Origin of the sequence: Streptomyces cynarae, from assembly GCF_025642135.1 — a bacterium.
Taxonomy (GTDB): domain Bacteria; phylum Actinomycetota; class Actinomycetes; order Streptomycetales; family Streptomycetaceae; genus Streptomyces; species Streptomyces cynarae.
Genome location: NZ_CP106793.1, coordinates 7,335,121 through 7,392,791, shown reverse-complemented (window position 1 = coordinate 7,392,791; position 57,671 = coordinate 7,335,121). Strand labels below are relative to the sequence as shown.

The window sequence follows — 57,671 nt, the reverse complement described above, 5'->3', positions numbered from 1 at the left end:
ACACTTTGATGGCCTGTCGGACATGCTTATCCGTGAAGCGGCATATCGTAGACTACGCCTGCACGCGCGCTTTTCGAATAGGCTCGCAATCTTTCCGGATGTGAGCCCCACGCGACAGTTCAGCGTAAACATCTACGGATCACCCGGCGATATTTCTTTCCTGCACCTCAGCTGGCTATTTACTCCTTCATGCCTCATGGAGTCTCTAACCCATCAAGGCCGAGGAAATATTCCGGCCATTAAGCACCAAGGCCGATGGGACGTACGGCCGCACAAAGATCGAGTCTTGCACGTTACGGAGGCAACACTGTCACATTGGAGCCCGCTCAGCGACTCCACACACCTACCCGCATCTCAAGCCCCTCTGCTGTACCCAGTCACTCGACATGAGTTCGGCCCCATCGACGCTTTGGCTAGCGTCGCCTACCACGTCCTCGACGTCCCGAACTATCCGGCAACAGGGTTCCACGAGAAAGGATCTCAGCGGAAATATTTGAGGAAGAATTCCGGTAAACCCAGCACACCACCGAATCTAGCCGATGCAGTCCTGCAGGGTCCTCACATCTCCATAGCTACGCCCTTCGCGCAACAACCAAAGATCCCTTGCACCTCTCCGAGAGACTGGTTCAAGACATTCCCGCACGCGTCAGACTTCCCAGAAATCCCGCGGACCGTCTACCAGCGAAAATGCTCGAAGTCTGAATTCGTTGAGGCCCACAAGAAATGGGACTCAAGGCCATACACAGAGTACTACCGCCTGGCCTGGCGATCGCAAATCGACTTTGACGGTCAGCGTAGCCTTTTTGCGGCCGTCATCCCTCCGGGCCCGAGCCACATCGACGGCGTTACATCTATGTGGTTTGGCGACAATCGACGGACGGTACTCAACGCTGGGTTCTGGGCATCTCTCCCATTGGACTATCTCCTACGGATCACTTCGCGCAAAAACCTCCGCGTGGCAGAAGCCTACAAAATGCCCGCTGCCGACCCTAACCATCCCCTGGCCCCTGCTCTGCTTCTCCGAACCCTACGACTAAATGCCCTTACAAGCGCCTACGCGCCTCTCTGGGGGGAGTTGTTCGACCGTAAGTGGCCCGGTTACGAAGACTGGGCTTCCCAAACGTGGGCTCACCTCAAGCCTCTGGCTGGGCAAATCAACGCCGACTGGGAGCACAACACACCGCTGCGCTCAGAGCACGAGCGTCGCGCGGCTCTCGTGGAAGTAGATGCGCTGGTCTCCGTGTGGCTCGGCATTACGGCTGATCAGCTAGTCGCGATCACTCAATCCCGTTATCCGCTTATTTGGGACTTTGATTCGGAAACGTGGTTCGACGCGGACGGGCGCAAGATCGCCGCGAACCACAACGCCTACGGCTACGGTCAAACCAAACAGGACTACATCGACCTTCTAGCCCACTTGAAGAACCCAGAGACCACTCCCCCTCCCGCTGGTTACACCGCCCCCTTCTACAAGGCAGACCGAGAGGCCGAGATGCGCGCCGCGCACGCCCACTTCCAAGCTCGCTTGGACAAGGAGGTCGCCGCTGGCCGCTGGACGCCGCCTGGGAGCCGCTAGGCCTGAGAGTCGTTCCTCATAACGACGGTCGGCGCTTCCTTGAGAGAAGCGCCGACCGTCGCGAGCAGCCGTATAACCTCACATCGTCTCAAGCAACGCCGCCCACGCCGCCGGACCGACCCTCAGCACAGGCCCACCCTCCACCGCCCGCTTCGAGTCCCGCACGTAAACGGCACAGCCAGCGACAGCGACCTCCACGCACTCGCCACCCTCGCCACTGCTGTAGGTGCTCTTGCGCCACGCCAGTTCACCGCTCGCCTTCACTTCGTCCACGGCGTTCATCGCTCTCCCAGTAGCTTCTCGACCAGCTGCAACGACTCGCGGGGTGTCAACGCCTGCGCCCGGAGGATGCCGTACTGCTCCTCATGCTCACGCACCGAACTCCGCTCGTGGAGCAGACGGCTTTCCTTCTGCACCTCCACATAGGCGATCCTCTGGCCTTTGACCGTCTCGATCAAGGTGAACGGTCCTGCCAAGGCAGCATGTTCGCTGACCTCGGTCGGCATGATCTGAATCTCGACGTTCCGGCTGCGCCCTCGGAGACAGATCTGCTCCAACTGCCCGCGCCAGACACCCCACCCACCGATCGGACGCCGTAGCACCGACTCCTCGATCACAAAGCTGATCGTCGGCAGGGGCTTTCGGTCGAAGACCTTTTGTCGTGCAAGGCGGGCCGCCACCCGCTCCGAGATGACCGTCTCGTCCAACAGGGGGCGCCGCGCTTCGAACACCGCCCGCGCATACTCCTCCGCCTGCAACAAGCCTGGCACGGCATGGTTGGCGTATACATGCAGCTCAACCGCCTCCGTCTCCAACTTCGCCGCGTCCCGGAAGAAGGCCGGATACCGTGCCCTCGCCACCTCATCCTTCATCACCGCCAGCAGACCGTCGGCCCCCAACACCGCATCCGCCCGCTCGATGAACTCCGGTCTCGGAATGCGGCGCCCCAACTCCACCGACGCGATCATGTCCTCGCCGTAACCGAGCTGCGCACCCAACTCCGCCCGCGTCAGCCCCCGGCTCGTCCTCAGCAACCGCAACTGCTGCCCGAAACACCGCAGGACACCCGTCTCGCTCTCACCACCATGAGCAGTCACCGGTGGCCTCTCACCTCACCCCGTACAAAGGCGCCCGCACCGCATCCCGCCGCAAGCACCACACCCACCGTCACCTGAGGCTCACTGTAGGGACGTGCCCCATGCCTGTTCCCCGGCTTGCGGCCAAGTCCCCCGTACCGCGTACGAGTGTCCGGCCTCCCTTGTACAGCCCCCGCCTGTACACCCGCACCCGCGTGATCCGCCACGGCACCGATCGCCTCACAAAGCGCTAAGGTTGCGCCGCAAGGGGAGGACAGAGCGGCCGTTGTGCCGCTCGCCGCATCAACGCGCGGAGACGGCAGCAGGGGTGCCCGTACCCCGCAGCTCAGCCGGCCGCGGAAGAGCCTGGGGGGAACGCGCCATGACAGACGAGCCGACGCACGCCGCCGACACCGCCGCGGACGAGGCCGACGACGCCGCCGACCGGAAGGTCGTCGAGCAGGAGCAGGCCGAGATCAAGGACTTCGTCAAGGGCCTGAGCGCCGACGACATCAAGTCGGGCAACTGGTTCACCAAGCTCGCGGCCCATGCCATGAACTCGTACACCGAGAAGGTCGACTGGCAGTACTTCCAGGACCGGTACGAGGGTGTGCCCGCGGATGCCATCGTGGATCAGCGGATCAAGATGGCGGCCCGGTACGCCGCGCTCGAAGGAGGACTCTCCGCCGGGGCCTACACGGCGACCGTCGCCGCCACCATCGGGAGCCTCGGGGGTGCTTCACCGGCCACCGTCCCCGCCGCCGTGGCGACCATGATGGTCGACGTCGCGTTCATCTCCCAGCTCCAACTCCGCCTGGCCTACGACATCTCCGTCCTCTACCGGGTCCCGCTCGACGTGCACGACCCCGAGGACCTGTGGAAGCTCATCCGCGTGGCTTTCACGATCAAGAGCGGGGAAGCTGCCCGCGAAGGTGTCGCCAAGGCGGTCCCGGCTCTCGTTCGGCCGTTGGTCAAGCGCTTCTACTCGAAATCGGTGCTCGCCGCCGGGAAGGCGCTCCCCGTCGTCGGGAAGCACCTCCTGCAGCGCAACGTCATCAAGATCGGCATCCCTCTGGTCGGCGTCCCCCTCGCCGTCCTGCTGAACCGCTACACGACGCTCCTCGCCGGCCGGCACGCGCGCGCCGTGTTCCGGAACGAGGCGCGAGTGATCGAGCTCGCCGAAGGAATGAGCGAGCGCAGTCGGCACCCTCAGTTGATGCTGTGGGTCGCATGGCTCGTCATCAGGGGGAACGCGAACGCCAAAATCGCCGACGACGAGGCGCTGCTGATGCGGCACCTGGTGCGGCTGGTCCGGGAGCGGCACGAGGTCGTCGACGAGCAGCTCGCGAACGTCGTCGACATCGACCCGGCCGAGGTGTGGAAGCGCGTGGACTCCGAGTCGGGCGACCTCAGCGATGTCCTCGACGCGGCGGAGCGCGTGGCCACCGTGGACGGTGACGTCACGTCCCGCGAGAAGGCGGTCCTCAAGGAGCTTCGGGAGCGGTGCCGCCGGGGCTGACGCCGTCGTGCGGCACCGCTCGCACGCCGCCCCCCGCCGTAGCCGTACAGCCGTGTACGCCGAAGCCGCACCCACCCCTACGACCAGCTCACGAAAACCGTGCGCCGGTCCAGGAAGGGGTTGGAGATGGGGGTCGGCGATCCTCCCGGAGTGGTAGGCACCGCCCTGAAGCCGGGGTCCTCGTATGCGTAGTCGTCGTCGTTCTGCTGGGCGTTGGGCGGGTGGACGGAGACGATGAACCTCTTCCCGTCCGGCGACACCAGCATCCCCTCCGCGACCATCCCGTCCTGCGGCCCGACCACGTTGACGGGGGCGCCCACGGCGCGGCCGGTGCGGGCGTCCATGGTTCGGAAAGCGCCGGAAGACGTGCGGCACAGCACCCGGTCGTCACCAAGCCAGCCGACAACGCCGACACATCCGCTGAGCAGCGCCGCCCCGCGCGCCGACGTCCTGGTGAGGGGCCCCGAGGAGTTCCACGTGTCGAAGACGGTGCCGAAGACCTTGGGTGCGGTCGCCGTGAGCCGGCGGCCGTTCGGCGCCAGGTGCACCATGTTCGCCTGGACTGCGCGAGCCGGCTGGCCCGTGACGATCAGGGGCAAGCCGTGCCCGGCGGCCGGACCTTCGTCCGTCAGGTGGTGGTCGCCCTCGGCGGACCGGGAACCGATCCTTTGCCTGCCGTCGGAGGCGGTGTACGTGAACCACACGCTGTGCCCGTCCGGGGACATCACCGCGTTCTGCTCGTCGTCACCTGCCGCACCTCCCAAACGGACGACGTCTTCTATAGCGGCGCCGCTCGCCACGTAACCGACGTGGGAGTCCTTCTTGTTCCGGGGATCTCGGAGGACCACCGCCATGCGCGTGAACGCCAAGTCGAAGAGGGCGCGGATCCGGGGAGCCATGTACTCCGAGGTGGAGACGCCGTAGGGGGAAGGGCTGTACGGGCCCACTCCACAGAGTTCCACGAGGGGACTGTTGACCGCCTTGTAACCCTGCACATTACTGAACGCGGCGTCGCTCGGGATGGGGAATTCCCGTTCCGCGCGCTTCTGCCACGTCTCGGGATCCCACGCCTGGACCGAGACACTCGCCCAGCGAGAGCCCATATTGCACGTGGCGGTGACCACCGTGCCCTTGCGGGTGAAGGGACTGGCCGGAAGGGCGTACCCGCGGTTGCCCAGGTAGGGTGCCGCGGGTACGGAAGGCCGGGAGTCGGGCTTCTCCTTGGCCGGTTGCGGGCTGCACGCCTGGACGCACAGGACGGCCAGGACGAGGAAGGCCACCGCCTTGCCCACTACAGCAGGCCGCACGTCGCCTCCTTGGGCTTCAGGTGGCACGGCGTCCAGGGAATGGATCCGAAGAACCACTTCTGCCGTGGGTTCAGGGGAACGGACTCCGTGCGGATGCGCAACGGCTTCCCCTGCCGGTCCTTCAACTGGACCCACTGTCCTTTCTGGTAGGCGTCGTTGTAGTGGACCTTGATGCCCCACTCGCACGACTGCCCCGGCGGCGCGATCGCCTCCACCCTGAGGCCGCCCGAGGGCTGACCGCCGCCCACCTCGATGTAGTGGGTGTCGAAGTAGGGCTCGCCCTGTCCCTCGGCGTCGTCGGTCAGCACCGGCTCGTCGGCCCGGGGCGGAACGTGGAGCTGGATCCCCTGATAGACGGATCCACCTTGCGGTGGAACGGCGACGACCGTCTGCGCGGTGCTCTTGCGGCACGCGACGTCGGTGACCTTCCAGTCATCGATGACCACGGCGGCGGCCCGAGTACTCAGCACGTTCATCTTGAAGGTGTCGGAGAGTTCCATGCGGCTGCTCGACGGCTGCTGCAGGTGCTGCTTGGGAGCGTGCTCCAGCACGGACGGGTACGTGAGCAGATGTCCGCCCAGTGCCTTCAGGTACGAGAAGGCGGCGGGACTATCCGTGCTGGACGTGAGTTTCCGCGTCTCGGCAGCGGTCAGTTCCCTGTCGAGAACCATGACCCATTCCTGACGGGGGTCGCCTTTGTCGGGCTGTACGGACACGGTGAAGGGCGCTTGGGAGGCGTCGTACTCCTTTTGCTTGTCGTTCTGGTTGTGGACGTCCCATCCCAGCAGCAAGTACGCGGCCAACGTCGTGGCGAGCACCCCGCAGAGGAAGGTCAGGATGTTGCGCACCGACAACACGACCGCCCACCGCGTCTTCTTGCGGCGGGAGGCCCCGGGATCGACTCCCAGCATCTCCGAGACGATCGCCTGAAAGCTTTCGTCCGCTTGGCTTCCCGTTGCGGTGGGGACTTGGGTTTGCTGGGGCGGTTGCGCGGGAGCGGCCGGCGGCCCTGCGTTCGAGTCCCCGCTCTGCCCGGTCGGTTCGGCGGAGGCGCTGCTGTCACCGCCTGACTGCGGCTCCGGTGTCCCATCCGATGGCGCGGTAGTTGTCATGCTCGTCCCCCCACAACGTGATACATCCGTCTTCGCTCAACACCTGGCACTCCGTTACGGTCGCACCTGTACAGAAACCGGCAGTACGGGGCGCCGACCGTCTCGCGTGACCACGATAGGGACAAGGTCCGTAACCTTCCCACCACTTGAGGCCGTCTCCACCCCCTTCCACGTACCGGCATCCGCCATCACGTACAGCAGCCTGTCGTACAGGCGTCACACCTGGTGCCGCACCGCCACACTCAAGACGCTTACGGCATGCACCTCCCTTCCCCTCAGCACTACCCGCTGTCCGAGACAACGGCAACGGCCGAATTCGCCATGGCCTTCACCTCCACCCCACGCGGCGCCCGCCTCGCCCGGCTCTTCGTCTCGCACTGCCTGGACTCCTGGGGCCACCCCTACGACAGCGACGCCAACGAGACGATGACACTCATCACCGCCGAGCTGTGCGCCAACGCCGTACGGCACGGGCGGATCCCGGGCCGGAACTTCCACGTCCGCCTGACTTCGGAGGCGGACGGCAAGCGGCTGCGGCTGGAGATCTCCGACACCCGCGCGGAACGCCGACCCGTTGTCGCGGACCCCATGGCTCCCGACGCCGAGTCCGGCCGCGGGCTCCTCCTCGTCACCGCCCTGGCCGACGACTGGGGTGTCACCGACCGCCGCTGCGGCCCGGGCAAGACGGTGTGGGCCGTGGTAAGCGCCGCATCGAAGAGCCGGTCCGGCACCCTTGGGGAAGCGCCCACCCCAGGCGATGTCAGTGGCCGGACCTAGCCTGCTCCGCATGTTGGTCCGCCCTCGCACCCGGACATGCCCTCGCCTCCGTCCAGGCCGCGTACGAACTCGACGGAGGCCATGGCGGCGCGGGCAACGCATCCGGCCCACTCCCCCGCGTCCCGATCACCGACCCGATAGGTTTCGTCCTATGCCTGGCCGTCTGCTCGAACTGCACGTCGAGAACTTCCGCAGTCTGCGTGACGTGACCGTGCCGCTCGGTCCGCTCACCGTGTTAGTGGGCCCGAACGGGGCGGGCAAGTCCAACGTGCTGAAGGTGTTCGACTTCCTCGCCGACATCATCCGCACCGACCTCCAGCCGGCGCTGGACGCGCGCGGCGGATTCGACGAGGTGGCCTTCTGGGGCGGGACCAAGCCGCCGACCTCCATGCGCATCCACCTCAAGGCGACGTGGACGACCAATTCCACCCTCAACGCACCGGACGAGTACAGCCTCACCATCCGGCGCCGGTCCCTGCGGTCGAAGCAGACCGGGGAACGATCGCCCTACTACGCCCTTTCCCGCGAGGAAAGCTTCGCGTTCAAGCGCAAGCAAGGACGTGGCCGGCGCATCACCATCTCGGGTGAGGAGGCGCGCATCCTCGACGTGCGGGCGGGCGAGAGCAAGGACAGCGGCAGCTTCGGCATCCGAAGGCTGAGCAGCGGCCTGTCCACGCTTCCCCGGCTCGGTCCCGCCGACGGCGGGGACGAGGTGACGCGGGTCGCCGACCGGCTGTCGTCGTTCCGGGTCTTCGACGTCGACGTCGCGGCGGCCCGGCAGCCGACTCGCCTGCGCGGTGCGGACTTCGCCACCCTCTCACCGCACGCCGAGAACCTGGCCGGGTTTCTGATCCACCTCAGTGGTCGCGAGGAGACCTGGGACGACCTGGTCGCCGATGCCCGTACGGTCCTGCCGCAGTTGGAGAACATCGAGTTCGAGGAGGTCGGCGGGGCGACCGACCAGCTGACCGTCGTGCTGCGCGAGCGCGGCCTGCGCCGCCTGACACCGCTCGCCGACGCCTCCTACGGGACGGTCCGGCTGCTCGGGCTGCTCGCCCTGCTGTACGACCCCAATCCTCCGGCGTTCACCTGCATCGAGGAGATCGACCACGGGTTGCATCCGCAGGCCCTGGAACTCGTCGTGCAGCGGCTGCGGGAGGCCGCCGAGCGGACGCAGTTCATCGTCGCGACCCACTCGCCCGCGCTCGTCAACCGGCTGTATCCGGAGGAGTTCGTCGTGTGCGACCGCGACGAGGACGGCGCGTCGATCATCCCGGCTCTCACCGTGGACGAGGTGAAGGACATCGTCGAGGAGTCCGGTGAACAGCCGCTCGGCGAACTGTGGTTCTCCGGGGTGCTGGGCGGCGACCTCACCGGGGGTGAACTGTGACCCCGAAGGGGCGACAGGGCGGCGGGCGGACGTCCCGGGCACAAGAACGGGGCGTCATCGTGCTCGCCGGTGAGGACCAGAACGACTGCGAGATCCTGGCCGCGCTCATACGCGCCCACCGGCCCGACCTCGGCGCGGCGGCCAAGCTGGTCCGCATCAACGACCCCGTGCGCCTGCGCAGGAAGTCCGGCCCGGACCTCGCCGCCGCCGTCAAGGCGCTGGCCGGCAAGGCGCGGGCCAAGGCACGCCAGCAGCGCGCCCAGTTGCTCGGCTTCGTCGTCCACGAGGACCTGGACGGCTACACCGACACCCACTACGAACGGGTCCGCAGAACGCTGACCGACGAGTTCGCGCGCCAGTGCCAGGAGTTCCGAACGGCACTCGCGCTCGCCGCCTGGGAGAGCGAGGGCTGGCTGCTGCTCTTCCCGGACGCCTTCCCGCACGTGCGTCCGCGCTGGAAAGTCCCCGCTCATCTGCTCGACCGGGACACGGGCCGCGTCAAGGACGCCAAGGAGGAGCTCAAGCGGGGGCTCGGCCTGCCGGTCTTCCGGGAGAGCGACGGACCCACGGTCGCCCGCAAGGCGCTGGAGCACCGGCTGATCCCGTCCCCCCGCGGCACCAACCGCTCGTACGCGGACTTCGTCGGGGACCTCACGGGCTGGACCTGACAGCCGTAGAACGCGCTGCCGGAGTGCGCGCGGTGTTGGACTGGTCGGCATGCGCGGCCATTACCGTGATCGTCTGTCGCATTCGCACCGTCAATCCCTTTCGTGGAGGTCCGGGATTCGACCAGACGGGTGCCGTTGTCCGAGGTGGGGGTTATTTTTGACGCTGATCGTCACGGTGCCTTCGCCCGCTGTCACGGTGGGGCGTACCCGGCGGTCCCCGTCACCGACTTGCCCGAAAGGTCCTCGTGAAGCCCACCCTGGCCGCCGCACAGCTCCGTGGCAGTCTGACGCAGTACCTCACGACGACGTACGCCCTGGCCGACGAGGACACGCGCCTCGCGCTGGAGAGGTTCCTCGGCGATCCGGACACGGGCATCTTCCGGGGGCCGTACCTGCGGATCAGGACGCCGTTCCACCCCGCCGACGACGGGTGGCGGTCGGCGCTCGAGTGGCAGCCGTCGTTCACGCCGTGGCGGCACCAGGCGAAGGCGTGGGAGCGACTGAGCACGTACAAAGGGGCGGCCGAGCCGACGCTCGTGACGACCGGCACCGGGTCGGGCAAGACCGAGTCGTTCCTGATCCCCGTCCTCGACCACTGCCGGCGGCAGAAGGCACTGGGCAGGCGCGGGGTGAAGGCCGTGCTGCTGTACCCGATGAACGCGCTCGCCACCGACCAGGCCGGGCGAATCGGCGACTACCTGGCGCAACCGGAGCTGGCGCAGGTGACGGCCGGCCTTTACATCGGCGACAAGCCGGACACGGACTTCCGGCGGGTCATGACGCGGCGCGAGGAGATGCGGCAGTCGCCCCCGGACGTGCTGATCACCAACTACAAGATGCTGGACCTGCTGCTGCAGCGGGCGGAGGACCGGCCGCTGTGGGAGGGGGCGGACCCGGCGTACGTGGTGCTGGACGAGTTCCACACGTACGACGGCGCACAGGGCACGGACGTGGCGATGCTGCTGCGGCGGCTGGCGGCCGCCGTGGGCGCCTCGAAGCCGGAGCGGCCGCTCGGTTCGATCTGCCCGGTGGCGACCTCGGCGACCCTCGGTGAGGGCGGGGGCGACACCGGCGGCATCCTCATGGTCGCCGAGCAGGTGTTCGGCGTGCCGTTCGGTCCGGACTCCGTGGTCAGTGAGGAGCGGCTGAGCGCGGACGACTTCGTCGGCGACATCGACTACGAGTTGCCCGAGCCTCCCAGCCCGAAGGAGGTCATCGAGGTCTCGGGCGGCCCGGGCGTGGAGTCCGACCCGGACCGGCTCGACCTGGACGGGCTCGCCGAGCGGTTGCTGGGGCGGCGCGGCCTTGATGCTTTCCAGATCGGGCGGCTGCTGAAGAAACACGACTTCACCCACGGTGTGCTCGCACTGCTGAACGGCGAGCCGCTCGACGAGTGGGGGCTGCGGGACCGTATGGCCCGCTTCGGCTACGCGTGGGCGCGCACCGCGCGGGAGAACCCTCGGCTCGCGCTGGAGGCACTGTCGCGGTTCGTGGCGCTGCTGTCGTCCGCGCGGGATCCGGAGTCCGACGAGCGCCGACCGCGTCCGCTGCTGCACATCGAGGCGCACCTGTGGGTCCGGCCCGTGAGTCGGGTGCTGAGCGGGGTGGGCGCCCGACCGGAGTTCCGCTGGTACGAGGACGAACGGGCCGTGGCGCGGCGCTCCGCGCTCACCGCGGCGTCCGCGTCCGAGGATCTGGCCGACAGCGACGAATGGCCGATGGCGGACTCGCGGCGGCCCCAGGCGCTGCCCGGTTCGGACACCGTGCAGCGACCGGCCCAGGCCCATCTCCCGGCGATCTACTGCCGCGTGTGCGGCCGCTCGGGTTGGGCGACCCTGTCCCCGGAAGCCGATCCGCAGAAGCTCGAGACGAGCCCGCAGCGGATCTGGTCGGCGGCCCTCGGACGTGACAAGCGACGGCTGCGGTACTTCATCTCGGCGACTCCGGCCGAGGCACGGGACGCCCTCGCGGCACTCACCGGCACCGGCCCGAAGCGGGCGGGCGGCGTCGATCCGCAGTCCGTGGTCGTGCTGGACGGCGCGGAGAGCACCTACCGCATGCCCGTGGCGGAGGACGGGGAAGGGCTGCAGGACGCCTGGTTCGCGCGGGCCATCCTGGGCAAGAAGACGGCCGACCAGGCCGCCCGGGACGACACCTGTCCTGCATGCAACGCCGACAACGGCATCAGGTTCCTCGGCACCGCGCTCGCCGCGCTGGCCTCCGCCACGGTCACCCAGCTGTTCACCGGCGGCCATGAGATCGCGCTGGCTCCCGAGGAGCGCAAGACGCTGCTGTTCAACGACTCCACCCAGGACGCCGCGCACCGCGCCGGGTACGTCGCCAACGCCTCGTACAAATTCTCGCTGCGCTCTCTGCTGGCGCACCAACTGGACGACTCCGGTACGCCGCTCCCGCTCAACGACCTCATCGGCGACGTCCTGGACTCCGTGGACGACCCGCAGACGCTGGCCGCGGTCGTCCCGCCGGACCTGCACGACGAACCGGGCGTGGACCGGCTCCTGTCGGGACGCGGCACGGGGGACGCGCGGACCTGGAAGCTCATCGGGGAACGGCTCGCGTTCGCGACCGTCATGGAGTTCGGGCTGCGGTCGCGACTCGGGCGCACGCTGGAGCTGACCCGGACGACGGCCGCGGAGGTGGTGGTCGAGGAACCCGACCGGATCGTCGCGCTCGCCCGCGACCTGCATCTCACGCTGCCCGGGCAGCTGGGGCTCGACAGTGGCCTGCCCACGCCCGAGCGGTACCTGGCGTACGTGCGGGGACTGCTGGAACGGCTGCGGCTGCGCGGCGGCGTCCGGCACCGGTGGCTCGACACCTGGATCAAGGAAGCGGGCGTCAACCAGTACCTGATCTCCGGGCAACGACCGGAGGGAATGCCCGCCTTTCCCGAGGGGTACGTGGCGCCGCCGCGGTTCCTTCTCGACGGACCCAAGGAGAAGACGAAGTTCGACACGATCACTGGTCGTGGCAACTGGTACCAGGACTGGACGCGGCGCTGCCTCGGCCTGGACGCGGCGCAGGCGACCGAGTACCTGCGCAGGCTGCTCCCCGTCCTCGCGGACGAGGGCGTGCTGTCGGTGCGCACCGCCAAGGACCGCACGACCCGCGTCTACGGCCTGCAACCTGGCCACATACAGGTGCGGCTGTTGGCGGACGACCTGGTCAACAAGGCGTTCGTGTCCTGCGAGGAGTGCGGCTGGCAGCAGGTGGTGCCGCCCGAGCGGCGCACCCGCTGGTACGGACACCCCTGCCCGCGCTGGCGGTGCACCGGCATCCTCACCCCGCCACAGTCCGGCATGTCGTCGACCGGTGCGGGCAGCGGCGGCTTCGGCGGGAAACTGGAGCGCGACTACCGGGCCGACTACTACCGCCGCCTGTATCTGACCGGCGGTACCTACCGGGTCGTCACGGCAGAGCACACCGGCATGCTGACGCGGCCGGAACGGGAGCGCGTGGAGCGGACGTTCCGGCAGGGCACCCACTACACCGACCCCAATGTGCTGTCCTGCACGCCCACGCTGGAACTGGGCATCGACATCGGCGACCTGTCGGCCGTGCTGCTGGGCTCGCTGCCGGGCGGGCCGGCGAACTACGTGCAGCGTGCCGGACGTGCCGGACGCAGGACCGGCAACGCCCTGGTGGTCGCCTTCGGCGGGCGCCGGGCCCGCGACCGGTACTACCTGGACGACCCGACCGAGATGATCGCCGGTGACATCGTGCCGCCGGGCTGCTACCTGTCGGCCGTGGAGATCCTGCGCCGCCAGTACACGGCGCATCTGCTGGACCGGGCGGCGCGCGGCGAACTGACCACCTCGGACGGCGAACCGCTCATGCCGCTCCCCCGCCTGTCGTCGGCGCTGTTCGGCACGACGGGCTGGTGCCAGGACCTGTCGGACGCGGCGCTCACCCACGGGGCGCGGCTGGTGGAGGAATTCCTGGCGCTGTTCCCGCAGGCACCCGGCGGCCCGGACGACGACCGGGGCGTGTCCCTGCACGCCGCGGACGAGTTGCGCGCCTACGCCACCGGCGGCATCGCACGGGCCCTGCAGGAGGCCGAGGAGGAGTGGACGGCGCGCCGCGAGGAGCTGCGCCGCCGTATCGCCGCCATCGACACCGCGGTGGACGGTCTGCTCGCCGAGGACCGTGAACAGGGCGCCGAACGACGTGAGCTGCTCGCGGAGCGGCGCGCCACGGGTGAGCTGCTGCGCGAGCTGAGCCAGGCCAGTGCGCACGGCGCGCTCGTGGAGCTGGGCCTGCTGCCCAACTACAGCCTCACCGACACGACCACGTCTCTGGAGGCCACGCTCTACTGGAAGGAGGCAGCTGGGGACGACGAGGGCACGGAAGCCCCGGAGGGCGACGACGAGCGCCGGAACTGGGTGTACCGCAGCGAGGTCCGCGACTACGAGCGTTCCCGCAAGCTCTCCCTCACCGAACTCGCGCCCGGCAACAGCTTCTACGTCAACGGCTATCGGCACGTCGTACGCGCCCTCGACATCGGCAGCCCGGAGCGGCGCGCCTGGGCCGTGTGGCGTCTGTGCCCGGCGTGCGGATACGCGCGCGCACACGGCGATCCGAAGAACGACACCTCGCCGTGCCCACGGTGCGGGTCACGGGAGATCGCCGACGCGGGCTGCTTGCACCACGTGCTCCAGCCCCGGCGCGTCATGTCCCGGGACAAGCGCGACGACGCCCGGGTGCGGGACGACCGCGACGAACGCGACCGGAGGCGGTACGCCGTTCTCACCACCGTCGACATAGACCCGGCGCATCTGGCGGCCGGATCATGGCGGCACGACGCCGCTGTCTTCGGCGCGGACTTCACGCGCAAGGCCGTCGTCCGCACCCTGAACCTCGGGGTCGACCGGCAGGACGGCAGCAGCACGGTTCCGCTGGCCGGGGACGACGTGCGCCTGAACCCCTTCTTCGTGTGCGCGAGTTGCGGTGGGGCGACCGCCGACGGGCGGCCGGTCGTCGACCAGTCGCAGCACGCGCTCACCGCCTCGCTCGCCCGCACCACCCGCGCGAGCGCCCACCACCAGTTGTGGTGCCCGCGCCGACGGCTGCGCGGCAGCGGGGAGGAGCAGGGCGCCGGACTGGACGTGCCGCTGCTGCTGGCACACGAGCTGACGACGGAGGCCGTTCGCATCCTGCTGCCGGCGTCCGTGGCGCGGGCCAAGGAGCGGCTCGCCTCGTTCACCGCCGCGCTGTTCGCCGGCATAGCGGCCCGCTACGGCGGCGACCCCGACCACATCGACATCACCGCCGCGTCCATGCCGGACGGCGAGGACCGCGACTGGCCGCGCCGGTTCCTCGTGGTGTACGACCGGCTTCCCGGCGGCACCGGCTACCTGCACCGCCTGGCGACCTCCGACGGCTTCCGCGAGGTCCTGCTGAAGGCCCGTGAGGTGATCGAGAGCTGCGGCTGCCTGGAGAAGGGGCTCGACGGCTGTCACCGCTGCCTGCTGCGCCGGGTGCCGCCGGCCGACTACGACAAGGTCAGCCGGAACGAGGTCCGGCAGATGCTCGACGAGCTGCTCGGTGCGGACGGCGAGCGCTGGCGCACCTCGCCCGTCACCACCACCCAGCACATCCCGATGCACCGGCAGGCCGAGAGCGATCTCGAAGTGCTGTTCATCGACACGCTGCGGGAGTGGGCCGGGCTGCCCGAGAGCCGGGCCAGCGGCGACGCCTACATAACGCCGGCGGGCACCCACGCTCTGGACCTGCGGCTGACCGCGGCCGACGGCACCACGTTGAGCTGGCGCGTGTCCCAGCAGCGCGTCCTCGACGGCACCCGCCCCGACGTCCTCTTCGAACGGGTCGACGCGCCGGGCCCGCGCGTGGCGGTCTACCTGGACGGCTACGAGTTCCACGCCGGCCGAGAGCACAACCGGGTCGGCGACGATGCCGACAAGCGCACGCGGCTGCGTGCCGAAGGGCTCAGGGTCTTCCAGCTCACCTACGGCGACGTGAAGGAGTGGCAGCGCCGCGTCCGGGACACCGGCTACGCGGGCGCCGGCCCGGCCGACCCGGTGTGGGAGCCGTACGGCGACCAGGCCCAAGGCAAGGCCCGCGACTACTACGCCACGGTGTTGGGCGGGCTTGCCGGTGAGCTCGCGGAGACGGTGTGGGTCAATCCGGCCGTGCAGCTCGTGGAGTATCTGCGCCGGCCGGACGCCAAGCGCTGGCAGTGGCGGGCGGAGGCCGCCCTGGCGGGCTTCATGGGCGCCGGGGCCCGCCCCGTCGCGTTGCCGCCGGAGGTGCTCGGCGAGCAGATCACGGCGGCGCTGCGGGGAGGAACGCCCACCGGGTCGCGCGGCCCGGTGCAGCTGTTCACGGTCACCGACCGCTCAGGGCTGCCGCTGGTCCTCGCCGCGGACGGCCGGGAGAGGCCCCCCGCCTGGACCGGCATCGCCCTCCTCGACGACGCACCCGGCGTCCACGCCCAGGAGGATGCGCACAAGCGCCGCTGGCGGGCCTGGCTGTACTGGTCCAACCTGCTGCAGTTCCTGGACACCGGCGGTGGGGACGCCGTCCAGCTCACGACCGGCCGTCTCGAGGGGTTCCCGGTCGAGACTCTGGCGGTCACGGGCGGCAACGGCGTCCTGGAGAGTGTCCGCGCCACGCTCGCCCCCACTGCGACTGCCGACGGCACGCCCGCGCCGGCCCAGACCGCCGCGCTTTCGCCGCAGGCCCCGGCCACCGCGGAGGTGTCCGCAGCGGGTGTCGCCCCGCCCGGCCGGGATGCGGCGTGGGACCGGGTCATCGAATACCTCGACCCGGACGAGCCCGGCCTGCTCCCGCTTGCCGAGGCGCTCGCCACGCGCGGTGTCCCGGTTCCCGAGGACGGCTACGAGCTCGACGAGAACGGCTGGCTCGCCGAGTTGGCCTGGCCCGGCGCACGCGTCGGTGTCGTCCTCGGCCCGCGTCCACCGGAGGGCGAGGACGAGGACCTGGAGGCCGGCGACCGCGACCGTGCGTTCGCCGCCGCCGGCTGGGAGGTGCGGCCCGCCGCCGACTGGACCGCGGACGACATCGCGGACCGCCTCGACGGCGCACCACCGTCCGGCGACCGGAAAGGTCGTGACCTGCCCGACGGCACCACCACGGAGAACGGGGAGAAAGAGCAACCGTGACCGGCAAGAACGTGACGCTGCGCCTGCTCGACAAGGCGGACCGGGAGATCCTCAAGCTCCCCCGCCCGGTCAAGGGTGCGATCTACGACTTCCAGCACAAGTTCAAGACCAATCCCGACTCCGCGGGCCTGCGTCTGAAGCAGCTCCAGGGGCACGACAAGCTCTACTCGGCACGCGTCAACGACGAGTACCGCGCCCTGTTGCTGCGCCTGGCCGACGACGACTGGCTGATCGTCTCGGTCAAGCACCGCAAGGACGTGTACGCGCACCTGGACCGGCTCACGTACTCGGTCAACCGCGTCACCGGCGGCATCGAGTACGTGGACCTGCAGGTCGTGCAGGAGGAAGTGCTCACTCCCCCGGCCCCGCGGCCCGCCGCACCCACCGAGCCGGTCGAGCCTGCCCGCCCCGCCGAGACGGCCGCTCCCGAGCCGCTGTTCGCAAAGTGGTCGGAACAGCAGCTCACCGACCTGGGTGTGGCCCCTTCCCTGATCCCGGTCGTCGCCGCGCTGACCACCGAGGACCAACTCCTCGGACTCGTGGAGTATGCGCCACAGCTCACCGGCGAGGTGCTGCTGGCGTTGTACGACGGCAAGGAGTACGACGACGTCCTGGAGCAGGTCACCGCCCCCGTGGCGGCGCCGGAACCCGTGGACCCCGAGGACTTCCGGGCCGCCGTCGAACGTCCGGCCACCATCGTCACCACGACCGACGACGCCCTGCGCGAGGCGCTGGAGGGCGAGGACTTCGGGCGCTGGAAGGTGTTCCTGCACCCCACCCAGGCCAAGCTGGTCGCGCGGGACTACAGCGGTCCGGCGCGCGTGGGCGGTGGCCCCGGCACCGGCAAGACGATCGTGGCACTGCACCGGGTCAAGCACCTGGTCGAGCAGCTGCCGGCCGGCCGGAACAAGCCGGTCCTGCTGACCACGTACAACAAGAACCTCGCGGCGGACCTGCGTTCGCGGCTGCTCGCCCTGGGCGGCGAAACGCTGCTGTCGCGTGTCGAGATCAGCCATGTCGACCAGCTCGCGCTGCGCACCGTCCGGGAGGCGGAGCCCGGCAACCGCAAGCGGATCATCGACGAGGCCCAGGCCGTCCGCGAATGGCGCTCGCTCCTGGACGAGCTCGGCGCGGACGGCTGGGACGCAGAGTTCCTGAACGACGAATGGACGCAGGTGATCCTCGGCCAGGCCGTCACCTCCCGCACGGACTACTTCCGTGCCCGTCGCGCCGGACGCGGAGGCACGGTCACCCGTGCGGAGCGCGCCGAGATCTGGCAACTAGTCGAGCGGTTCACCCAGCGCCTGGACCGGCTCGAAGTCCAGACGTGGGATCAGATCGCGGAGCGGGCAGCTCAGTTGGAGGTGGAACGCGCCCGGCGTATCCAGGCCATCGACCGTCAGCGGGAAGAAGCGGGCGGCCTCGACAACATCCACGTGGCCGACGGATCGGGAGGCTGGCTGCGCTACCGGTACAGGCACATCGTGGTCGACGAGGCTCAGGACTTGCGGCCTGCGCACTGGAAGATGCTGCGGGCGATGACCGCCCCGGACCGCAACGACCTCTTCCTGGTCGGTGACACTCACCAGCGCATCTACAAGAACCAGGTGACCCTCGGCAGCCTCGGCATCAACATCCGCGGCCGTTCGTCGAAGCTGTCGCTGAGCTACCGCACCACGCGGCAGATCCTGCGCTCAGCGCTGAACGTGCTCGGCGACGAGAAGTACGACGACCTCGACGGCAGCACGGAGACGCTGGCCGGGTACCGGTCGGTGCTCAGCGGCGCAGTCCCGGACCTGCACAGGCTGAACGACTGGCAGGACGAGCGTGAGGCGATCGCCGCGCTGATCGAGTCCTGGGGTCAGGTGCCGCACGAGCAGATCGCCATCGCCGTACCGACCAACCAGATGGCCAGCGAAGCCGCGTACACGTTGGCTCAGCACGGTATCCGAGCGTTGGAGATCGGCCCGGACGGACCTCGCGGCGACAGCGGCGTCCACATCGGCACGATGTTCCGGTTCAAAGGTCTCGAGTACCAGCGCATGATCATCGCCGGGGTGACCGACGGGCTGGTGCCGCGCGCGAGCGTCCAGCAGCGGCGCACCACGGACCCGGCACGCTACCGGACGGAGATGCAGCGCGCCCGCTCGCTGCTCTTCGTCGCGGCCACGCGCGCCCGCGACAGCCTGGACATCTTCTGGCACGGGGAGCCCAGCCCGTTCCTCAAGGAACTGATCAAGGCCCGGCCGCCAGTCGCAGCCTGACCGGACCCGGATCGTGCCGCGGTCGCCCTTCGGCTAGCGCGGCACGATCGGCCCTTGGGGCACGAGGAACGGCCGTCGGGGATCCTCCGGCGGCATCCTGCGCATCACGAGCGCCGGATCGGGGCCCGGCAGGTACGGGGCGAGTGCCGCGTACACTTCCACCGCATCGCTGGGGCGATCCTCAGGACGCTTGGCGAGCAGTGCGTGCAGCAGGTCCTGGAGCGCCGCCGGTGCGTCGACGCCGTAGTCGGCCACCCGCGGCGGAGACGCGGTGAGGTGCTGAGTCACCAGCTGGGCGGGGCGCTCACTGTGGAAGGGGCGGTGACCGGTGAGCATGTGGTGCAGCAGGCACCCCACCGCGTACAGGTCGCTCCGTCCGTCCAACGGCTTTTCGCCGACGAGGAGTTCGGGTGACGCGTAGGCGACGTTGCCCAGCGTTTCGCCCGTCATGGTGAGTCGCGGATCGGTGTCCGAGAGAACCTTCACCAACCCGAAGTCGAGTATCTTCACCAGACCGCTGGTGCGGATCATGACGTTCTGAGGCTTGAGGTCGCGGTGGACGAGCCCGGAGGCATGCGCGGCGGACAGCCCTGAGCACAGTTGCGCGGCGACCGAGACCGCAGCCGACACAGGCAGGCGTCCGTCGTCGGCGCCATCGATGAGGTTGTCGAGAGTCGTGCCGTCGACGAGCTGCATCACCAGGCAGCAGACGTCCTCGGTGACGGCCGCGTCGTACACGGTGGTGATGTTGGCGTGGTCCAGACGAGCGGCGGCCTTGGCCTCCCTCTCGAAGCGAGCCAGAGCGGTGTGGCGCCAGTCGGGAAGGGCCAGAAGATCCGCGGCGACGGTCTTCACGGCGACGGGGCGCTCCAGATACACGTCCGTCCCCTGCCATACGAGCCCCATCGACCCTCTGCCCAGAATCCGGTCCAACCGGTACCTGCTGCGCAGAATCTTGCCCGCAGCGAACTGCTCCACGTCGACTTCCCTCGTCGGTGCGTCCAAGCCATCGGTGTGCCGGGAGCACGGACTGCCCTGCCAGAGCTCCGCCACCGGCAGTCCGCGCGGACAAGTCAACCAGGGTCGCGCACACCACACCTCGCACTGCTGCGTCACTCGTTGGCGACGCCGCCATTCGGGGACCGGCCGTATGCGGCTGCGGCCAGGCGTCCCATTCCGCAATCCGCTACCGGATGCTTTGCAGCAACTTACCTGTGGCTGTGACAGTCCAGAAGGACCACCCGTTGCGGTTCGGATTGACGTGTGGGTTGAGGGCCTGTACCACGGCGACTGCCGCTCCGCTGGGAGTCCCGTATTCGCCTCGGCCCGGGCCGGAGGGAATGGTCACGGTTCGGGACGAGGGGTCGTAGTAACCATTGACGCGTCGGCCTTCGTAGATCGCGTAGACCTCGACGCCATTCTCCGTGCGGAGATCTTGAACGGTCGCCCCTACGGGTTTGGGGGCGGTGGGGTCCTCTGCGATTACCTCCTCATCGGCAGGCGGTTCGTCGATGTCCCGGTGGGTGTCCTGGCCGGCGTACGCCGGAAGTCCCAGTAGCCGGTTGAGGACGTTGGCCTGCAAGCGCCTGCGTGCGGCCAGGAAGTCGGGGAACCGGTCCAGGGACCGGAGCTCCGGAGCGTCAGGAATCCACTGCTCGGCCAGGCGTTCCGGCGCGATTTCCGCCATGTACTCGGCGGGCAGCTTGGAGCCGATCATCTTGTTGGTCTGTCCCGTCACGAACGCGAGGTTGGCCAGACTGTTCCACTCCTCCTTTGGGAACGTCGCCTGCACTCGCGCCCGAGGAAAGACGTGGTGAAACTCGATCTTGGCGCCGGAACTGATGGGCTGATCGTTGATGGCGGTGTTGGTCGCCCAGTCCTTGGCCTTCCCCTGAAGTGCGGCGATGTAGAGCAGACGGAAGAAGGGATGAGTCGAGTACTTCTGTTCCAGGTCCCTAGGGTGAATCGGGCTGTCCACGGAGCGCGGACCGAAGGCGCGACGGATGAGTTCGGTGAACAGTTGCTCTCCGCCCCGGCCCTTGATCAGGCGTGCTTCGGCGTCCAGCTTCCCCTCAACCTGCAGTGAGTAGTGGCTGAAGGCCATCGCCGTGTAGACCCAGCGGCGCAGCAGCCCGACCTCTTCGGGCAGAAGCTTCCCCTGGCGATGGTGCAGCAGCAGTGCCGGGACCACCACGGCGTTCGGCGAGGTGAGTACGTCCGAACGGGGGATCCCGCACTCTCCGCGAAGGAAGTCAATGGCGAGACGAAGCGCAGTCTCGGTGGCCTGCCAAGCTTCTTTGAGAGCAGACGCGTCCATCGCAGCGCCGATGAGCTTGATATGGCGGGCGCCCGTCCCCGCGAGCAGGCTCATGAGCCGCAGGACTGCCTCACGGTCCAAGGCGAAGCCGATGTCCTTCAACTCCTCGTGGAAGGAGTCCATGGTCTGAAGGCCATCTGCCCAGCGAGCCGCGATGGCGCTGTAGACCAGGTCGCCCTTGGAGAGCCTGCGTCCGCCCTTGTTGAGCCGGGCGAAGACTTCGGCGACCTCCTCGTAGTCGTCGGAACTGTAGGTGACCACGACGATCTGCTGCTTGCGGATGTCATTGACCTTCTGAAGGCGCTTGGTCCACTCCTTGAACTCCGGGTGCCGCATCTCCACCCCGGCGTCCAACAGGATCTCGTAGAACTGGACCCCGTCCTGCAAGATCGCCGAGACGGGGATCAGGAGGGGGTCCTTGCGCTGGACCGCGCTGGGATTGACGAACTCCTCCGTCCGCACGTCGAAGCGGAGGTCGATGAGGCGGCCGTCAGCCTTGGATTCGGGCCGGTAGACCCAGGCAAGCGAGGTGAGTCGCTGCTGACCGTCAAGGAGGTACAGCGGCCGCTGGGAAGGCTTGGCTGACTGGACTACAGCCGCCGTCCGGAAGGGGGCCTGAAGGTTGGTTTCCCAGAGGAGCAGCGCACCGACTGGGTAACCCCGATACAGGGAGTCGAACAGATCGCGTACGTCTGTGCGCATCCAAACGAAGTCGCGCTGAATGGACGGGATCACGATCTTGCCGTTCAGCAAGTCTTCCACTGGCGAGATGATCGGCTCGTTGGACTGTTTCACGATTCCCCCCACGAGTGGCCAGTTCGGCCCGCATCCTATCCGCACATCGCCTTTGGAGCCCCCTGCTTCCACTCCAAGCAGTACCAGCTCGGCTCCGACAGGGCTGCCATCTCCTACGGCCGGGAAGCCGCGGCCCGGCTGCTGCGGGAGGGGCAGCGCGGGCTCCAGGAGGGAGGTCATCAGCAATGCGCGCTCGGTCGCCTGGAACGGCCACCAGGGGTCTCAAGGGATGACTCCGACTGTCCGCGTGAAGCAGTGACACCCTCGGCCGCCCGTCGTTCGGTTCTCACGCCCGCCCATGCGCCTCCTGCGACCGTCGGGACAGCGCGTCGATGACCGCCGCCGCGAACAGCACCCCGCCGGTGATCACGAACTGGACGGCGACCGGGATGCCCGTGATCGCCATGCCCGAGGAGATCGACTGGATGATCAGCGCGCCGAGCACCGCGGACCAGGTGGTGCCGCGTCCGCCGAACAGGCTGGTACCGCCGATGACCGCGGCCGCGATGGCGTTCAGCAGCAGGACGCCCGAGCCGGAGGACTGGCTCACGGAGGTGATCCGTGAGGCGAGGAACAGGCCGCCGATCGCGGCCATCGTGCCCGAGAACGCGAGCACCGCGGTCTGTACCCAGACCACGCTGAGACTGGCGCGGCGGGCCGCCTCGATGCCGCCGCCGAGGGCGTAGACCTGCCGTCCGTAGCGTGTGCCGCGCAGGAGGATGTCCAGGCCGGCCGTGATGACGAGGAAGATCAGGAGGGCCAGCGGCAGGCCCTGGAACCGGTTGAGTACGTAGGCGGCGCCGAACGCGACCACCGCGAGTGCTCCCGTGCGTACCCCGATCTCCCCGAGTGAGCGGTGCGGCAGGTCGAGGGCGCGCCGGCGGTGCCTGTCCCGGTAGGAGATGAGGAACAGCAGGCCGGCGCCGGAGGCCGCCAGACCGTAGGCGACGCTGTGGTTGCCGAAGTAGTAGCTGGTCAGCTGGGCGACGAAACCGTTCTCGTCGAGGTCGATGGTGCCGGTGGTGCCGAGGATGTAGAGCATGACGCCGTTCCAGGTCAGCAGTCCCGCCAGCGTGACCACGAACGCGGGTACGCGGGTCCGGGCGACGGAGAAGCCCTGGATGGTCCCCGTCGCGGTGCCCGTGAGGACGGCGAGGATGACGGCGAGCCATTCGGGCATGCCGTTGTTGACGTTCAGTACGGCGAAGACGGCCGCCGCCAGGCCGCTGATCGAGCCGACCGACAGATCGAGCTCGCCGATCAGCAGCACGAAGACGATGCCGACCGCGATCAGGCCCGTGCCCACGATGTCGACACTGAGGTTGGACAGGTTCCTGGGTGAGAGGAAGTTGGGGTTGAGGGACTGGAAGACGATCCACACCGCGGCGAGCACGAGGATGACCGGGAGCGAGCCCAGTTCACCGGCGATGAACCTGCGCCGGGACGCCGCGGCCCAGCCCGCCAGGACAGGGACGATCTTCCGCCCGGGTTGCGGCTGACGGGGGGCGGCGGGGGCGGCCCGCGTGTCGTCTGCCCTCTTGCGGCTCTCTTTCACCAGTCCACCTCCCGGTGGGCCACCCGATGGGGGACGTTCTCCGTGGCCCCGGTGATGGAGGAAATGATCTCTTCCTGAGATGCGGTGTTCACGTTGAAGAAGCCGTTGTTGCGGCCCAGTCGCAGCACCGCGGCCCGGTCTGCGAGAGCTTTGACGTCGGCCATGTTGTGACTGATGAGCAGTACCCCCATGCCGCGGTCACGCAGATGGTCGACGAGCTCCAGGACCTCGGCGGTCTGCTGGATGCCGAGGGAGGCCGTCGGCTCGTCCAGGAGGAGGAGCCGCGGGTCGCCGAGGAGCGAGCGGGCGATGGCGACCATCTGCCGCTGGCCGCTGGAGAGGGAGACGACCGGGCAGCGCAGATCGACCAGGCCGGTCGCCAGGCGCTTCAGCAGGTCCCGGGTGCAGCGTTCCATCTCCACCTCGTCGAGGAATCCCCACTTTCGGATCTCGCGACCGAGGAACAGGTTGCCGACGACGTCGAGGTTCCCGCACAGGGCGAGGTCCTGGTAGACGGTGGCGATGCCGAGTCCCCGGGCGTCGTGGGGACGCCTGATCTGCACCGGCCTTCCCTCCCACTCGATGACGCCCGTGTCCGCGGGCGCGACGCCCGAGATCACCTTGACCAGGGTGGACTTGCCCGCCCCGTTGTCGCCCAGAAGCGCCACGACCTCCCCGGCGCGAACCTCCAGTTCGATGTCGGTGAGGACCTGAACGACGCCGAAGCGCTTGCAGACGCCGTGCAGTGCCAGCAGGGGTTGAGCCGGCACGGAAACCATCTCCTTCCCGGGCCCGGCCGTGAAGCGTGAACGGCTTGTCCGGCCCGTCCAGCCGCCCGCTCGGCCTGTTCGGCCTGTTCAGCCGCAACGTCGGCCCTGTTGGGCCTATCCGGTGAGTCCGGCCTTGTCGCAGGCCGCCCTGAGTCGGGGAATGCAGATCTGCTGGATCGTGTACACCCCGCCTTTCACGAGGGTGTCCTTGATGTTGTCGGCGGTCACGGCCACCGGTGTGAGCAGGACGGCCGGAACAGCCTTCTCGCTGCGGTTGCTCACCTTGCCGGTGGCCATGCGGTCGAGGTTTTCGCCGCGGGCGGCGGCCACGGCCATGGCGGCACCCGCGGCGGCCTCGGGCTGGAACGGCTTCCAGACGGTCATGTACTGCTCGCCGTCGACGATGCGCCGGACGCCTCCGAGGTCCGCGTCCTGGCCCGTGACCGGAGGCAGTGGGCTGATCTTGTTCGCTCGGAGGGAGGAGATGATGCCGGAGGCGAGGGCGTCGTTGGCGGAGTAGACGCCGTTGATGTGGTCGGCGCCCAGGTCGGCGATGGCTCCCGACATGTTCATGTTGGCGAGGTCCGACCGCCACATGGGTGTGTCGAACATCTTACCGATCTTGACCTTGCCTCTGAGCACCGACAGGGCTCCCTCCTTGAACGCGACGGCGTTGGGGTCGGTGGGGTCGCCGTTGATCATGACGATCTCGTCGCCGTGCCCTCTCTCATGCATGGCTTGCAGGAGCGCCCTGCCCTGGAGCCTGCCGACCTCCTGGCCGTTGAAGGAGACATAGCCGGAGATGGGGCCCTCGGAGAGGCGGTCGTAGGCGATCACCGGGATACCCGCCTCCTCCGCCTTCCCGACCGCGGAACTGAGCGCCCTGGCGTCGACCGCCACGAGCACCAGTGCATCGACCCCTCTGGTGATCATGGAGTCGACTTGCTGCTGCTGGGTGGCCACATCGCCCCGGGCGTTGGCGTGTACGACCGTGCAGTCGCCGCACAACTCCTTGATCTTCTTCTCCAGCAGGGGCCTGTCGTTCGTCTCCCAGCGGGGCGTGACCGCATCCGGCACCAGCAGGCCGATACTCGGACCGCCGTTCCCGCCACCGACGGCACTCTCGCCGCTCTGTCCGCAGGCCGCCAGAGCGACGGACACCGACACCGCGGTCACAGTGAGGACGGCGTTCCGTATGCAGGTCTTCATGCGGGAGACCTCCCTGGGCCTTCCCACCGGGGCGAGGTCCGATCAGGTCCTCAGTTGTCCTCAGTCGAGGGCGGCCTCGGACCGGCAGGTTTCCACAGGTCCCTGGCCGTGACGGACACCGGGTCGGGACGGATACCGGCCGTGACGGACACCGGGTCCGGACGGATACCGGCCGGGACGGGTCCCGGCGGGACGGATACCGGCCGTGACGGACACCGGGTCCGGACGGATACCGGCCGGGACGGATACCGGCCGGGACGGGTCCCGGCGGGACGGATACCGGTCGGGACGGGTCCCGGCGGGACAGGTCACGGTCGGGGCAAGCCCCGGGTCCGGAGTCGTCGGCCCGACGGCGCACGTGGGCACGGCTGCGCCGTTCGGCGGCGGGGCCCTCGGCGGCGTCGTCGACAGGACAGGTCCTCCAGCGGGCACGGGCGCCTCCCTGACTGCGCACGGCGGTACCCGGCCTCCTCACCATGCCACTCGTACCGGCAGGCCGAGGCCCGCCCGAGGGCAGACGGCAACGATGCGGGCGCAGGCGCACTGCGCCCGCAACGTGCCGCCTGAGAGTGACATGACGGCCACGTCGTCAGTCTGGCATCGGCTGCGACGACCTGCGAGCGCAACGGGTCCATAGCGGTGGCCGGGGCCGGCGGCGGCACCGAGCGTCGGCGCACCGGTCACCCTCAGCCGCGTAGGAGCGGGTGCCGGGACCGGCGGTCAGCCGCGGTCGCGGAGGCTGGCTTCCTCGAGGTCGAGTTCGTGCTGGATCCGGCGCCGGGTGGCGTTGCTGATCTTGTTGGCTTCGTAGAGGCGCTGGAGCTCGGCCGCCTCGATGGCGATGAGTGTCCGGCGTATCTCGCGGTAGACGTCGGCAGGACGGGCGTCCGGGTCGCTGTAGTCGGCGTCTTCGACCTGGTGGATACGCGCTTCCAGATGGCGACGGGCCTGCTTCAAGGCGGCCTCGGCGGCGGCACCCAGTTCGGCGAGCTGATCCAGATCGCCGAGCTGTTTGAGCTCTTCGAGAGCGGCGTGGGCGATGTGCCGGCGGGTCCGGGCCTCCTCGCGGGCGGTGTGCTCGGGTTCCAGGGCGATGCCGGAACGGCGGACGACCGAGGCGAGGGTGAACCCCTGGAAGACAAGGGTGAGCACGACGGTCCCGGTGGTGAGTGTGAGGATGAGCGCCCGGTGCGGCAGCGGAGCCCCTGCGTCGGTGGTCAGGGGGATGGAGAGTGTGGCGGCCAGCGGCATGACGCCCCGGGTGCCCGCCCAGGACAGGACGGCCGGAACGCGCCAGGAGAGACGACCCTCACCCTCGCTGTGCCGGTGCTGCATCAGGGCGGACAGCGGGAACACCCACAGCAGGCGGATCGCCAGCACGGTGAAGGCGATCACCGGCACCCACAGCGGCCAGCCGCGCTCGTCGTGCGCGAGGTGGCGGACGGCGGAGGGGAGCTCCAGGCCGATGAGGGCGAAGACGACGCTCTCCAGCAGGAAGGCCACGGTGTCGTAGACGGCGTGGACCTGAAGGCGGATGGGGGCGTTGCTGAGCTTGTGACCGGTGCTCCCGAGCACGACGCCGGACACGATGACGGCGGTCACGCCCGAGGTGTGCGACTGCTCCGCGATGACGTACGAGGCGTACGGAGTGACCAGTGCGATGACGGTGTCCAGCATCGGGTCCTCGGTCCGTCGGCGGATGAGGGTCACCACTGCGGCGACCGCCGCGCCGATGAGGACTCCCCCGCCTGCGAGGATCAGGAACTGCTCGACGGTGCCGGACAAGGTGATGGCGCTGCCGGAAACCGCGGTGGCCACGGCGACCTTGTACAGGACCAGGGACGTGGCGTCGTTGAACAGGCTTTCCGCCTGCACCATGGCCTGTACGCGCGGTGGGAGGGAAAGGCGCCGGCCGAGCGCGGTCACGGCCACGGGGTCGGTGCTGGCCAGGACCGAGCCGAGGATGAACGCGGTCGCGACGGTCAGCGGGGTGATCGCTCGGGCGACGTACCCGACGGCGACGGCGGAGGCGAGGACCAGGCCGAAGACCAGGCCGGTCACGGGCCGCCACACGGTGCGCAGGTCACGGACGGAGATCTCCCCGGCCGAGGCGAAGAGCAGTGGCGGCAGCACCAGCACGTTGATCGTGTGAGGCGGCAGGCTCACCTCGGGAACCCACGGCATCAGCCCGACGACGAGACCGGCGACGACGAGCAGCGAGGGGGCCGGCAGGCTCCAGCGCCGCGCACCGGTCGCCACGGCTGTGGCCAGGACCACGAGCAGAAGGACGACGGTCAGGCCGGTCATGGTGCGTCCCCGGGTGGGTTACGGCTTGTCACTACGCTCTGACCAGGCTTTATCAACGTAACCGACCACGGGCGGCGACGCAGCCGACGATGTCTCGGACACCTCGGCCCACAGGGCGGTCCGGGTGCCCAATCATCAGGCGCTTCCTGCACCGGGCGCGGTGGCCGGTGCGGTCGCCTGGCCGCCGGGGTGGCGGGCATGCCGGGCAAGGAAGACCGACATGCCGGCCAAGCACCACACGGCGAGCACGACGTAGGGCTCGACGTGCTGGTCGTGAGGGAAATAGATGGCGTTGCGCTGGGCGCTCACCGACGCGCCCGGTGGCAGGAATCGACCGAGAAAGCCCAGGAGCGGGGGGAGCAGCGGCCAGGCGACCGCACCCCCGGAGGAGGGGTTGCCGAGGACGACCAGCAGCACCCACGTCGGCAGCAGCGCCCAGCGGCCCATGAAGGTGTCGAACGCGGTGAAGATCATGCCGGCGGTGAACATCGTGAGCGCGCAGACGCCCCACGACTGGGCGAACGGCAGCCGCACCACGCCGAGCACCCAGTCGGTCATGGCGCAGATGGACAGGCCGCCCAGCACGGAACAGCCGGCGGTGGCGGCGATCCGTTCGGCGGGGCTCAGCGCCTGGGCGTGCACACCGAGCTGGATGGCACCGACGAACCCCAGGATGATCGACCCCAGGGCGATGTAGAAGAGCGCGAGCCCCTGCGGGTCGGTGGCCGGAAGCGGTTTCACGTCCCTGACCTGAACGGGGATGCCCAGCGCCCGGCCCACCTCCGGGGCACTCCTGCTGAGGACCCGGGCGACCGACGCACCCGCCGCGCTCGCCACGTCGACCTCCACCCCGGCCGGACGGCGCTGCAGGATCGCGAACTCCCGTTGTGCGTCGACCGCGGCGAGGGCCCTGTCGTAGTCGGCATACGGGTGGAGGACCAGCGAGGTGCGCAGCGCGGCCTCCAGCGCGCCGACGAACCGTTCGCCCTGGGCCGACTTTCCCGTCACCGCGACGGGGATGCGATGCGGTACGGGAGCGGCCATGGCAAGGCAGTAGGCGCCGACGAAGAGCCCGGCCAGGGCCGCGACGATGAGGGAGATCACCACGGCCGGGACGAAGCGCGAGGACGTCAGCCGCGACCATCCGCCCTGACGAGGCTGCCGCCGAGGCTCCGCTGCGGACCGATGCTCGCCCATGGCCGTGATCGTATGGCGGTGTGGAGGGTGGCGCCCGGCTGCCGCACCGGACGCGTCACCGGCATGCCGGACCCGTGTCGACCGCGTCGGGGACCTCGGTGGTGCCGTCCTGGTCCTCCCTCTTTGACGCTCCGACTGCGCAGGTCTTGACCCGCCCTCACATCAGCACGTACAACGTCACGAGAAAACGCTTACTACATCTTTCACTCGGATCAGGCCGCGCGCGGACGACGCGCCCTTCAATCGGAGAGGTCCCTGACGATGCGAATTTCCGGCGACCAGGAAGAGCCCACCGCAGACAGAGCAGGCCGCTCGGGGGCGCTGTCCCGTCGGGGGGTGCTCAAGGGCGCGGCCGTCACCGTCGGTCTGGCGGCGGCGGGGATCGGCGCCACGCCGCTCGCCTACGCGGCGGGGGCCTCGGTCAGCGCGACCGCGCGCATGGGCGGCAACGCCATCACGATGTCGGTGGTGGACGGAGCGCTCCAGTGGTCCGCCCAGCACAACGGCAGGACCGTGATCGACACCTCCGCCCTGGGCCTCAGGCTGAGCGACGGGACCGTCCTCGGCGGCAATGTGACGGTGACCCAGAACCAGCACTGGACCCTCCACAACACCTGGTCCCCGGTGTACGGGCGCAACGCGACCGTCACCGACCACTACCAGGAGCAGCGCTGGAACCTCCAGGACACCGCATCGGGGATCCGCTTCAGCGTCCAGATCCGCGCCTACAAGACCGGCGTCGCGCTGCGCTACGTCCTGCTCGACACCGGCACCGCCACCGTCTCCGACGAACTGACGACGTTCGTGTTCCCCGACGGCACCACCGTCTACAGCGCCCGCGACGAGAACCCCTACAACCCGGTGGCACCGGGCTCCATCCCCGTCTCCGGCACCTCCAGCACGGACAACGGCCCCCTGACCGACCTGCCGCTGACCGCCACCCTCCCCGGCGAGCTCATCGCCTGCATCTGCGAGTCCGCGCGGATCGACTTCCCACGCCTGATGCTCAGTTCGATACCCGGGCAGCCCAACTCCCTGGCCGCCTTCCTGATGGAGCACACCGCCCGCGGCACCGGTCCGGTCGCGACCGAATCCACGGTCACCACCCCGTTCGCCACCCCGTGGCGCGCGGTGGTGATCGGCTCCACCCACGCCGAACTGGTCGACAACGCCGAGCTCGTACTCAACCTGGCGCCGCCCAGCGCGCTCACCGACACCTGGTGGATCAAGCCCGGCAAGGTCTTCCGCTGCGAGCTCACCACCGCCGCAGGCCTCGCGGGCGTCGACTTCGCCGTGGCCCGCGGCCTTCAGTACATCGAGTACGACGCCGGCTGGTACGGGCCCGAGTTCTCCACCCCCGACGCGACGAAGCCGATCACCGCCATCGACCTGCCGTCCGTCATCTCGTACGCGACGAGCAAGGGCATCGGCGTCTTCCTCTACGTCAACCGGCTCGCGCTGACCGACGCGGACTCGCTGTTCGGCCTCTACAAGAGCTGGGGCGTCGCGGGCATCAAGCTCGGCTTCATCAACGACGGCACCCAGGCGATGACGAACCAGATCACCGGCTGGGCGCAGACGGCCGCCCAGTACGAGTTGCTGATAGACATGCACGACGACGTCCGGCCGTTCGGCTACGAGCGCACGTACCCGAACTACATCAGCCTGGAGGGCGTCCGGGGCAACGAGAACTTCCCGACCGCCACGCACAACGTGACGCTGCCCTTCGCGCGCAACATCGGCGGCCCGCTGGACTACACCATCTGCTACGGCCAGTCGCGCGACAAGACGACCAACGCCCACCAGATGGCGATGGCGGCGGTCTACTACCAGCCGCTGAACTTCCTCTTCTGGTACGACAAGCCCTCGAAGTACTCCAACCCCGCGAACTGGCCCGGTCTGCCCTGGTTCAACGCCATTCCCACCACCTGGGACGAGAGCAGGACCCTGGCCGGTTCCATCGGCGAGTACGTGGCGGTCGCCCGCCGCAACGGGGACACCTGGTACCTCGGAGCGATGACCAACGAGACGTCCCGGACCCTGTCGATCCCGCTGTCGTTCCTGGGCGGCGGAACCTACACCGCGACCGTCTACGCCGACGGCACGCCGGGCACCAACCCGTACCAGACCCCGGTCGTGGTCAGCACCCGGACCGTCACCTCGCAGTCCACGCTCGACATCGCCATGGCCGGCGCGGGGGGCCAGGCGATCATCCTGAAGCCGAGCTGACCTCAGGCGGTCGTCGTCTTCGCCCAGTCCTCGATGAGCCGGAGCGTGCGGTCGACGTGTTCCTCGTGCAGGTAGTGGCCCGAGTCAGGCCAGTGCTCCACACGGGAGCGCGGCACGTGCAGCGTGCCGTGCTCCCAGGTCGCCGCCTCGTCGGAGGTCCATACGGTGAGCGCCGGCCTGGTGCGCAGGCGGAGGTACGCCTCGCTGTGCGGGCGGACGCCGACCGCGCCCCGGTCGGTGTACATGCCGGCGTACGCCTGGGCGATGACGTGGTCGGGCGTGCCCAGCATGGTGCGGACATGGGCTGTACGCAGGCCCGGAGGGGCACCCGGAGCGAACGCTGCGGACACGAACTCGGCAGCCGCGCGCGCCCCGTGTTCCCGGTACGCGGCGAGCCGGGCCGGAATCCCGTCCACCTCGGCCCCGTGCGCGCCGTGCGCGGGATCGAGGGCGACCACCGTTCGGACGCGGGCGGCATGGCGTACGGCCAGCAGGTTGACCACCTGACCGCCCATGGAGTGCCCGACGGCGACCACGGGACCGGTGCCCAGGGAGTCGATGAGGGCGGCCAGGTCGTCGGCCATCTCCACCGGTGTGTTGCCCTGGTCCGGCACCGGCGACCTGCCGTGCCCCCGCAGATCCGGTACGACGACCCGGAACCGGCCGGCCAGGGCCTCGGCGTGCGGGGACCACTCCCTGCCGTCCCCGCCCCAGCCGTGCACGAGAAGCAGGGCCGGAGCACCGGCAGGGCCCAGGTCGGTGTGGAACAGGCGGAGGTGGTCCATCAGGCGCTCCCCTGGTGGTAGGTCGCGTACGCGAAGTCCGCGTGAGGGCGGAATCGCGCAGGTGTGGATGCGCGGCGCGGGCAGCCGCAGGGTGCCCGCGCCGCCGCGACGAGGTCCGGCGTGCGTGGCGCGGGCCGGTGCAGTCCCCCGTGCCGCACCGGCCCGCGGGGCGGATCAGCCCCGGTCCGGGACGAACCCGTCAGCCCCGGTACAGGACGAGCGAGCTGCGCGGTCCGAGCTTCGGGCGTTCGCCCGCACCGACGGTCTTGCCGGTGGCGAGGTCGCGGGCCGGGCCGAAGTCCTGGCGGGCGGGCAGGGTTGCCGTCTTGTCGGTGCTGGTGTTCATGGCGATCAGGTAGTCGCCGTACTCGCAGAGGTAGAAGGGGGCACGGCCGACGAGCATGGTCTCGACGCCGTCGAAGTGGACGCCGAGTGTGGGATCGGGGACGTCGTCGGGGACGGGCGCGAGGTGGTAGACGTCGCCGGCCAGGGCCTGGTGGAGGGTGTCGCCTGGCGGCGGGAAGCCGCCGGGCGGGAGGTGGGAGGCGCCGGGGTCGTTGATGGCGTAGTCCCACAGGATCCAGTCGCGGGCGGTGAAGGTGGCGTCGGTGGTGCCCGCGGAGCGTTCCCGGATCGTGGCGGAGCGCTGGTCGACAGGCGTGACGTGGTGGATGCGGGCGTAGTCGTTCACGCCCTGGCGGGCGCGGAAGTAGAGCGAGGCGAAGAGCAGTTCCTGCCCGTTCTTCACGGCTATGCAGCCGTTGTCCTCGTCGGTGACGACGAAGTCGGGCTGGTCCCAGGCGGTCGGGATCCGGGCGGGCCGGGCGGGCAAGGACTGGAACTCGTCCCAGTCGCGCGAGAGGAACCGCAGGGCGTTCAGGCCCACCCGGGTCCAGGTGTGAGTGGCCTGGAGGTGGAGCTGCGGGTAGAGCTGGCCGTCGGCGACCATCTCCTGGGTCCAGCCGACGATCTCCGGGTCCTTGAACACGGCCGCGGTCATGACGGGGTTGGAGTCCCAGGCCGTACGGGAGGCGTACGCGATCTCGCCTGGGTAGACCTCGTTGCGCCAGCCGATGACGGTCTCGAGGCGGGAGATCCGGCAGTGGTCCTTGTCGACGTCGACGACCCGGAAGCGACCGCGCGCCTTGGTCATCATCACCATCTGCTCGCGCAGTTCGGGGGCGTCCTGGCCGCCGTAGCCGCGGGTGACGGACTCGTACATCATCACGAGCCAGTCCATCACCTCGCCGTAGCTGCCGACGTAGCCGAGTTCGCGGGTCAGGCCGGCCTTGGTGACCTGGTAGTAGCTCTCGCCGAGCGGCTTGGTCGGGTTGCCGTCGGCGTCCTCGGGCCCGAGGTAGGGCTTGAGGCCGATCGACTGGTACATGTAGTCGCGGGCCTTGTCCTCCGGCAGCGCCAGGTCGGGGGCGAGGAGCTTCAGGCCCCGGTTGGTCTGGTAGATGCCGATGGCGCAGATCTGGGACTGGTTGCTGTAGTGCGGGAAGTGCTGCCGCCAGTAGTCGCGGCTGGACTTGAGCATGTCGACGTACGCTTCCTTGCGCACCGGCGGCACGGGCGTGGTGGTGTCGGCGGGCGGGACGAGGGTGACGTCGTCGAACCAGGCGGTACCGGGGCCGGACAGGCGCAGGTGCATCTCCATCTGGGTGGCGCCGGCGGGGGTGGCGAAGACGAACTCGACGTACTCCCAGTCGTGGGTCCCCTTGCTCGCGTACACCTTGTGGTCGCTGCCGACCAGCTTGCCGCTCGCGTCGAAGAACAGCGGATCGATGTGGGCGCCGGCACCCGTGACGCCGTCGGTCTTGATCCAGGCGCCGTATCTGTATGTGCCCTGACCTATACGGGTCCGGGGGGCGGAGTTGACGTAGCTGTAACCGCTCGGGGTGGCGACCTGGAGCTTGAGGGAGGCGGAGCCGGAGCGGGACACCGTCGTGTCGCGGGCCCAGGTGCCGCCGCCGGCGGAGGCCCAGCCGGGCATCTGCCAGGAGGTGGGCGTGTCCGCGCCCGATTCGAAGCCGGGGTTGGCGACGGCGTACGGCGATCCGGTGACCTGTTGGTTCAGGCGGTCGCCGAGGTGCTCCCAGAGCAGGGCCAGCACCAGGCCGACCCGGCCGAAGCCCTGCCACTGCTGGTCTGAGCCGGTCATGACGGTGGCGTCGGACTTCCAGGCCATGTAGCGGCCGTCGATCGCCTGGAGTACACGGTCCAGCGCCTGCGGGTTCTGGTGGGCGGGGCTGCCGGACCACAGACAGCCCTCGGCCAGTGACTGCATGGCCCAGCCGTCCATGGTGGCCGGGTTGGCGGTGGTGAGGAGGTTCTTCTGGTCCTTCTGCACCCGCGCCTTGATGGCGTCCAGGACCTCCTCGCCGCCGGTGCGCGTGGTCGGCGTGGGCGCGGTGCCCTGGACCTCGCCCTTGGGCGGCACGAAGTACGGGTCGGTGTGGGTGTAGAGGCGGTAGATGCCACGGGAGGGCGTGGTCATGTTGTAGTAGAGCTGGGCCTGGTTCTGGCCGTAGGACCAGATGCGGCCCATGGCGCGGATCTCCAGCGTCACCTTGTCCTTGCCGGCGGTCATCTTCTCCGGCAGCGGCAGGGTGTGGAAGAAGAAGCGGCCCGGGGTGCGCGGCGCGGTGTCGAGGATGTCGAGGCTGTCGACCGCGCCCTGGTCCTCGTAGCCGACCTGCTTGCCCTCGCAGAACAGCTGCAGCCGCCACATGTGGGTGCCGGACGCGGCCTCCTCGGAGCTGTTGTCGTAGTCGTCGCCCCACAGCCGGACCGTGACGTACGTGGTGCCGGCCGGGCAGACGTCGACGTCGAACTTCAGCGTGCCGCCCCAATAGGACGCCGGGCTGGTGGGGTTGAGGACGCGGGCGCTCTGGCCGAGGCCGCCGGTGACCGTGTCGGAGAGGGTGGCGGTGAGGTTGTGCGCGGCCTCGGAGTCCGCGTCACCGAAGACAACGATGTCCAAGGGGGTGGACTCGCGCCGTCCGGGAGAGACGTCGGGGGTTGCGGCGGCGGCCGTCGGGGCCGACGGCAGACCGAGGACGGCGACGGCGGCACCGGCCGTTCCGGCGTACTTCAGCACGTCACGGCGTGCGGGGGCGTGGGACACGGCTCTGAGTCCTTTACTTGAGGCTGCCCATGAGGATTCCGCTGCGCCAGTACTTCTGGAGCGCGAACATGAAGACCGCCAGCGGGATGATCGACAGTAGGGATCCGGTGAGGACGAGGGTGTTCATGTCGCGGGATGTCTGCGCCTGTTGCACCCAGGAGAACAGGCCCAGGGTGACGGGGAAGCTGCGCTCGCCGTTGAGCATGAACAGCGGCAGGAAGAAGTTGTTCCAGATGTTGACGAAGTCGAGCATGAAGATCGTGATGCCGCCGGTGCGCATCAGCCGCAGGGCGACCGAGAGGAAGATCCTCGTCTCGCTCGCGCCGTCGATGCGCGCCGCCTCCATCAACTCGGCGGGCACCGAGGTGTCGGCGTAGACCTTGCCGAGGTAGACCCCGAAAGGGTTGATGAAGTAGGGGATCAGCACCGCCCAGACGGTGTTCGTCAATCCGATCTGGGCGAAGACCAGGTACAGCGGGAAGGCCAGCAGGGTGCTCGGCAGCAGCGAGGCACCGACGATGACGCCGAACAGCGCGCCTCGGCCGCGGAAGTCGTACTTGGCCAGACCGTATCCGGCGGCGAGGGAGATCAGTGTCGAGCCCGCGGCGCCGGCGGTGGAGTACAGCACGGAGTTGAAGATCCAGCGGCCGAACACGCCGTCGTGGTAGTCCCAGACCGCCCGCATGTTGTCGGCGAAGTGGTTGGAGGAGAACCACAGGCCGAAGGTGGAGTACAGGTCCGTCTGGCTCTTGGTCGAGGCGACCAGCAGGAACCAGGTGGGCGCCAGGGAGTAGAGCAGGAAGAGGACCAGCAGGCCGGTGGTCAGGGCGATCCCACGGCGGCTCGGGCGCACGCCGCCGCCCGAGCCGCCGGCGGCCTCGGTGGGACGGGCGGCCTTGGTGGGACGGACGGCCGTCGTGACGCTGCTCATGACATCTTCCTGTTCGTGACGCGGTAGAAGACGAAGGCGAGGATGCCGGTGACCACGGCGAGAACCAGGGATTCGGCGGCGGCGTACTGGAAGTCCCCGGTCTTGAACGCGCGGTCGAAGATCTCCAGCATCGGCGTGAAGTTCGTGCTGATCGACTCCGGTGCCACGTACCGCAGGAACAGCGGCTCGGCGAACAGCTGGAGCCGGCCGATCAGGGAGAACATGCCGGTCAGGACGAGGATCCCGGTGATGTTCGGCACCTTGACGGACCAGGCGATGCGCCACTCCTTCGCCCCGTCGAGCCGGGCCGCCTCGTACAGCTCGCGCGGCAGCGCCTGCAGCGAGGCGGAGATCAGGATCATGTTGAAGCCGATGCCCTGCCAGGTGAGCAGATTGCCCAGGGAGAGGTACGTGTTGAGGCCGCCGAAGAACGTGAAGTGCGCGCCCGCACGGTCGGCCACGTCGAGGATCGGGCTCGCGGTCGGGCTGTACAGGAACAGCCAGATCAGAGTGGAGACGACGCCCGGGATGACGTACGGGACGAGGAGGCCCGCGCGGAAGAAGCGCACCGCCCGCGCCGCAACACCGTCCAGGAGCAGTGCCAGCACCAGCGAGATGCCGAGCATCACCACGATCTGCACACTGCCGAAGAGCAGTGTGCGCAGCACGCCGGCCCAGAAGGTGCCGTCCGAGAGGATCGCCGAGAAGTTCGCGAAGCCCGTGAAGACGACCTTGGTCGGGCCGAAGCCGATGCCGCTGCTCTTCTTCTCGTGCAGGCTCTGGCTGAAGGCGTAGGCGATCGGCAGGACGTAGGTGGCGAGGAACCCGATCAGGAAGGGCAGCATGAACAGCAGGCCCTTGTAGGCTCCCCGCTTCCCGGCCCTACGGGGGGAGGTCCGCCGGGCCGGGGCGTCGGTGGCGACCGCGGGTGGTCGCGTCAGGGTGGACACGGGTGTCTCTCCAGGTGAGGTGCGGGGGCGGAGCCGCGGCCGGCGGCGGGGCGGGTCCTCGGGCGGACCGCGCGATCGGGTCAGCCGGCGGCTACGGCCTTGACGCCCTTCTTCTTCAGGTCGGCGAGCACCCACTGCTGAAGGTGCGTCAGCATGTCCTTGACGGTGAGCTGCTTCTTCATGACCTGGCCCCACTGCTTCTGCATCTCGGAGTACATGGCGGCGTAGTCCGGCCCGTACTGCCACTGCTCACCGACCCGGGAGGCCGCCGTGGTGATCACCTTGGCGCTGTCGGACTTCCCGTTGAACATCTCCGTCGGGATGATCTTGTCGACGTACGGCGAGACGTCCTTGACCGCCGGGAAGAGACCGGACTTGGACTTCGGGTCGGTCAGTGCGGTCAACGACTCCTTGCTGCTGGACAGCCAGGCGGCGAACTGGGCGGCGCGGTCGGGGTACTTGCAGCCCTTGAGGACGGCGGTGACGTCGAAGTTGCTGGAGGTCTGCGGCTTGGCGGGGTCGAAGACCGGCGCGTCGGCGAGCTGCCACTTTCCCCTGGACTTGGGGAAGTTGGTGTCGTAGATCGGCAGCTGCCAGGTGGACGTCGTCATCATGATGGTCTTGCCGAGGTCCCAGGTCTTGAAGACGCCCGGGTCCTGGTAGGAGGCGTTGGAGGCGAGGTTGTCGTCCACGAGCTGCTGGACGATGTCGCCGGCCTTCAGGGCCTGCGGGGTGGTGAAGCCGATCTGCCAGTGGTCGCCGTCCACCTTGTACCACTGGGCGCCGGCCTGCCAGGACAGGTCGACGAGGGTGCTCGGGTCCTCACCCGCCATGTTGAAGATCTTGACGTTCTTGTCCTTCTTCTGCACCGCCCTGCCCGCGGCGATCACGTCGTCCCAGGTGGTGGGCGCCTTGATGCCGTACTTCTGGAACAGGTCGGCGCGGTAGGCGGTGAACAGCGGCGAGGAGCCGGTGGGGATGCCGTAGGTGATGCCGCCGGGGCTGACGGCGTTCCAGGCCGGGGTGGTGTACCGGGACTCGTACGGTGCGGCGACCTTCGTGATGTCCGTGAGCAGGCCGTCGGCGGCGAAGTTCGCCAGGTTCATCCCGTCCATCTTGGACAGACAGGGGGCGTTGCCGGAGGTGATCGCGGCGCGCAGCTTCTGGTAGACCGTGTCGCCGGCCGCGTTGACGAACGTCACCTGGGTCTCGGGGTGTTCCTTGTTCCAGACCCCCACCTGGTCCTGGATGCCGTCGGTCCAGCTCCAGAACTCCAGCTTCACGTCGCCCTTGGTGGTCTTGCCCGCCGAGTCGGTGTCACCACCACCGCCGCCGCAGGCTGCCAGGACGAGGGACAGGGAGACGGCGGCAGCCGCGCCGGCCACGGCTCTCGTACGAATGGTGCTCATCGGTCCTCCGGGGAAGGGCGGGACAGCGCCTGCGACACGGAGAAGGGCGCGGGCAGCTGGAGGGGACAGCGAGAGGAACGGCCATCTGTTGTGTAACCGTTTGCTGTGGGACCGTAGGACTCCTCGGCCAACTTCCGCAAGGGGAAGGGACTTGCATGTTTCGTCAAGCTCTGCCCCAGGTAACCCCGCTGGCCCGTCTACCTGTTGTTTCTTCGTATGTCTCGATTTTGACGGAAGGGGAAGACGACGCGCGCTGGTCCCGCGAGAGCATTGACCGGCCGCCAGGGATGTCTCTAGCGTCGAATACGTTTACTTTATTTCTTCCCCCACTCAGCCGGAGATCACCGCCATGCCGCAGCCGCCCCCGCGCCGTGTTCGCCATGAACCCGGTGCACCTCCCCGAACTCTTCCCGCCCCGCCTCATGGCCCGGCTCCAGTCGCTGGTCCGGATCGATCCCGCTCCGGTCGTGCGGGACTTCGCGGATCCGGGAGTGGCCGGGGCTCCGGCGGAGGCGGAGGTGCTGATCACCGGTTGGGGTTGCCCGCCCGTCGACCGGGAGGCACTGGTCACCGCGCCCCGGATGCGGGCCCTGCTGCACGCCGCGGGCAGCGTGCGCGGCTGGGTGGGCGACGCGGTCTGGGAGAGTGGGATCGCCGTCTCCAGCGCGGCCTGTGCCAACGCACTGCCGGTCGCGGAGTACGCGCTCGCCGTGATCCTTCTCGCGGGCAAGGACGCCTTCGGACTCCGGGAGCGGTTCGGACCGAGCACAGGTTCCCGGCACCTGGCGACTACGCGACCGTCGGCAATCTCGGTCGGCGGATCGGGATCATCGGCGCCTCCCGAGTCGGCCGCCGGGTCCTGGAACTGCTGCGGCCCTTCGACTTCACGGTCACACTCCACGACCCCTACGTCGACGACGCCGAGGCCGCCGCGCTGGGTGCCGCACCCCTGCCGCTCGACGAGTTGCTGCGGACAAGCGGCATCGTCAGCCTGCATGCGCCCGACACCCCCGAGACCTACCGCATGCTCGACCGCCGGCGCCTCGCACTGATCCCGGACGGCGGAGTCCTCGTGAACACCACCCGGGGTGCGCTCGTCGAACCCCGCGCGCTGAAGGAGGAGTTGATCGGGGGGCGGGTCAGCGCCGTGCTCGACGTGACGGAACCGGAGCCGCCGTCCGCGGGCTCGCCCCTGTACGGGCTGCCGAACGTCTTCCTCACCCCACACATCGCCGGCTCGCTCGGCAACGAGCTGGAGCGGCTCGGGAGCACCGTCGTGGACGAGCTGGCGCTCCTCTGCGCGGGATCACCGCTCGCGCATGCGGTGCGCCGGGCGGATCAGGTCAACAGCGCCTGATGCGGGAGCGGTTGCAACGGTGCGGCGGGGGCGGAGCGGGGCGGTGTCACCCCGGCAAGGTGGCGCTTCAGCGCGGAAACCGTTTACCGACGGAGCACAGTCCATTTCCGGCCTGCGAGCTCGTGGGACAGAGCCGATGGAGTAACGTCGGACCCGTGACGGACAAGGAAGAGGGCCCGCCGAGCAGCCGTGGAGCGAGGAAGGCGAAGCGGAGCAGCAGGTCGACCGACAGGCCGAGCACGATCCGCGACGTCGCCGCGAAGGCCGGTGTCTCCGTAGCAACCGTTTCCCGGACTCTGGCGGGCAACTATCCGGTGTCCGCGCAAACCAGGGAGCGCGTGATGGCCGCCGTCGACTCCCTCCACTACGTCGTGAACGTCCATGCCAAGGCGCTCTCCGGACGCGTCGCCGGCCCCGTCGCCCTCGTCATCAAGGACATCACCGGCCCGTCCCTCGCCCATGTGGCCGCCGGAGTCGAACAGGAGGCCGGCAGCCGGGGCCGCCTCAGTCTGGTCTGCTCCACCAAGGGCGACACCCAGCGGGAGGACGACCTCGTCCAGCTCATGCGGGAACAACACGCGGCGGCGGTCATCCTCGTCGGCGGCACGGTGCCGGACGACGCCTACCACCGCCGTATGGCCAGTTACGCCAAGGCGCTGGACTCCGCGGGATCCCGGCTGGTGCTGTGCGGCCGTCCACCCCTGCCCGAGGGCGTCCCGGCGACGGTCGTGGACTACGACAACCGCGGCGGTGCCTTCCAGGCCACGGCGCACTTGCTCACGGCAGGCCACCGGCGCGTCCTCTTCCTCGGCGGCGCCCCCGGCTTCAGCAGCGCCGAGGAGCGCCACCTCGGCTACCGGGACGCGCTGCGCGCCCATGGCATGCCGTACGACGAGGAGTTGGACACCACCGGGGACTACAGCCGGAAGTCGGGCTACCTGCGCATCCGTGACGCACTGCGCGCGGGAGCGGAGTTCACGGCGGTCTTCGCGGGGTCCGACATGGTCGCCCTGGGGGCGCTGGCCGCCCTGCGCGAGGCCGGTCTGCGCGTCCCGCGCGATGTCTCCCTGGTCGGCTTCGACGACGTCCCCTTCGCGACCGACCTGACCCCGCCCCTCACCACGGTCCGCGTACCGTACGAGGAACTGGGCCGCACCTCCGTACGCCTCGCCCTGGAACGAGACGTGGGTTCCGCCTCCGACGACCACGTCGTGCTGAGCACCCAGCTGGTGATCCGGGATTCGGTGCGCCCGGCGAGAGCGTGACGCGGCACCGTCCAACCCTGTTCCGGCGCCGTCCAACCCTGATCTGTCGCGGTGCTGCACCTGGCTTGCTTCGCCGCTGAACGGCCACGGCATCCCGCGACGTCGTCCCCGGCGACCAGACCACCGCCTTACGTGACGTACATCACAGGCTCCCGAACTGCGCACTCAGGTCATCATATGACCTGATGACTTCGGGGTGACCTGAACAAACGGACGGCACGGCAGGACGAGGATGAGCATGAACGACCAGGACAATCCGGCGCAGCCGCGCGTGGGCGTGGTGGGACTCGGAGCCATGGGTCTCGGCATGGCCCGCAGCCTGCGGAACGCGGGCCACGACGTAGGGGTCCACGATCTGCGATCTGATGTGGCCGCTGCCTTCGCCCGTGACGGCGGGACGGCATTCGCCTCCCCCGGCGATCTGGCGGCCGCCGTCGACGTCCTGGTCAGCGTGGTGGTCAACGCGGCGCAGGTCGAGTCGGTACTGTTCGGCACCGCCAGGGCGGCCGACCGGCTCCGCCCGGGCGCCGTCTTCGTGATGTGCTCGACGGTCGACCCCGCCTGGTCCGCCGGGCTCGAGGCGCGTCTGGCCAGGAAGGGCGTGCTCTACCTGGACGCCCCCGTCTCCGGTGGCGCCGCGCGCGCGGCGGCCGGCGAGCTCACCATGATGACGTCCGGCTCCGACGCGGCCTACGCGCTCGCCGACCCGGTACTCGAGGCGATGAGCAGCACGGTCTACCGCCTGGGAGACCGTGCCGGGCTCGGCTCGAAGGTCAAGATCGTGAATCAGCTGCTCGCGGGCGTGCACATCGCCGCGGCCGCCGAGGCGATGGCTCTGGGCATCAAGGCCGGTGTTCCGGCCGAGGCGCTCTATGAGGTCATCACGCACAGCGCCGGCAACTCGTGGATGTTCGAGAACCGCATGGCGCACGTCCTCGCCGGTGACTACACGCCCCTGTCAGCGGTCGACATCTTCGTCAAGGACCTGGGGATCGTGCTCGACTCCGCCAGGCCCGAGCGATTCCCGCTCCCTCTGGCCGCCACCGCCCACCAGATGTTCCTCCAGGCCTCGGCGTCCGGTCTGGGCGCCGAGGACGACAGCGCGGTCATCAAGATCTTCCCGGGGGTCGACCTGCCCGAGCCGACGGAGGTCTGACATGGCGATCCGACTCGGCTGCATCGCCGACGACTTCACCGGCGCCACGGACCTGGCCAACAACCTGGTGCGCGCGGGCATGCGCGTGGTCCAGCTGATCGACGTACCGCAGGGCGGCACCGAGGAGGCGATGGACGCGGAAGCCGTGGTCATCGCGCTCAAGTCGCGGACCGTCCCGGCGGCCGACGCCGTCGAGGCGTCGCTCCGGGCACTCGCCCGGCTGCGGTCCGCGGGGGCCGAACAGATCTACTTCAAGTACTGCTCCACCTTCGACTCGACACCCGCCGGCAACATCGGGCCCGTCACCGAGGCCCTGATGGACGCACTGGGCACCGACTTCACCATCGCCACGCCCGCGTTCCCCGACAACGGACGCACGGTCTTCAAGGGCCATCTCTTCGTCGGTGACGTGCTGCTCAGCGAGAGCGGCATGCGCCACCACCCCCTCACCCCGATGACCGACTCCAACCTGGTCTCGGTCCTCGGTGCGCAGACCACGCGGACGGTCGGCCTCGTCGACCACACGGTCGTCGCCGGCGGCGTCCCGGCGATCCGGGCCCGCATCGACGACCTGCGCGAGGACGGCTTCGGGATGGCCGTCGTCGACGCCGTCTCCAACGACGACCTCCTGCGGCTGGGCGCGGCGGTCCAGGGGCTGCCCCTGGTGACCGCGGGCTCGGGTCTGGCGATCGGTCTGCCCGCGAACTGGGGGTTCAAGCCGTCCCCCGCCGCCGCACAGCTGCCGGCACCCGGCGGCCACGCGGCCGTCGTCTCGGGCTCGGTCTCCGTCGCCACCAACCGCCAGGTGCTGGAGTTCCTGCGCGGCGGCCGACCCGCGTTCAGCGTGGACCCGTTGCGCGTCGCAGCCGGCGACGACGTGGCCGGCGAGGCCCTGGCCTTCGCCGAGTCGCACCTGGACGACGGGCCGGTCCTCGTCTACTCCACCGAGTCACCCGACACCGTGCGTGCCGTCCAGGGCCGGCTCGGCGCCGCCGAGGCCGGTGAGCTCGTGGAGCGGACTCTGGCCCGTGTGGCCCAGGGGCTCGTGGAGCTGGGTGTCCGACGGCTCGTCGTCGCGGGCGGCGAGACCTCGGGAGCGGTCGTCCAGGCGCTCGGCATCACCGGACTGCGGATCGGACCGCAGATCGACCCCGGTGTGCCGTGGTGTGCCGCGACCCTTCCGGGCGGTGACACGCTCCACATCACCCTCAAGTCCGGCAACTTCGGGGCCCCCGACTTCTTCACCTCCTCATTCGCCCTCCTCGACCGGGAGACCTCATGAACCAGCCCCTGGAGACGGTGGGCGACAGGGAACGCGACGAGGCCTACGTTGAGGTCGACGCGGCACGCGACGAAATCGTCCGGGTGGGCACGAGCCTGTTCGCCCGGGGCTACGTCCACGCCAGCGCCGGGAACATCAGCGCCAGGATCGGCGACCACCATCTGATCACACCCACCGACGCCGCCCTGGGCTTCCTCGAACCCCACCGCCTGGCACTGGTCGACGCCGCCGGCGAGCAGATCGCCGGCGACCGCGCCAGCAAGACCCTGATGCTCCACCGACGCATCTGCGCCACCGACCCGACGGCGCGGTTCGTCATCCACACCCACTCCACGCACCTGGTCGCACTCACGCTGGCCGGCGTGTGGAGCGAGAACGACGTGCTCCCGCCCCTCACGCCCTACTACGTGATGAAGGTCGGGCACGTTCCGCTCATCCCCTACCACCGGCCCGGCGACCCCCGTGTGGCCGACCTGGTGACCGCCCGTATCACCGAGCGAGCAGCGAGCCGCACACCCATCAGGGCCGTCCTGCTCGACCGGCTGGGCCCCGTGGTCTGGGGCCCCGACGCGGCCACCGCCCTCGCCGTCCTCGAAGAACTCGAGGAGACGGCACGTCTCTGGCTCCTGACCGACCGTCGACCCGAGCCGCTCCCCACCGACGCGATCGCCGAACTGAGGAACACGTTCGGCGCCGCGTGGTGACCAGCTCCTCCCCAGTCGGAGAATCCCCCGAGCCGCACGAAGGATTCCGCTCATGTCCATGCCCACGACAACGGCGGCCGGCCTCCCCGGTCTCGCCCGTGAGAACGCCGTCTTCCGCAAGGTCACCGCACGCATCGTCCCCTTCCTCATGCTCTGCTACGTCGTCTCCTATCTGGACCGGGTCAACGTCGGCTTCGCCAAGCTGCAGATGTCCGCCCAGCTCGGGATCAGCGACGCGGCGTACGGCCTCGGTGCCGGCCTGTTCTTCATCGGCTACTTCTTGTTCGAGGTCCCCTCGAACCTGATACTGCAACGGGTCGGCGCCCGCACCTGGATCGCCCGGATCATGATCAGCTGGGGCCTGGTCTCCGCGGCCTCCATGTTCGTCACCAACGAGGCGACGTTCTACGTGCTCAGGTTTCTCCTAGGTGCCGCCGAGGCGGGGTTCTACCCGGGGGTGATCCTCTACTGCACCTACTGGTTCCCGTCACACCGTCGCGCCCGGGTGATCGCGCTGTTCATGTCGGCCATCCCCGTGGCCGGTATCTTCGGCAACCCCCTCTCCGGCTGGATCATGGACCGGTTCCAGGGCCTGAACGGCTGGCAGGGCTGGCAGTGGATGTTCCTGCTGGAGGCGATCCCCGCGGCCGCCATCGGTGTGATCACGCTGTTCTACCTCGACAACGGCCCGCGCAGCGCCAAGTGGCTCACCGATGAGGAGAAGGCCGTTGTCGGGCGGGCACTCGCCGACGACGTCGCAGACCACACGGTGCACAGCCGGCTCGGGTCCGCCTTCCGCGAGCCCAAGGTGTGGCTGATGTGTCTCATCTACTTCTGCTTCGTGCTGGGCCAGTACGCCCTGACCTTCTGGATGCCCACGTTCGTCCAGTCCACCGGCATCGAGGGGAACTTCGAGATCGGGGTGCTCAGCGCCGTGCCGTTCGTGGCCGCACTGGTCGCCATGAACCTGTTCGGGCGTTCGGCGGACAAGCGGCGTGAGCGCCGCTGGCACCTGGTCGTCCCGTCCCTCATGGGTGCCGTCGGGTTCTCGCTGGCCGCCGGCTGGACCGGGTCGACCACGCTGTCCCTCGTCGCGCTGTCCTGCGCCGCGGCCGGGGTTCTGACCTGCGCGCCGCTGTTCTGGTCGCTCCCCACCGCGTTCCTGAGCGGGACCGCCGCGGCGGCCGGCCTCGCCGTGATCAACTCGGTGGGCAACCTCGCCGGCTTCGTCAGCCCCTACATGATCGGCGCCATCAAGGACGCCACCGGCTCGGCCTCGATTCCGATGTACGTCCTCGCGCTCAGCCTCGTCGTCGGCGCCGCAGCGGTGCTCACCACCAAGAAGCACGTCGTCAACCACTGACCCGGGCCGCCCTAGGCCCGAAAACGGGAGCCACCATGCCGAGGTTCGCAGCGAACCTGTCCATGATGTACACCGAACACGATTTCCTCGACCGCTTCGCCGCGGCCTCGGCTGACGGCTTCGAGGCCGTCGAGTACCTCTTCCCCTATGCGTACGACGCCACCGAGCTGCGCCGCCGGCTCGACGACCACGGTCTGCGGCAGGTGCTTTTCAATGCGCCTCCCGGGGCCTGGGAGTCAGGGGAGCGCGGTATGGCGGCACTGCCCGGACGTGAGGCGGAGCTGCGCTCCGGGATCGACCGGGCACTGGAGTACGCCGCGGCGCTGGGGAGCCCGCGGGTGCACGTGATGGCCGGGCTGGTCCGGCCGGACGCGACGCCGGTCGAGCGGGCCGAGCACCGCGACACCTACCTGGCCAACCTCGCCCGGGCCGCGGAACGGGCCGCCGCGGCGGGCGTCGACATCCTGATCGAGCCCATCAACGGCCGCGACATGCCCGGGTACTTCCTGACCACCCAGGCCGAGGCCCACGCCGTGGTGCGGGATGTGGGAGCCTCGAACCTCAAGGTGCAACTGGACCTCTACCACTGCCAGATCGTCGAGGGCGACATCACCGCGACCCTGCGTCGCGACGTGCCGACCGGGCGGGTCGGTCACCTGCAGATCGCGGGGGTGCCCGACCGCCACGAGCCCGACCTGGGCGAGCTCGACATCCGCCACTTGTTCGACGTCATCGACGAGCTGGGCTTCGACGGGTGGATCGGCTGCGAGTACATCCCCCGCGCAGGCACGAGCGAGGGGCTGCGCTGGCTCGACGACTACCGAAGCGACCGGAGGAACAACGCATGAGGATCGTGATCACGGGTGGCTTCGGCTTCCTGGGACAGCAGGTGGCCGCCGCACTGCTGCGGACACGAACGTTCTGTGGTGCACCGATCGACCGACTCGTGCTCGCCGACCGGATCGTGCCGCCCGGAGCGACGGCGGCGGCCGACCCGCTCGTGGACGTCGTACAGGGCGACCTGGTGGACCACCTCGACGAGGTGTTCGGTGAGCCGGTGCATGTGCTGATCCACCTCGCCGCCGCGGTCTCGGCCGCATGCGAGGCCGACTTCGACCTCGGCATGAGCGCCAACGTGGACACGACCCGCGCGCTGCTCGAAGCGGCCCGGGAACAGTCGGCCGCCGGTGGCCCGAGGCCGCGGGTGGTGTTCTCCAGCAGCGTCGCGGTCTACGGTTCCGACCCGATGCTGCCGCTGCCGCCGGTGGTCAGCGAGTCGACCCTGCCCACGCCGCGGTCGAGTTACGGGACGCAGAAGCTCGTCTGCGAGCAACTGATCGCGGACTACACCCGCCGCGGCTTCGTCGACGGACGCGTCGCCCGCCTCATGACCGTCTCCGTACGGCCGGGCAAGCCGAACGCGGCCGCCTCCGGTTTCCTGTCCGGCATCATCCGCGAGCCGCTCGCGGGCCTCCCGGCCGGCTGCCCGGTGCGTCCCGAGCTGCGGGTGGCCCTGGCCTCGCCCCGGCGCACGGTCGAGGGCATCCTCCGCGTCGCGGAGGTCGAGCGAGGCGCCGGGCCGGGCCGCCTCGACGGCGGCGTGCCGGTCAACCTTCCGGCTCTCACGGTTTCGGTAGCCGAGATGCTGGCCACGCTGCGGCGGGTGGCCGGTGACACCGTCGCCGACCTGGTGACGATCGAACCGGATCACGACGTCGAGGCCATTGTGGGGTCATGGCCGGCTGTCTTCGACAACGCGCGCGCCGCCGCCCTCGGGCTGGAACCGGACCCGAGCTTCGAGTCGGTGGTACGGGACTACGTCGAGGACCACGCCGACGCGGTGCTGGTGGACGTCGCCCCGCTCGCAGCCGGGGCGGACGGGGCGGTGCCGATAGACTGAAGACCATGTTTTCCAAGGTGAACGGTCCCGTGCGGCTCGCGGACCAGGTCGCCGCTCTGCTGTCGGAGGAGATCGAGTCCGGGCGGCTGGCCGTCGGCGACAAACTGCCGACCGAGGTGGAGCTCGTCAAGCAGCTGGGCGTCAGCCGCACGGTGGTGCGCGAGGCCGTCTCCAGGCTTCGCAGCGCGGGCCTGCTCGAAGCGCGCCAGGGTCTCGGCGTGTTCGTCCTGCCCCGGCGCACCCGACCGCTCGACCTGGAAGCCGAGGCCTCTCAGACCAAGTCCAAGGTCCTGCAGATCGTGGAGGTACGTCGCCCCATCGAGGGCGAGGCGGCGTACCTCGCAGCCGCCCGTGCCGCACCGGACGACCTTGCCCGGATACGTCAGGCCCTCGACGCGATCGACGCGGCCGTGGCGGCCGGGGGCGACGGCGTGGACGAGGATCTCGCCTTCCACACGTCCATCGCCGAGTCGACCGGGAACCCCGTGATGGTCTCGACGGTCCGGTACCTGGGCGAGGTACTGCGCAGCGGAATCCGCGTCACCCGCGCGAACGAGGCGCGGCGGGGCGACTTCATCGAAGCGGTTCGGCAGGAGCACCACGCCATCTTCACCGCCATCGAGGCAGGTGACGGCGAGGCGGCACGCGCCGCCGCGCGCCGCCACCTGAAGCACGCCGCCTCTCGGCTCCAGGATGCGGACGACAGGTTCTGGACCGAGGCGCAGGACCTGGCCGTGGACCTCGGCACTGCTCCGTGACGGGTACGGCAGCCTTGATCACCGTTTGGGGCACGCGCGGCTGCGCCACCCCCCTTACGGGGTGCTTCGCAGGGGCCGCAGGGCGGCGGCGCCGACCCGCGCCATCGCGGACACCGGTGACCCTGCCCATCGCATGAGGTCGCGCGGGAAGTCGGCGTCGAGCTCGATGGTCACCCGCACGTATCGGGTGTGCAGCCGAGTGACCTTGACGGGACGCGGTGCGGCGGCGTCCGGTTCGCGCTGCAACGCCGCTCGGTAGGTGTCCTTGCGCTGGTTCATGCCTTGTCCTGTCGCTTGATGAGTTCGTCTGCGAGGTCCATGTACGCCGAGCCTTTGACGTCGACGGGGCTGCCGAACGACTGGGCGTACAAGTCGAGCCGCGGAATGTGGGTGGACAACACGTCGAAGCCCCGCTCGGTGAGAGCCTCGCGGGCGTCGGCGTCGGGGCCGGTGCGCGTGGCCTCGGCACGGTTCGTTCGGTTCAGCAGAACGGCGGCGCGGGCCGGCTGGGCGCGCAGGGACTGTACGTCGCCCATCTCGCCGCCGATGGGCGCCATGCGATCCAGCTCGATGGGGGCCGGGGTCACCGGCAGGATCCACTCGCTTGCGTACCTCATGGTGCTCCGGGTGATGTGCGCGTGGTCCTCGAGCTGCGGGGCGTCGAAGACGACGGCCTTGCGGTCGCCGAGGAAGTCGTTCACGCGCCGGTGCACGTCCCCCACCGGAAGAGCGACCACCGGAAACGGGAAGCCACCTGCCAATTCGCTCCAGCGCAGCGCGGAGGAGGCGGCGTCACTGTCGACCAGCAGCGGCGGGATACCCGACTCGTGAAGTGCGTGCGCCAACCAGACCGCGCTCGTCGTCTTTCCCACTCCGGGCTTCAGGTTCACAAAGGCGTAGCTCAGCGACACAAGAGTCAACGTACGGTCGCGAGCGGCCGTCGGCCGTCGGCTCGAGGCACCCGGTCCCCTCGTTCACCCTGCGGCGCCGGTGAATCATTCGTATGGGCCAGTACGGGGGCCGCGAGGCCCACCGGGCTCAGTCATCGAGCTCGGTCGGCCGCCGCGACCGCGTCCCTGATGAGGCGTCGAGCGGCCGCGTCGGTACGGGCCGCGTCATGGGTCACCAGGCGGTCCTGGCACAAACCGCGCAGGCCGGAGACGAGCAGCGTGGCGCCTGCCCGTGCCTGCTGCGGCGGGTGACCCAGCCGGACGTAGGCGGCGGCGATGGGGCCGATCATGACCTCGACGCTGTCGGCAGCGAGGTCGCCGTACTGCTCCGGATCGGTGGCGGCCAGGCTGAGCAGCTGCAGCAGCATGCGGACCGGCCCCGACTGCTCCCCCACGGTCATCGCTTCCCACAGGGCTTGGGCGGCCTTGCGCAGCCCGGCGGTGTCGTGGACGTCGTCGAACATCGCGTGGGCGTCGGGGCGGCTGGCGGCCAGTGCCTGGGCCAACAGGTTCTCGCGGCTGCCGAAGTAGTACAGAAGCATGCGCTTGGTGGTGCCGATCGACTCGGCGAGGGGGCTCAGCGACATCTGCGCGACGCCGTGGTGCTGGAGGTGGTGCACGACCTGCTTCAGCAGCTCGGCACGCTTCTCGACGTTGACGGGGCGAGGCACGGCTTTGACTGTACCGTCCGGTACACGTATGGTCCACTCAGCATAGATGTGCCGATCGGTACATGAACGGAATGGCGCCACGGTGACGGGCCGGCGCGGAAAACGGAGACAAGGGTGGTTCCGTGAAACACCGGATCGAACGTCCTCGGGGCATACCCTTGGCCAGGACTCTGACCGAGGCGCTGACGATCCCGGCGCTGCTCTTCCTCGGCCTGCTGTTCTGCTTCCCCATGGCCTTTCACGAGCCCCAGCCGAACCACGCGAAGATCGTGATCGCTGACCCGGCAGTGGAACGCAAGGTCGACACCGCTCTGCGACGGCAGCATCCCGGTGGCTTCGAAGTCGCCGCTGTGGCAGGCGCCCGGGAAGCCCGCCAGGCGGTACTGGACCGGGGCGCCGTGGCGGGCTACGCCACCAGGGGCGGACATGCCGTGCTGTACGTGGCCGGGGCCAACGGCGCGTCCCTCGAGCAGGTGCTGACCAAGGGCTTCACCCAGCTCGCGGCGCACGACCACCAGAGGCTCACGGTCACGGACGTGGCGCCCACCGTGAGCAAGGACGGGCTCGGCACGACCCTGGTCTACTTCGGGATCGCCTGGAACGTCCCCGGCTACATACTCGCGACCACCCTGCTGCGGGCGGTGACGTTCAACCGTCGAAAGAAGCTCATGACGATCGCGGGCGCGGCTGCGCTCTTCAGCGTCGTGGGCTTCTTCGTCGGCGTAGGGCTGGGCTTCTTCCCCGACGAGCCCTCGGCCCTGGCGATCGCCTTCCTGCTCACCACGGCGGTGGCCACGTTCTCCCTCGGCGTGGCGCCTTTCACCAAGCAGTTCTTCCCACTGGTGGGTCTGGGTCTGTACATCGTGCTGAGCGTCCCCTCCAGTGGCGTGGCCCCCGTCCAGTTGCTGCCGGAGTTCGTCCAGGGCCTGCACGCCGTCATGCCGCTGGGCAACGCCGTGGACGCCCTGAAGGGGGTCCTGTACTTCGACGATGCGGGGGTGCTCGAACCGGTCCTCGTGCTCTGCGCGTGGACCACGGCGGGTATGGCCCTGCTGGGCCTCGACGCGTGGCGGCACCACCGCATCGCCGTACGGCGGGGGCCGGAGGACGAGCAGGAGGACGTTCCGGAGCCGCCGGTGGAGGACCCGTCCGTGGAGGCGCCCGCGCCCACCGCGCTTCCGGTGCACCGGCACCACTTCGGCGAGCCGTTGCCGATGCTGGAGGGTACCGTCCACGACGGCGAGCAGCAGCCCCTCCGCCATGCCGCGGTGACCGTCATGGACGCCGGCGGCCGGCAGTTGGTGCGGACCGCGACGAACGCACGGGGCGAGTACGCCGTGACCGGTCTACCCGAGGGATATATCAGCGTCGTGGTCTCGTACCCCGGCCGCGATCCAGTGGTCCGCCAGAAGCTCCTGCAGTCCGGTGTGGCCGTCCGGTCCGACTTCACCATGCATGACCGGCGCAACGGGGTACCACCTCTCGCGGCTGCTCAACGCCACTGACAGTGCCATGGGAGGTGTGAGGGGGCCTGATCCCATTCAGAAGCGACACTGCTGAATCCGATGAGTTGGCGCTATTGGACTTCAGAGTCGCGCAGGAGCACCGTTGGGAGCGCCCCCTCGAACCGACGGGGGCATCCTTCACCGCACCACCCGGAGATCGCCCGATGAACCACGTCGCTGATCCTGAGCGCTACAACGGCACCATGCGCTACCGGCGCAGCGGCCGCTCAGGGCTCGACCTTCCCGTCCTGTCCCTGGGCTACTGGCACAACTTCGGCGACAACCGGCCGTTCGAGGCCCAGCGGGAGATCGCGCTGCGCGCCTTCGACCTCGGGATCACCCACCACGACCTCGCGAACAACTACGGCCCGCCCTACGGCTCCGCGGAGATCAACTTCGGGCGCCTGATGAAGCAGGACCTCGCGCCGTACCGGGACGAGCTGGTGATCTCCACCAAGGCCGGCTGGGACATGTGGCCCGGCCCCTACGGCCAGGGCGGCGGCTCCCGCAAGTACGTGCTCGCCTCGCTCGACCAGTCGCTGCGGCGCATGGGCCTGGACTACGTCGACATCTTCTACTCCCACCGGCTCGACGCGACCACCCCGCTCGAGGAGACCATGGGCGCGCTGGACACCGCCGTCCGTCAGGGCAAGGCGCTCTACGTGGGCATCTCCTCCTACGACGCCGAACGGACCCGCGAGGCGTCCGCCATCCTCCGGGACCTGGGCACGCCGCTCCTCATCCACCAGCCGTCGTACAGCATGCTCAACCGCTGGATCGAGACCGACGGTCTGCTCGACACCGCCCAGGAGGAGGGCTTCGGCGTCATCGGGTTCACGGCCCTCGCCCAGGGACTCCTGACCGGCCGGTACCTCGACGGCATCCCCGATGACTCGCGGGCCGCGCAGGGCACGTCGTTCGACACGGCGTGGCTGTCGGACGACATGCTGCACCGGCTGCGCGCGCTCAACGACATCGCGGCCCGTCGCGGGCAGACACTGGCCCAGATGGCCCTCGCCTGGGCCCTGCGCGACGAGCGCGTCACCTCCCTCGTCATCGGCGCCTCGCGCACCGAACAGCTGGAACAGAACGTCGCCGCGCTGGACAACCTCGATTTCACCACCGAGGAACTGGCCGAGATCGACAAGTACGCCACCGACGGCGGCGTCGACCTGTGGCAGGGCGCCCGCCTCGGAAAGCTCGGCTGACCATCACCGGTACGACAGAGAGCAGCGAAATGATCTTCATCACGGCGAAGTTCCGGATCAAGCCGGAGCACGCGGAGCGATGGCCGGAGATCGTCCGGGAATTCACCGAGGCCACCCGCAGCGAACCCGGCTGCCTCTGGTTCGACTGGTCACGCAGCCTGGCCGACCCGGCCGAGTACGTACTCGTCGAGGCCTTCCGCAACGGCGAGGCCGGCGCAGCACACGTCCAGTCCGCCCACTTCAGGGCCGCACAGCAGACCCTGCCGCCGTACCTGGCGGAGACACCGCGGATCGTCAACGCGGAACTGGAACAGGACGACTGGTCCTTGCTCGGGGAGATGGCCGTCGAGGGCTGATCCGAGTCGCAGTGCCCGAGGTTCTTGGGACGACCGGTCGGGCAGGCGCGGAATTGTTCGGAGCCCTCACGCGCTGACATATCCAGAAGGTATGGGACGCCGACGGCGTGCGAGCCGAGCGGCGCGAATGACCGAGGCGACAGACAGTGGAGGGGCCGACATGGCAACGCAGACACAGAGGGCCGTACTGGCGGGCGGTTGTTTCTGGGGGATGCAGGACCTGATCCGCCGGCTCCCGGGCGTGACGGCGACCCGGGTCGGCTACACCGGGGGCGACGTGCCGAACGCGACGTACCGTAACCACGGGACCCACGCGGAGGCCATTGAGATCCTTTTCGACCCCGAGAAGACCGACTTCCGCACGCTCTTGGAGTTCTTCTTCCAGATCCACGACCCGAGCACCAAGAACCGCCAGGGCAACGACATCGGTCTCAGCTACCGCTCGGCGATCTACTACGTGGATGACGAGCAGAAGCGGATCGCCGAGGACACCATCGCGGATGTGGACGCCTCCGGACTTTGGCCGGGCAAGGTCGTCACCGAGGTGGAGCCGGTGGGCCCCTTCTGGGAGGCCGAGCCCGAGCACCAGGACTACCTGGAGCGCTACCCCGACGGCTACACCTGCCACTTCCCTCGCCCGGGATGGCGACTGCCCGCCCGCACGGAGGGCTGAACCACTCCGCCACCGGCACAGGCCACGATCCGCATCAGCACGTCGCCGCACCGGTGCCCGCATCGTCCGCCCCACCGGCGGTGCCGGGCCGGCCGCTGATGGGGGTGTGGTCGCTCGACGAGGCCGGCCGGACGGACGGCAGGGGCTGAGGGGTTCGGTGTGCCGTTGGAGCGGCTCGCGGATCACCGGCAACCGGACATCGGCGCCCTGCCCCGGCTCGCCGACGCATCCGAGCCCGAACTGCTGAGCCTCCTCCGCGGCGGGGCGCCGAGCCCGTCTCTGCTTCGGCGGCCTGCGCCCGCGCTCCGCCTGCACACCACGGACCTCTTCGTGATCGCGGGTGCCGAGGTGCCCGACGACCTCGCCCCCGCGGACACCAGGGCCGGAGAGCGGGCGCCCGGCCTCATCCGTCACGCCGTCGCTCTGCCGCAGGCGAAGCTTGCCGAGTTGCGAGTTGCGCGATTTCGCGGCGTCCCTGCCACGCCAGGAGCGCACGCAGCCTGTTCCTGGCCTGCTGTCCACGAGCAGTGTCTTCCGGGCCCGAGGCTCCGCTGATGCGCATGGCCCGGAACCGCGATCTCGACCGGCTCGACACCGCCAGGACGTTCTCGATGGTCACCGGCCCGTATCGGTCGGCTGCCACCTACAGCGGGGTGGTCACGGTCGCACGCAGGTGACGCCCGAGCCGCTGGTCGACGTCTCCACTGTGCTCGACGTGCCCGCCGGCGACCTGGCGGCGTTGACCGGCGTCCCGCTCCCCCGCGTGTCCCCGAACCTCTGGTCGACCGCTGCCGGCCTCGCCGAGCTCATCCGTGACGCGCGGCATCTCACCGCGAGTCGGCTTCAGCAAGTCAGCGACACGGCGGAGTCCATGCTGCGGTAGCTCGGCGGACGGGGCCGGGCGGAGCCGGGGCGGTGTCAGGCCCACCCTCGCGGCCACGGCGACCGGGGCGGACGGGCGGTGCACGCCTTCCTCCTGCACGGCAACGATACGGGCAAGCCGCCGTGAGCAGTCGCCGTCCGCGTTCTTTGCCTTCCTTGCCGTCGTCGGCCACCTCCAGCGCCCTCCGACGACGAACGCGGTGGACCAACAGCGATGGTGCAAGGCCGCTGGATCCCCTTGCTGTGCTCGATCGTCGCGCATTCAACTCCCGTACGCGGCAAGGCGTCAAGGGAGTCGAGCGGGATCTGCGACGCAACTTCGTGAAACGGCACTGCGGGCCGGGACGCGCGGCCGTTCGAAGAAGTCGAAGTCAACGACGACAGGAACCTTTCCTGTCAGTTCTCTTGCGCGTTGCTTTCTTCGCTAGTTGACTTCGCGCTGCTCGGCCGCTCCATCTCCTCCCCCACGAACCGGTCCCTCACCAGACCCAGTTGGATGGCCCATGCGTATCAGACATCTGTCCCCCCTCGTCGGCTTCCTGGCGTCGGTCTCCCTGCTCGGTGCCGCCCCGGACGCCCAGGCAGCAGCCAACCCCGGACCAGGCTTTCCCACCCAGTACGTCGCACCATGGGTGGAGACCTGGAACTCCCCGTCCGCCATGGCGAACGCCCAGGCCGCCACGGGCGTCAACCACTTCCACCTCGGGTTCGTTCTCAGCGACGGCACCTGTAACGCCACCTTCAACGGCAACATGTCGATCGGCGACGCCGGCTGGACCACCGCGATCAACAACCTGCGGGCCTCCGGCGGCGACGTCATCGCCTCCTTCGGCGGTGCCTCCGGAACCGAACTCGCCCAGGCCTGCGGCACCGTGTCGGCGCTTCGGACCCAGTACCAACGGGTCATCGACACGCTCAACCTCACCCGGCTCGACTTCGACATCGAGGGGTCGGCGCTCAAGGACACCGCCGCCAACGACCGCCGGAACCAGGCCCTCGCGGGCCTCCAGGCGGCCGCCACGGCCGCCGGCCGGAAGCTGGACATCGACTACACGCTGCCGACGAACCCCGACGGTCTCGACAAGGACGGGCTGAGCCTGGTCAACAATGCCAAGTCCCGCAACGTGAGCGTCAACCTCGTCAACGTCATGACCATGGACTACTACCAGAACGTCTCCGACATGGGTTCGGCCGCCGTCAGCGCCGCCACCGCACTCCACACCCAGTTGGGGAACGTCTGGCCCACGAAGACCTCCGCCCAGCTGTGGGCCATGGAGGGCAACACCCCCATGATCGGCGTGAACGACTCCCTCAACGAGATCTTCACCACGGGCAACGCCACCACGCTCACCGACTTCGCCAAGTCCAACGGCATCCAGCAGATCGGCTACTGGTCCCTCGGCCGTGACACGGCCTGTGCGACCAACGGCACGCTCTCCGACACCTGCAGCGGCACCCCGCAGAGCCCCTACCAGTTCGCCCGCACCTTCAACGGCATCGGCGGTGGTGGCGGCGGTGGCACCACCCACACCGGTCCGATCACCGGTTACGCGGGCCTCTGCCTCGACGACAGGGGCGCTTCCACGGCCGACGGCAACCCGATCCAGGTCTACACATGCAACGGCACGAACGCCCAGACCTGGACGGTCAACGACTCCAACCACACCCTGGGGGTGCTCGGGAAGTGCCTGGACGTCACGGCCGGCGGCACCGCAAACGGCACCAAGGTGCAGCTGTACGACTGCAACGGCACGGGCGCGCAGGTATGGGTCCCGCAGGCCGACGGCTCGCTGCTGAACCCGCAGTCGGGCAAGTGCCTCGACGACACCGACTGGTCCACCACAGCCGGCACGCAGTCCCAGATCTGGTCCTGCGGTGGCAGCGCCAACCAGAAGTGGGTCCTGCCCGCCTGATCCGTTCCGCACCGGTAAGACCAGTCCGAAGGGCAGAACCTGCCATGCAACTGCGTCAATTCCTGCGGCGGATCCGCGCCGCGACCGTGCTTCCCGGAACCCTCGCGGCTGCGGCCCTGCTCTGTGGCGGCCTCGCCGGCCCGGCCTCCGCGCAGGGCACCGCCACCACCGGGGAGACGGTCGCCGCCTCGCCCACCGCCTTCACCCATCCCGGCGTGATGGTGAGCAGACCCCAGCTGGACTACGTCCGTGCCCAGGTGCGGACAGGCGTCCAGCCATGGGCATCCGCATACCAGCAGATGACGTCGAGTTCCTACGCCTCGCTGTCGCGCGTCCCCAAGCCGTGGTCGGTCGTCGAGTGCGGCTCCTACTCCAACCCGGACCACGGCTGCACCGACGAGCGGCAGGACGCCATCGCGGCCTACACCGACGCGCTGATCTGGTACGTCAGCGGCGACAGCCGGTACGCCGACAAGTCGATCCAGCTGATGAACGCGTGGTCCGCCGTGATCACCGACCACACCAACAGCAACGCCCCGCTGCAGACGGGCTGGGCGGGTTCGGTGTGGCCCCGGGCCGCCGAGATCATCCGCTACACCTACACCGGCTGGTCCTCCTCGGACATCGGCCGTTTCACCGCGATGCTGCGGAACGTCTACCTCCCCGAGGTCGTCAACGGATCCAACAGCAACGGCAACTGGGAGCTTTCGATGATGGAGGCAGCCGTCGGCATCTCCGTCTTCATCGAGGACCCGGCCGCCTACGACTCGGCCATCAAGCGTTACCTGAACCGGGTCCCGGCCTACATCTACCTGTCCTCGGACGGCTCCCTGCCCAAGACGGTGCCCGGCAGCGGCCTGGACACCTCGCAAAAGGTCATCGACTACTGGCAGGGCCAGTCGACCTTCGTCACGGGCCTCACCCAGGAGACCTGCCGGGACCTCACCCACACCGGGTACGGCATCTCCGCGATCTCGCACATCGCGGAGACTGCGCTGATCCAGGGTCAGGACCTGTACCCCCAGGTCGGTGAGCGGCTGCGGCAGGCGCTGGGCTTCCAGACCACCTACGAGAACGGCGCCGCGGTCCCGTCGTGGCTGTGCAACGGCACGCTCAACCTCGGCCTCGGCCCGATCACCGAGCCCGGTTTCAACGCCATGCACAACCGGTACGGCTATGCGATGGCCAACACCCAGTCGTACACGGAGTCGCACCGTCCGCAAGGCACCAACAACCTCTTCGTGGCCTGGGAGACCCTGACCAACGCCGACAACCCCTACGTTGCCTCCGGTACG

42 protein-coding genes and 2 pseudogenes (2 of these 44 only partly in view) are annotated in these 57,671 nt (G+C 69.2%); 25 read left to right on the top strand and 19 right to left on the bottom strand.

Going from position 1 to position 57,671, the window contains the following annotated elements:
* Nucleotides 1-1,576, top strand: partial view of a class I SAM-dependent DNA methyltransferase gene (locus tag N8I84_RS33375; protein WP_263233171.1) — the 3' end only. 3,518 nt of this gene lie to the left of the window's left edge; 1,576 of the gene's 5,094 nt are visible here — the last part of the coding sequence; its start codon lies beyond the left edge, outside the window; it ends in the stop codon at nucleotides 1,574-1,576.
* 78 nt (nucleotides 1,577-1,654) lie between these two features.
* On the opposite strand, the gene N8I84_RS33370 is transcribed toward N8I84_RS33375, so the two are convergent.
* Together N8I84_RS33370 and N8I84_RS33365 are read right to left on the bottom strand one after the other, a co-directional pair.
* Nucleotides 1,655-1,858 (bottom strand): DUF397 domain-containing protein, encoded by a 204-nt coding sequence (locus tag N8I84_RS33370; RefSeq protein WP_263233170.1) that lies wholly within the window; start codon nucleotides 1,856-1,858, stop codon nucleotides 1,655-1,657.
* Nucleotides 1,855-2,673, bottom strand: a complete 819-nt coding sequence (locus N8I84_RS33365; RefSeq protein ID WP_263233168.1) for a helix-turn-helix domain-containing protein — start codon at nucleotides 2,671-2,673, stop codon at nucleotides 1,855-1,857. The genes N8I84_RS33370 and N8I84_RS33365 overlap by 4 nt, the downstream gene beginning before the upstream one ends.
* A 361-nt stretch (nucleotides 2,674-3,034) precedes the next feature.
* Between N8I84_RS33365 and N8I84_RS33360 the strand changes: the two genes are divergently transcribed.
* The gene (locus tag N8I84_RS33360) at nucleotides 3,035-4,171 is read left to right on the top strand and encodes a hypothetical protein (RefSeq protein ID WP_263233167.1); all 1,137 of its coding nucleotides are present in this window, start codon (nucleotides 3,035-3,037) and stop codon (nucleotides 4,169-4,171) included.
* Nucleotides 4,172-4,248: 77 nt separating this feature from the next.
* Here the strand turns inward: N8I84_RS33360 and N8I84_RS33355 are convergent, their stop codons facing one another.
* Nucleotides 4,249-5,478 (bottom strand): hypothetical protein, encoded by a 1,230-nt coding sequence (locus N8I84_RS33355; RefSeq protein ID WP_263233165.1) that lies wholly within the window; start codon nucleotides 5,476-5,478, stop codon nucleotides 4,249-4,251.
* Nucleotides 5,463-6,389 (bottom strand): hypothetical protein, encoded by a 927-nt coding sequence (locus tag N8I84_RS33350; protein WP_263233164.1) that lies wholly within the window; start codon nucleotides 6,387-6,389, stop codon nucleotides 5,463-5,465. Before N8I84_RS33350 ends, N8I84_RS33355 begins: the two co-directional genes overlap by 16 nt.
* 459 nt (nucleotides 6,390-6,848) lie before the next feature.
* Between N8I84_RS33350 and N8I84_RS33345 the strand changes: the two genes are divergently transcribed.
* The 5 genes from N8I84_RS33345 (at nucleotide 6,849) to N8I84_RS33325 (ending at nucleotide 18,849) form a co-directional block, all read left to right on the top strand.
* The gene (locus tag N8I84_RS33345) at nucleotides 6,849-7,367 is read left to right on the top strand and encodes an ATP-binding protein (RefSeq protein WP_263233163.1); all 519 of its coding nucleotides are present in this window, start codon (nucleotides 6,849-6,851) and stop codon (nucleotides 7,365-7,367) included.
* Between the two features lie 151 nt (nucleotides 7,368-7,518).
* Entirely contained in the window at nucleotides 7,519-8,757 is a 1,239-nt protein-coding gene (locus N8I84_RS33340; protein WP_263233162.1) for an AAA family ATPase, read from the top strand.
* A 59-nt stretch (nucleotides 8,758-8,816) separates the two neighbouring features.
* Entirely contained in the window at nucleotides 8,817-9,425 is a 609-nt protein-coding gene (locus N8I84_RS33335) for a hypothetical protein (RefSeq protein ID WP_263233161.1), read from the top strand.
* A gap of 245 nt (nucleotides 9,426-9,670) precedes the next feature.
* Nucleotides 9,671-16,585 carry a DEAD/DEAH box helicase gene (locus N8I84_RS33330; RefSeq protein ID WP_263233160.1) on the top strand — a complete coding sequence of 2,305 codons (6,915 nt, stop codon included), beginning with the start codon at nucleotides 9,671-9,673 and terminating at the stop codon, nucleotides 16,583-16,585.
* Nucleotides 16,582-18,849, top strand: coding sequence for a UvrD-helicase domain-containing protein (locus N8I84_RS33325; RefSeq protein WP_263233159.1), 2,268 nt, complete (start codon nucleotides 16,582-16,584; stop codon nucleotides 18,847-18,849). Before N8I84_RS33330 ends, N8I84_RS33325 begins: the two co-directional genes overlap by 4 nt.
* Nucleotides 18,850-18,882: 33 nt before the next feature.
* On the opposite strand, the gene N8I84_RS33320 is transcribed toward N8I84_RS33325, so the two are convergent.
* From N8I84_RS33320 to N8I84_RS33290, 7 genes are all read right to left on the bottom strand, one after another.
* Nucleotides 18,883-19,827 carry a serine/threonine-protein kinase gene (locus N8I84_RS33320; RefSeq protein ID WP_263233158.1) on the bottom strand — a complete coding sequence of 315 codons (945 nt, stop codon included), beginning with the start codon at nucleotides 19,825-19,827 and terminating at the stop codon, nucleotides 18,883-18,885.
* A gap of 208 nt (nucleotides 19,828-20,035) precedes the next feature.
* Nucleotides 20,036-21,961, bottom strand: coding sequence for a GmrSD restriction endonuclease domain-containing protein (locus tag N8I84_RS33315; protein ID WP_263233156.1), 1,926 nt, complete (start codon nucleotides 21,959-21,961; stop codon nucleotides 20,036-20,038).
* 286 nt (nucleotides 21,962-22,247) lie between these two features.
* Nucleotides 22,248-23,519, bottom strand: coding sequence for a sugar ABC transporter permease (locus tag N8I84_RS33310; RefSeq protein WP_390899069.1), 1,272 nt, complete (start codon nucleotides 23,517-23,519; stop codon nucleotides 22,248-22,250).
* Complete coding sequence (locus N8I84_RS33305) at nucleotides 23,513-24,295, bottom strand: ATP-binding cassette domain-containing protein (RefSeq protein ID WP_263233155.1); 783 nt, start codon at nucleotides 24,293-24,295, stop codon at nucleotides 23,513-23,515. Before N8I84_RS33305 ends, N8I84_RS33310 begins: the two co-directional genes overlap by 7 nt.
* Before the next feature lie 105 nt (nucleotides 24,296-24,400).
* The gene (locus tag N8I84_RS33300; protein ID WP_263233153.1) at nucleotides 24,401-25,495 is read right to left on the bottom strand and encodes a sugar ABC transporter substrate-binding protein; all 1,095 of its coding nucleotides are present in this window, start codon (nucleotides 25,493-25,495) and stop codon (nucleotides 24,401-24,403) included.
* Between the two features lie 720 nt (nucleotides 25,496-26,215).
* Nucleotides 26,216-27,802 (bottom strand): Na+/H+ antiporter, encoded by a 1,587-nt coding sequence (locus tag N8I84_RS33295; protein WP_263233152.1) that lies wholly within the window; start codon nucleotides 27,800-27,802, stop codon nucleotides 26,216-26,218.
* A gap of 135 nt (nucleotides 27,803-27,937) precedes the next feature.
* Nucleotides 27,938-28,999 (bottom strand): ABC transporter permease, encoded by a 1,062-nt coding sequence (locus N8I84_RS33290; RefSeq protein ID WP_263233150.1) that lies wholly within the window; start codon nucleotides 28,997-28,999, stop codon nucleotides 27,938-27,940.
* Nucleotides 29,000-29,260: 261 nt separating this feature from the next.
* On the opposite strand from N8I84_RS33290, the gene N8I84_RS33285 reads away from it, so the two are divergent.
* Nucleotides 29,261-31,228, top strand: a complete 1,968-nt coding sequence (locus N8I84_RS33285) for a glycoside hydrolase family 97 protein (protein WP_263233149.1) — start codon at nucleotides 29,261-29,263, stop codon at nucleotides 31,226-31,228.
* Between the two features lie 2 nt (nucleotides 31,229-31,230).
* Here N8I84_RS33285 and N8I84_RS33280 read toward each other — a convergent pair whose 3' ends face one another.
* The 5 genes from N8I84_RS33280 to N8I84_RS33260 all read right to left on the bottom strand — a co-directional run bounded on the left by N8I84_RS33280 (nucleotide 31,231) and on the right by N8I84_RS33260 (nucleotide 38,433).
* Nucleotides 31,231-32,013, bottom strand: a complete 783-nt coding sequence (locus N8I84_RS33280) for an alpha/beta fold hydrolase (RefSeq protein ID WP_263233147.1) — start codon at nucleotides 32,011-32,013, stop codon at nucleotides 31,231-31,233.
* Nucleotides 32,014-32,212: 199 nt separating this feature from the next.
* On the bottom strand, nucleotides 32,213-35,143 hold the full coding sequence (locus N8I84_RS33275) for a Tat pathway signal sequence domain protein (RefSeq protein WP_263233146.1): 2,931 nt from the start codon (nucleotides 35,141-35,143) through the stop codon (nucleotides 32,213-32,215).
* A 13-nt stretch (nucleotides 35,144-35,156) separates the two neighbouring features.
* Nucleotides 35,157-35,996, bottom strand: coding sequence for a carbohydrate ABC transporter permease (locus tag N8I84_RS33270; RefSeq protein WP_263234961.1), 840 nt, complete (start codon nucleotides 35,994-35,996; stop codon nucleotides 35,157-35,159).
* Nucleotides 35,997-36,070: 74 nt separating this feature from the next.
* The gene (locus N8I84_RS33265) at nucleotides 36,071-37,024 is read right to left on the bottom strand and encodes a carbohydrate ABC transporter permease (RefSeq protein ID WP_263233144.1); all 954 of its coding nucleotides are present in this window, start codon (nucleotides 37,022-37,024) and stop codon (nucleotides 36,071-36,073) included.
* A gap of 80 nt (nucleotides 37,025-37,104) precedes the next feature.
* Entirely contained in the window at nucleotides 37,105-38,433 is a 1,329-nt protein-coding gene (locus N8I84_RS33260) for an ABC transporter substrate-binding protein (protein WP_263233143.1), read from the bottom strand.
* A 380-nt stretch (nucleotides 38,434-38,813) separates the two neighbouring features.
* Here N8I84_RS33260 and N8I84_RS33255 point away from each other — a divergent pair.
* The 9 genes and pseudogenes from N8I84_RS33255 (at nucleotide 38,814) to N8I84_RS33215 (ending at nucleotide 48,218) form a co-directional block, all read left to right on the top strand.
* Nucleotides 38,814-39,790, top strand: a pseudogene (locus N8I84_RS33255) (hydroxyacid dehydrogenase).
* Between the two features lie 155 nt (nucleotides 39,791-39,945).
* Entirely contained in the window at nucleotides 39,946-41,055 is a 1,110-nt protein-coding gene (locus N8I84_RS33250) for a LacI family DNA-binding transcriptional regulator (protein WP_263233141.1), read from the top strand.
* Between the two features lie 238 nt (nucleotides 41,056-41,293).
* Nucleotides 41,294-42,211 carry an L-threonate dehydrogenase gene (gene ltnD, locus N8I84_RS33245; protein WP_263233139.1) on the top strand — a complete coding sequence of 306 codons (918 nt, stop codon included), beginning with the start codon at nucleotides 41,294-41,296 and terminating at the stop codon, nucleotides 42,209-42,211.
* Nucleotide 42,212: 1 nt separating this feature from the next.
* Complete coding sequence (otnK, locus tag N8I84_RS33240; protein ID WP_263233137.1) at nucleotides 42,213-43,493, top strand: 3-oxo-tetronate kinase; 1,281 nt, start codon at nucleotides 42,213-42,215, stop codon at nucleotides 43,491-43,493.
* Nucleotides 43,490-44,197, top strand: a complete 708-nt coding sequence (locus N8I84_RS33235; protein ID WP_263233136.1) for a class II aldolase/adducin family protein — start codon at nucleotides 43,490-43,492, stop codon at nucleotides 44,195-44,197. Before otnK ends, N8I84_RS33235 begins: the two co-directional genes overlap by 4 nt.
* A gap of 58 nt (nucleotides 44,198-44,255) precedes the next feature.
* Nucleotides 44,256-45,560 carry an MFS transporter gene (locus N8I84_RS33230; protein WP_263233135.1) on the top strand — a complete coding sequence of 435 codons (1,305 nt, stop codon included), beginning with the start codon at nucleotides 44,256-44,258 and terminating at the stop codon, nucleotides 45,558-45,560.
* A gap of 35 nt (nucleotides 45,561-45,595) precedes the next feature.
* Nucleotides 45,596-46,408: a 2-oxo-tetronate isomerase gene (gene otnI / locus N8I84_RS33225; protein WP_263233134.1), complete on the top strand. Its 813-nt coding sequence runs from the start codon at nucleotides 45,596-45,598 to the stop codon at nucleotides 46,406-46,408.
* Nucleotides 46,405-47,460 carry a D-erythronate dehydrogenase gene (gene denD, locus N8I84_RS33220; RefSeq protein WP_263233133.1) on the top strand — a complete coding sequence of 352 codons (1,056 nt, stop codon included), beginning with the start codon at nucleotides 46,405-46,407 and terminating at the stop codon, nucleotides 47,458-47,460. Before otnI ends, denD begins: the two co-directional genes overlap by 4 nt.
* Nucleotides 47,461-47,465: 5 nt before the next feature.
* On the top strand, nucleotides 47,466-48,218 hold the full coding sequence (locus tag N8I84_RS33215) for a FadR/GntR family transcriptional regulator (RefSeq protein WP_263233132.1): 753 nt from the start codon (nucleotides 47,466-47,468) through the stop codon (nucleotides 48,216-48,218).
* A 54-nt stretch (nucleotides 48,219-48,272) separates the two neighbouring features.
* On the opposite strand, the gene N8I84_RS33210 is transcribed toward N8I84_RS33215, so the two are convergent.
* The 3 genes from N8I84_RS33210 to N8I84_RS33200 all read right to left on the bottom strand — a co-directional run bounded on the left by N8I84_RS33210 (nucleotide 48,273) and on the right by N8I84_RS33200 (nucleotide 49,839).
* Nucleotides 48,273-48,497, bottom strand: a complete 225-nt coding sequence (locus tag N8I84_RS33210) for a hypothetical protein (protein WP_263233131.1) — start codon at nucleotides 48,495-48,497, stop codon at nucleotides 48,273-48,275.
* A complete protein-coding gene (locus tag N8I84_RS33205; protein WP_263233130.1) occupies nucleotides 48,494-49,129 on the bottom strand; it encodes a ParA family protein in 636 nt (211 codons plus the stop codon). Before N8I84_RS33205 ends, N8I84_RS33210 begins: the two co-directional genes overlap by 4 nt.
* A 131-nt stretch (nucleotides 49,130-49,260) precedes the next feature.
* A complete protein-coding gene (locus N8I84_RS33200) occupies nucleotides 49,261-49,839 on the bottom strand; it encodes a TetR/AcrR family transcriptional regulator (RefSeq protein ID WP_263233129.1) in 579 nt (192 codons plus the stop codon).
* Between the two features lie 158 nt (nucleotides 49,840-49,997).
* Between N8I84_RS33200 and N8I84_RS33195 the strand changes: the two genes are divergently transcribed.
* From N8I84_RS33195 to N8I84_RS33160, 8 genes and pseudogenes are all read left to right on the top strand, one after another.
* On the top strand, nucleotides 49,998-51,344 hold the full coding sequence (locus N8I84_RS33195) for a carboxypeptidase regulatory-like domain-containing protein (protein ID WP_263233128.1): 1,347 nt from the start codon (nucleotides 49,998-50,000) through the stop codon (nucleotides 51,342-51,344).
* A gap of 164 nt (nucleotides 51,345-51,508) precedes the next feature.
* Nucleotides 51,509-52,552, top strand: a complete 1,044-nt coding sequence (mgrA, locus tag N8I84_RS33190) for an L-glyceraldehyde 3-phosphate reductase (RefSeq protein WP_263233127.1) — start codon at nucleotides 51,509-51,511, stop codon at nucleotides 52,550-52,552.
* Nucleotides 52,553-52,581: 29 nt separating this feature from the next.
* Nucleotides 52,582-52,908, top strand: coding sequence for a putative quinol monooxygenase (locus N8I84_RS33185; protein ID WP_263233126.1), 327 nt, complete (start codon nucleotides 52,582-52,584; stop codon nucleotides 52,906-52,908).
* 160 nt (nucleotides 52,909-53,068) lie between these two features.
* The gene (gene msrA / locus N8I84_RS33180) at nucleotides 53,069-53,581 is read left to right on the top strand and encodes a peptide-methionine (S)-S-oxide reductase MsrA (RefSeq protein ID WP_263233125.1); all 513 of its coding nucleotides are present in this window, start codon (nucleotides 53,069-53,071) and stop codon (nucleotides 53,579-53,581) included.
* A 673-nt stretch (nucleotides 53,582-54,254) separates the two neighbouring features.
* The gene (locus N8I84_RS33175) at nucleotides 54,255-54,464 is read left to right on the top strand and encodes a hypothetical protein (RefSeq protein ID WP_263233124.1); all 210 of its coding nucleotides are present in this window, start codon (nucleotides 54,255-54,257) and stop codon (nucleotides 54,462-54,464) included.
* A gap of 502 nt (nucleotides 54,465-54,966) precedes the next feature.
* On the top strand, nucleotides 54,967-56,376 hold the full coding sequence (locus N8I84_RS33170; protein WP_263233123.1) for a ricin-type beta-trefoil lectin domain protein: 1,410 nt from the start codon (nucleotides 54,967-54,969) through the stop codon (nucleotides 56,374-56,376).
* A gap of 44 nt (nucleotides 56,377-56,420) precedes the next feature.
* Nucleotides 56,421-57,653: pseudogene (locus N8I84_RS33165) on the top strand (alginate lyase family protein); the annotation flags it as partial.
* Nucleotides 57,633-57,671, top strand: partial view of an RICIN domain-containing protein gene (locus tag N8I84_RS33160; RefSeq protein ID WP_263234960.1) — the start only. The gene runs 399 nt beyond the window's last position; 39 of the gene's 438 nt are visible here — the first part of the coding sequence; it begins with the start codon at nucleotides 57,633-57,635; the stop codon falls past the right edge of the window. The pseudogene N8I84_RS33165 and the gene N8I84_RS33160, both read left to right, overlap by 21 nt.

Coding starts and splice junctions, on each gene's coding strand:
- N8I84_RS33370 (WP_263233170.1), bottom strand. CDS start 1,858: ATGAACGCCGTGGACGAAGTGAAGGCGAGCGGTGAACTGGCGTGGCGC.
- N8I84_RS33360 (WP_263233167.1), top strand. CDS start 3,035: ATGACAGACGAGCCGACGCACGCCGCCGACACCGCCGCGGACGAGGCC.
- N8I84_RS33350 (WP_263233164.1), bottom strand. CDS start 6,389: ATGCTGGGAGTCGATCCCGGGGCCTCCCGCCGCAAGAAGACGCGGTGG.
- N8I84_RS33345 (WP_263233163.1), top strand. CDS start 6,849: ATGCACCTCCCTTCCCCTCAGCACTACCCGCTGTCCGAGACAACGGCA.
- N8I84_RS33340 (WP_263233162.1), top strand. CDS start 7,519: ATGCCTGGCCGTCTGCTCGAACTGCACGTCGAGAACTTCCGCAGTCTG.
- N8I84_RS33305 (WP_263233155.1), bottom strand. CDS start 24,295: ATGGTTTCCGTGCCGGCTCAACCCCTGCTGGCACTGCACGGCGTCTGC.
- N8I84_RS33300 (WP_263233153.1), bottom strand. CDS start 25,495: ATGAAGACCTGCATACGGAACGCCGTCCTCACTGTGACCGCGGTGTCG.
- N8I84_RS33295 (WP_263233152.1), bottom strand. CDS start 27,802: ATGACCGGCCTGACCGTCGTCCTTCTGCTCGTGGTCCTGGCCACAGCC.
- N8I84_RS33290 (WP_263233150.1), bottom strand. CDS start 28,999: ATGGGCGAGCATCGGTCCGCAGCGGAGCCTCGGCGGCAGCCTCGTCAG.
- N8I84_RS33285 (WP_263233149.1), top strand. CDS start 29,261: ATGCGAATTTCCGGCGACCAGGAAGAGCCCACCGCAGACAGAGCAGGC.
- N8I84_RS33280 (WP_263233147.1), bottom strand. CDS start 32,013: ATGGACCACCTCCGCCTGTTCCACACCGACCTGGGCCCTGCCGGTGCT.
- N8I84_RS33260 (WP_263233143.1), bottom strand. CDS start 38,433: ATGAGCACCATTCGTACGAGAGCCGTGGCCGGCGCGGCTGCCGCCGTC.
- ltnD (WP_263233139.1), top strand. CDS start 41,294: ATGAACGACCAGGACAATCCGGCGCAGCCGCGCGTGGGCGTGGTGGGA.
- otnK (WP_263233137.1), top strand. CDS start 42,213: ATGGCGATCCGACTCGGCTGCATCGCCGACGACTTCACCGGCGCCACG.
- N8I84_RS33235 (WP_263233136.1), top strand. CDS start 43,490: ATGAACCAGCCCCTGGAGACGGTGGGCGACAGGGAACGCGACGAGGCC.
- N8I84_RS33230 (WP_263233135.1), top strand. CDS start 44,256: ATGCCCACGACAACGGCGGCCGGCCTCCCCGGTCTCGCCCGTGAGAAC.
- otnI (WP_263233134.1), top strand. CDS start 45,596: ATGCCGAGGTTCGCAGCGAACCTGTCCATGATGTACACCGAACACGAT.
- denD (WP_263233133.1), top strand. CDS start 46,405: ATGAGGATCGTGATCACGGGTGGCTTCGGCTTCCTGGGACAGCAGGTG.
- N8I84_RS33215 (WP_263233132.1), top strand. CDS start 47,466: ATGTTTTCCAAGGTGAACGGTCCCGTGCGGCTCGCGGACCAGGTCGCC.
- N8I84_RS33210 (WP_263233131.1), bottom strand. CDS start 48,497: ATGAACCAGCGCAAGGACACCTACCGAGCGGCGTTGCAGCGCGAACCG.
- mgrA (WP_263233127.1), top strand. CDS start 51,509: ATGAACCACGTCGCTGATCCTGAGCGCTACAACGGCACCATGCGCTAC.
- N8I84_RS33185 (WP_263233126.1), top strand. CDS start 52,582: ATGATCTTCATCACGGCGAAGTTCCGGATCAAGCCGGAGCACGCGGAG.
- msrA (WP_263233125.1), top strand. CDS start 53,069: ATGGCAACGCAGACACAGAGGGCCGTACTGGCGGGCGGTTGTTTCTGG.
- N8I84_RS33170 (WP_263233123.1), top strand. CDS start 54,967: ATGCGTATCAGACATCTGTCCCCCCTCGTCGGCTTCCTGGCGTCGGTC.